Consider the following 43,639-nt stretch of genomic DNA (forward strand, 5'->3'; position numbering starts at 1 on the left):
GAGCAATTCGCTCCCCGGCCCTCGACTTCAATCCAGAAATCACCCTGTCGGGAGAATTCTCGGCCCATTGGCGATACCGGTCACCACTTCGCCGAAGGTGTCCGCGACTGGCGTCGGCGAAGGGCGGCCGTCAGTTCTCCGCCACCAGGTCCAGCCGCTCCCCCACGGGCGGCCAGGCGGTCCAGCCGCCGACCGGCTGCCGGGACACGCCACGCCACCACGGGTCGACCGGCGGTGCGCTCTTCGGCTCGAACGGCTCCCCCGGCCGTGGCGCGGCCATCGTGACCCCCGCGCCGTGCGTGGCCCACATCATGCGCTCGCCCGGCTCGGCCCAGGCGTGCATCGCCAGGTTGAACGTCGCCCAGTGGATCGGCATCATCACGCCGCCGGGCTCGCCGCCCTGGAGGTCGAGGTGGGTCTGCAGCCCCTCGTCGGGAGTCATGTGGATGTCGGGCCAGAACTCCGAATAGGCACCGACCTGGATCATGGTGATGTCGAAGGGGCCGTGCTCGGCGCCGATGTCCTTGAAGCCCCCGAAGTACCCGGTGTCGCCGCTGTGGTAGATCCGGTGCTCGTCACCCGCGACTACCCAGGAGGCCCACAGCGTGTGCTGGGTGTTGCGCAGACCCCGGCCGCAGAAGTGCCGGGCGGGGGTGGCGGTCAGGGTGAGGCCGCCGACCTTCGTCGTCTCCTGCCAGTCCAGCTCGCGGATCCGGTCCGCGGAGACGCCCCAGTGCTCCAGATGGGCACCGACGCCGAGCGGCACGGCGAAGACCGTGTCCGTGCCGGCCAGCTCCTTGATCGTGGGCATGTCCAGGTGGTCGTAGTGGTCGTGCGAGATGACGACGACGTCGACCGGGCCGAGCGCGGCCAGCGGCACCGGCACGGGGTGCAGCCGCTTGGGCCCGGCGAAGGGGAACGGGGAGCAGCGCTCACCCCAGACGGGATCGAAGAGCACCCGGTGCCCGTCGATCTCGGCCAGCACACTGGAATGGCCCATCCATGTGATCCGCAGCCCGCTCGCCGGGGGTCTGGCCAGGTCGGCGAGGGTCGTGGCGTGCACGGGGATCAGCCCCGCCGGGGCTCGCCGCGCCCTCTCGTCCTTGCGGAAGTAGCTCTTCGCCATCTCCATGGCGGCACCGCCGGAGGGACGGACCTGGGCGCTCTCGGGGTTCACGAAGACCCCGTTCGCGAAGTGCGGGGATCTACGGATCCGCTCCAGCCGGGCACCGCTCGGGTCCGCGCCGAAGGCGGCGGGCCGCGCTGCGCGCAGCCCCGAGCTGAGAGAACGGGATCCGGAACCGGACACGGCACCTCCTGGTGGATTCGCTCAGGCATCCCATTATGGTCCGCCCCTCCGACAGCGCCGGGTCCGATCTGTCCCCGCACGATGCAATACTGATCAACTATTCAGTAGCTGTTTTTGTTCCCGCCGACCTCCTCTCCCTCCCCCCTCCACTCCACCTCCCCAGGCCACCCCGAGGAGCCCCATGACCACGCCTCCCTTCGTGTCCCTCACCTGGACCGACCACGTCACGGGTCAGCGGGGCTTTCTCGTCGTGGACCGGCTGGTGCGCGGGGTCTCCAGCGGCGGCCTGCGGATGCGCCCGGGCTGCACGCTCGACGAGGTCGCCGGACTCGCCCGCGGCATGACCATGAAGGAGGCGCTGCACTACGCCCCCGAGGGCCGTTACGTCCCGCTCGGCGGCGCCAAGGGCGGCATCGACTGCGATCCCCGGGGCCCGGAGGCGTACGGCGTCCTCGTGCGCTACCTGCGCGCGATGCGCCCGTACATCGAGAACTTCTGGACCACCGGCGAGGACCTCGGCCTCACCCAGGACCTGATGGACCGCGCGGCCACGGAGGCGGGCCTGGTGTCGACGATCCAAGCGGTCTACCCCCTCCTCGACGACGAGGAGGGGGCCCGGCGACGCCTCGCGGACGCCTTCGCGGTCCGGGTGGACGGCATCGGCATGGACGAGCTGGTAGGCGGCTGCGGCGTCGCCGAGTCCGTGCTCACGGCCCTGGACCGGGCCGGTACGCCGTACGCCGGGACGCGGGTCGCCATACAGGGCCTGGGCACCATGGGCGGAGCCACCGCCCGCTTCCTCGCCCGCGCCGGCCTCACGATCGTGGCCGTGGCCGACATCAAGGGCACCATCGTGAACCCCACCGGCCTGGACGTCGAAACACTGCTCGCCGCCCGGGACACCCACGGCACCGTCGACCGCTCCGCACTCCGCCCCGACGACCACGAGGCACCCGCAGACGCCTGGCTCGCAGCCGGCGCCGACGTGCTGATCCCCGCGGCGGTCTCCTACGCGATCGACACCACCAACCACCATCACATCACCGCCCGGCTGATCGTCGAGGCGGCCAACATGCCCGTCCTCCCGGCGGCCGAGGAACTGCTCGCCGCGCGCGGGGTCACCGTCCTGCCCGACGTCGTGGTCAACTCCGGGACGAACGCCTGGTGGTGGTGGACCCTGTTCGGTGACATCGGCCCCACCGCCGACGAGGCGTTCGCCCACACCCGGCGCTCCATGCGCGCCCTCGTCGACCTGATGCTCGCCCGAGCCGGGACCGACGGCACGACCCCCCGCGCCGCCGCGCACGCCATCGCCGCCGACCGTCTCCCGGCGATCACGGACCGCTTCGGCTGGCACCGCTGACAGGCTGCGGACGACCGGCACCCCTCGATCTCACACACCCGGCGGCTACCGGCCCGGCCCGAGGTGTCTCGAACGCTGCGGCGGTTGTCCGTGGGCCTGGGTAGGGTTGCCGCGTGGGCAGGGTGCGGTTGAGTGTGGCCGAGCGGCGTGCGGAGCTGCTCCGGGCCGCCATCGAGCAGATCGAGGCGCGGGGCGTGGCGGCGGTACGGATCGCCGACGTGGCCGCCGTCCTCGGCGTGAGCAACGCCTTGGTGCTCTACCACTTCTCGACCAAGGAAAGACTGGTGGCCGAGGCCTTCCGCTACGCCGCCGAGGAGGACCTGGCCCATCTCCGCAAACTCCTGGGCCGCCGCACCACGGCCCTGCGCCGACTCCGGGCGGCCGTCCGCTGGTACGCCCCGACCGGTCAGGCCAAGGGCTGGCGCCTCTGGATCGAGGGCTGGGCGGCCTCCCTCCGCGAACCCGCCCTGCGCGAGGTCACCCGCGACCTGGACAGACAGTGGAAGGCCGCGCTCACCGAGGTCATCGAAGCCGGCGTGGCGGCCGACGAGTTCCGCTGCCCGGACCCCTCGGCGACAGCCCTCCGCCTCACCGCCCTCCTGGACGGCCTGGCCGTACAGATGACGACGTACGACGGAGCCGTCTCCCGCGCCCGAGCCCAGGGCTGGGCCGACGAGGCCCTGGCCCACGAACTGGGCCTGACCCGCGAAACCTTGACAGCGGCGACCCGCTGAGCAAGCCGACCACCCCACGAAACCCCACGACGCCGAGAGGCTCCCGTCACGACGGCGGGACAGCCGCGAGACGGCGGAAGGGGCCGTGCCGGTGCGTCAGGACTGTCGCGTAGAGCGGCCCAGAGAGCCCGGCGCTACCCGCCCCCGAGCAGTAGGGCACCAAGCGACGGGCTGACGCACCGGCACGGCCCCGCCCCACCGAGCCGGCGCGCCCCAAAGGGGCGCGGGGAACTGCGCGAGCAGCCACAGCGCACAGGATCCCGCCCACGACGCAGCACCCCCACGACAGGAGCCCACCGCACCAACCCCGGCCGCCCCGAAGCCCCGGCCGCGCACCCGAACCGGCCAACCGCCGGAGGCACACCGCTCAGGCCACCGCCTCGATCCGCATCTTGATGTCGTCCGGCGACAGGTGCCCCTTCGCCGACACATGATCCCCGGACGACTCCCCCCGCAGCCGCCGCCCGATCCACGGCACCAGATACTCCCGCGCCCAGTGGATGTTGTCGCGGCGCATCTCGAGCGTGCCGCGCGGCGGCAGCGGAGGCCAGGGCTGATCGGGGTCGGCCGGAATGTCGACGCCCAGCGCCCGCCCGGCCCGCAGAGCGACCCGCGTGTGCCCCTCCGGCGACAGGTGCAGCCGGTCGAGATCCCAGGCCCGCCGGTCCTGCACCGTCTTCAGGGACCACAGGTCCAGCACAGGACATCCGTACCGGTCGGCGATGGCCCGCACGTGCAGGTTGTAGGTGGCGATCTTGCCCCGCAGATGCTTCAGCACCGGAACATCACGGGTGTCGAACCCGGTGGTCACCATGACCGTGCCGACAGCCGAAGTGAGCCTGGACACCGCCCGCTCGAACCGCTCGGCGACCTCGTCGGGATCGGTACCCGGCCGGATGATGTCGTTGCCGCCCGCACAGAAGGAGATCAGATCGGGCGCGAGTTCCAGTGCCCGCGGCACCTGGTCCTCCACGATCTGGTCGAGGAGCTTTCCCCGCACGGCCAAGTTGGTGTAATCGAAGTCGCCCTCGGGCACCCGGTCCGCGAGGAGGACCGCGAACCGGTCGGCCCAGCCGACGAACCGCCCGTCGGGTCCGGGATCGCCGACGCCCTCGGTGAAGCTGTCCCCCACCGCCACGTACGACCCGATCATTGATCTGCTGTCATTCGAATCGTCTGCCACATCGCCCCATGATTCACCTTCGGATGTGACCTACGCGACCGTAATAAGGGCTTGACGGACGGTGAGATAGACCACGCGTCAAGTGTTGGTCAACCCGGAATACACCAGGTCGGGATGGCGGCACCCCACCACCCCCACCCTCTCGCCCCCTCAGCGGCGACCGCTCGGCCTCCACACCCGGAAGTCCTCGATCCGGAAGTGACTCCAAGTGGTCCGGAAGGCGAAATGCCCACCCGTGTACGGCGCGGGATCGACGTGGTCGAACACGAGCCGCCCGTTGTTCCACCACTGAACCTTCGCCCCGTCGGAGACGATCCGAACGTGATTCGGCTCGTTCGCGACAAGCAGCGGCTCGGTGTAGTCATAGATCAGCGGTCGCACACCCGCCTCACCGACATACCGACGCAACCGCGTCGTCGTATTCGTGTTGGCGCCGTACCCGACGTAGTACGTCTTCAGATGGTCATACTCGGCAAGCGCACCTCCACGCGGAGTGGCGAAAAGATCGCCGGGCGACCGCACATCGACGGCGTTCCAGAAGTTGTTGAGGTCGGAAACCCGATCGTTGACCCCACCCGCGGAAACCGGCGTGGCCGTGTACTCGACGACGTAGGGCCCTTCCAGCTTCCGCTTGAACCAGACCGTGGCCCCGGCCGGCACATCCACCTCCAGCACACCACGCGAGGCCGTGACGGCTCCGTCCCTCTCCAACTCCACGGCCCACTGCCCGAGCCCGTGCCGGAAGTCGTCGGCGGCGATCAGCCGGCCGCGGCGCCGGCGCGTGGTCGCGGACGCCGTCCCCGCCGGGGCGAGCGCCGCGAGGGCGGCACCGACGGCGAGGGTTCCGAAGGCTCTACGGGTGGTCATGACGCTCCTTCTGTGGATGCCGTACGGGGAGTGACGGCGATGACGGGCCTGGGTATCCGGCGGGTCTCGGTGCCGAGGTAGTAGTCCGTGTACGTCGACTGGAGGTAGCCGCGAACGGTCCAGCCCAGCCGGTACGCGGCGTTCTGGGCGAGCGTGTAGAGACGGGTCCTGGTCGGCTCGGTGGTGGAGTAGAGCCGCAGGGCGGTGTGGTCGGCGGTCTCGGCGAGGATCTCCTCACGCCAGTCGCCGACGATGTCGCCGTAGAAGGGGGTCGCGTTGCGTGCCCCGGAGACGACACCGGCCGGGTCGAAGATCCTCGTGCTGGTCTCCGTCGCCGGGTCCCACTCGGAGACGTGGGTGAAGTCCAGGAGCTCCGAACCCTTGTCGCCGTCCCACCAGATGCGGAAGTTGACGCTGGGGGTGGTCGTGGCGACCTTGCCGTCCCGGACGTTGTGGACGCCGGCGCCGGGCGCGGTGACGTCGGCGGTGGACGTCCAGTACTCGTAGCCGGGGTGCTCCGGGTCGATGTCGCCGGTGCTGCCCCGGCCGACGTCGATGTCGGTGTCGTTCTCACAGTCGGCCGGGTGCCGGCCGGTGACCAGGCGCTCACCGGTGTCGGCGTCGTAGTAGTACCAGGGGAAGTCGGGGACGACGCCCAGCTCCGCCTGCTGGATGGCGAAGGCCTCCAGACCGGGGCGGTCGGGGTCGAGGTCGGCGATGTGGAAGCGGTCGCCGTGGCCGGCGCCGTCGACGACGTACCGGAGCGTGCCGTCGCCGTTCACGACGTAGTTTCCGTCGGCGATCTCGTCCTTGCCGTCGAGGTCGACGTCGACGGTACGGATCTGGTGGAAGCTGGTCGCGCCGCTGTCGGCAGGCACGACGTACTTCCAGCGGCGGGTCAGGTCCTTGCCGTCGAAGTCCCAGGTCTGGAAGAGAACGCGGAAGGCGCCGCGCCGGGCGCCGACCCGAGTGACCAGCTTGGTGACGAGACTGGGGTGGACGCCGTCGAGATGGGCGATGCCGAAGTGGCCGCCGGAGGGGCCGTCGGCGATGAAGTCGTCGGGGACGGGCTGCCGGGTCCGCTCGGTGCCGGTCGCGCCGTCGACGACCGAGACGAACTGACCGGCGGGTGATTCGGCGGTGACCCGCGTACCGTCCGCGAACGTCGTCCCGGCGGCCGTGTGCACAAGCACCTCGGCCCGACCGTCGCCGTCCAGATCGAACACCGTGACGTTGTCGTCGTTGCGGTACCCACCGATCGCCGTCGAACCGCTGATCGCGGCGGGCGCCGGATCGTTGGCGCCGTTACCGCCCACCTGGGTGTACGAACCGGGGCCGAGGTCGACCCGCCACAGCCGCTTTCCGGTCAGCGTGTACGCCTCCAGCAGGTCGGGCCGGTCCCGGGTCTGCGAGAGCCGGCTCACGACCAACTCGTACCGCCCGTCCCCGTCGAGGTCACCGGGCCAGGCGTGCTGCACGGTGTATCCGTCGGCCGCGGCGAGTGGAATCTCCGCATACCCCTGGCCGAAGCTCAGCCCCCGACTCGGCCTGCTTTCCCGCCCGTTGACGACGGCCCGCACGGTGTACGCACCCGTGCCACTGCTGTTGTCCTGGTACGTCGTCGACCTGGTGATCGGCACCCGGTTCAGCCGCTTGCCGCCCTTGTACACGTTGAACGCGATCGCGTCGCCGTACCGGGCGTAGTCCGTGCCTAGCAGCCGCCAGCTGAGAAAGGTGCCTCCACCGGACGGGACGGCGACCAGGCCTCGGTCCAGGTTCTCCACGACCCTACGCGGTGTCTCGGCGGTGTGGCCGGCGGGCGCGGAGAAGAGTCCGGCCAGCAGGGCGGCCGCGGTGAGGACGACGGTTCTTCGGCGTCGAACAGTACGCACTAACGCTCCTTGTCCAGAAGGGAGATGAGTCGGTCGGCCACCCTGAGGTGGCCCTGGGCGCTCGGATGGACGGTGTCGTGGAAGTCCCCGTCCGCCGCCGAGAGCCAGCCGGTCGTGTCGACGAACTCCGTGCGCCGGTCGGCGAGTTCGTCGACCACGGCGGCGATGTCGTCGGCGTGCGACCCGTCGAACGGGCGCAGCGCGAGGATGCGGGCGTGCGGTGCGGCCGTCCGCATCCGGACCAGGTAGGCACGGTAGGCGGGGCGGAACTCGGCCGGACCGTACGCCGTGTCGTTGGTGCCCTGGTTCACGACGATCACGTCGGCGTTCCGGTCCGAACGCGCCGGTGAGCCCGCATGGTTCCAGCCGTACGCGGAACCGGCGTCCGGCACTCCCCCGTTCCCGGTCCTGAGCACACCCTGCCGCCCGAACCCGACCTGGGTGAGCGAGGCGTGCAGGGCGTCGGCGACGAGGGTCGGGTAGGCGGCCGTGCCGTCCGCGCAGTCGGAGGTGTTGACCGCGCACAGGGCCAGGACACCCTGGGTGATGGAGTCGCCATAGAAAACCAACTCCCTTTTCCTGGCGTCATGTCGCGGCAGCAGGCGTCCCCGGATCCCGGTCAGCACCACCCCGGTCTCCAGCGGCGGCGTCCACCGGTTGGCCCGCGAGAAGACGTCCTTCACGGACAGCTCGACGGTATGCGGTCCGCGCCCCGGCGCCCCGATGTCGAGGTCGCTCCGGTCGACGGCATACAGTCGCTTCGGGCCACCGTCCACCGACACATAGATCTGCGCGGGCACGGTGACCGACGTGGCGTCGAACTGGGCGCGGACACTGCCGCCCGTGAACCGGAACCGCAGCCGGGAGCCGGAGTTGACGGTGACGGCGGCCTCGGCTGTGCGGCTCCAGTGGCCCTCGTAGACGAGCCGCCGGTCATCGGGCCGCACCAGGTCCGGCTCACCGGAGGCGAGCACGGGCGGAGTGGCGCCGGCCAGGAGCCCCACGGCCACCGCCGTACTCACGAGAACGCGGCTCCCGAGGACACGCCTCACGACAAGATCCGATCGCCGACCAGCACGAGATTCGGCGCCGCCGCCCGAAGTGACGGCGGTGCCCTTGATGACAGTGCGTCGGTCGACGCCGGACACGGAGACCCCCCAACGCTTAGAAAGCGCTTGCGGAGATCACTGTGTCCTCACACTCGCACCACTGTCGAGACTTCGATCAGCCATGCCACAAGACCGCAATACGGTGATCATGAATCGCCACGGGCCCCGGCGAGACCAGGCGATACGGAAGAAGGCCTGCCCGCCGGGAACGCCGAAGGCCGGCCCCCGGGATCACGGGGTCCGGCCTTCGATGCGGTCGGGCGGCAGAGCCTCAGACGCTGACGCCCTTCGAGCGAAGGTAGGCCAGCGGGTCCATGTCCGAACCGTAGTTGGGGGTGGTGCGGATCTCGAAGTGGAGGTGCGGCCCGGTGACGTTGCCGGTCGCGCCCGAGAGGCCGATCTGCTGACCGCCGCTCACGGACTGCCCCGCGGAGACGGAGATCGAGGAGAGGTGGGCGTACTGGGCGTAGTAGCCGTCGGCGAGCTTGATGACGACCTGGTTGCCGTACGCGCCGCCCCAGCCGGCGGAGACGACGGTGCCCGCGCCCACGGCCTTGAGACTGGTCCCGGTCGGAGCCACGAAGTCGACGCCGGTGTGGTAGCCGCTGGACCACATGCTGCCGGCGGTCTTGTACGCGGTGCCGACGGTGGCGCCCTGGATGGGCAGGCTGAAGCCGGAGCTGTTGGACGACGAGGACTGCCCGCTCGACGTGGAGGTCGACGCCTGGGTGTCCTTCGACTCCTGCGTCGACGAGCCGGAGGACTTCGACGACTGGGACGACTCGGAGGACTTCGACGACTCGGAGGACTGCGACAGCTGGGGCTTCGTCGACGACTGCGGCGTACCGCTCGACGCCGCCCGGCCACCGATGCTGAGCTTGAGACCCGGATGGATCAGCGACGGGTCGGAGCCGATCGCCGCCCGGTTGTCCGTGTAGAGCTGCTTCCAGCCCCCCTCGACGTCCTGCTCGTCCGCGATCCTCGAGAGGTAGTCGCCGACCTTCACCGAGTAGGTCTTGGTCGCCGCCTTCTTGGTGGCGGTCTTCTCCGCCTGCGCGGCCTTCTCGGCCTGCTCGATCCGTGCGCCCGCCTCGGCCGCGGCCTTCTCGGTGGCGATCGCGACCGTCTTCTCGGACACACCGGAAACGGCGGCCGTCGGGGTCGCGGCATGGGCGCCGGCGGCTCCGATCAGCGGCAGCGCGAGCGCCGCGCCACCGGTCCCGGCGGCGGCGATGGAGCGGGTGAAACGCTGGGACTTCGGACGGCGGTGCTTACCCTTCGCGGGCATGGTGAATTCCTCTCCGGCGCCTGCGAGGTGAGCTGTCGGGTGCGGACTGGAGATGCCCGGCCGTGCTTGCGCACGGCTTTACCCCTAGCCGTTCCGGAGACCGGAACAGGCGGTAATACCTGTGGGTCCCCCGCTCCTGCCGTGGATCGGGTCGGTACGCGGCTCCGGTCGGCGGCAGGATTGGGCGTCCGTCCGGATTGACGCCGAACGTAAGCGACTTGTGCCCACAGAGACAACCATTGGGACTTCCTGTGCGTCTTCCTCCCTGATCCTTACATCAATTCACGATCACGCTCCGTAAAAGACCGGTGTTGGGAATTTCCAACCACCCTGGAAACACCTACGAATTACGTGAACATGACGACAGCGGAACGTCACGAATATGACGCTGCTCACGCACCTACGACCCAGTAGGCTTTATTCCGGCGCTTGTTGGAATTACGACTCCATATCGGACAGTTCACTCAAGTGCGACGCAGGCGGATAACTGTCGCATCGAAATCACCGCGCAGCCCCGTCCGCAATCCGTGATGCAACAGCACGGCACCCCGGTGCAATTCACCCGTTTCGCGACACTCGTACGTTTCTGTCGGGTCGAGCCCGCGCAGCCGGAGCGGGGCGAGCGGCTCGCCGTAGTGCTGCGCCTGGAGCCAGGCGAGGACGACGACCTCGTCGCCGTGGACGTACTGCACGGCGCTCAGCCCGCCCGTCGGCGGCCGCAGCCGGTAGAGGTCGCCGCGCTGCACGACCGGCCGGATCTCCTTGTACAGCTCCACCCAGCCCCGCGCCTCGGCCAGCTCCTCCTCCGCCCACTCGGTGAGGTCACCGCCGACGCCGAGCACACCCGCCATGGCACTGACGAAGCGGAACCGCAACGTGCTGACCCGGCCGTTGAGCTGGTTGTTCGGGCTGTCGGTGACCCACGCGGCCATGGTCCGGGCCGGATGGATCTGACTGAAGCCGTGCTGGATGGCGAGCCGGTCGAGCGGATCGGTGTTGTCGGACGTCCACACCTGGTCCGTCCGCGCCATGACCCCGAGGTCGATACGACCGCCGCCGCCCGAGCACGACTCGAACGCCACCCCCGGGTGCGCGGCCCGCAGCCGGTCCAGCAGGGCGTAGAAGGCGCGCACGTGCTCGACCCACAGCTTCTGCGGATACGGCTCTCCGGGCCAGCCGGCATCGGTGAAGCAGCGGTTGAAGTCCCACTTCACATAGTCGATCGGCGCGCTGGAGAGGAGGGCGTCCAGCCGTTCCCAGAGGTATTCCTGGACGTCCTCGCGCGCGAGATTGAGTACGAGCTGATTGCGCAGCTCCGTCCGCTTTCGTCCCGGTTGGAACTGTGCCCATTCGGGGTGCGCCCGGTACAGCTCACTGTCCGGGTTGACCATCTCGGGCTCGACCCAGATGCCGAACTGCATTCCGAGGGCGTGCACGGAGTCGGCGAGCGGCTTCAGTCCCTTCGGGAAGCGCTGCGGGTTGGGCGTCCAGTCGCCGAGGCCGGCCCGGTCGCTCGTACGCGCCCCGAACCAGCCGTCGTCCACGACGAACAGCTCGATCCCGATGGCCGCCGCCCGCCGCGCGAGCGTCCCCTGCTGCTCCTCGGAGATGTCGAACTCGGTGGCCTCCCACGAGTTGAAGAGCACCGGTCGGTCCTGGTCCGCGTCCGGGATGACGTACGTCCGCTGGTACGCGTGCCAGGCACGGCTCGCCCCGCCGAAGCCGCCGTCGCTCCACAGGCCGGCGAAGACGGGGGTGGTGAACCTCTCGCCGGTGTCCAGCCGCAGCAGACCGGACTCGTCGTATCCGGCGCCGCCGGTGATCTGCACGCGCGCGTCCGGGAGTTGGGCGACCGCGATCCGCCAGGACCCCGACCAGCCCAGGGCACAGCCGTAGACCTCGCCGCGCTCTTCGGTGGCGGCGGCGTCGAGGGCGACCCAGGGCAGGTGCTGGTGCCCGGTGTGCCCGCGCCGGCTGCCGATGACCTTCTCGCCGTAGGTGAGGTCCCCGCGCACGAGCCGGGACTCGGCCGCCCACCGCCCGTGCAGCTGGGACAACCGCCAGGCCTCCTCCTCGCGCGGCGGCAGGGTCCAGGTCGCCGAGTCTGCCCGCAGCAGCTCCACCGCCGGCCCTTCGTTGGCGAGGGTCACCCAGCGTTCGATCACGTCGTCGCGCATCCGGTAGTGCAGCGTGATCCCGAGTCCGTCGTCGATGAACCGCAGCCGCAGCTCGTCGCCGTCGGCCTCGTACTCCTGGAACGTCCACTCGGTGCCGCGCCGCTCGTCCGTGCGCACGGAGAGGGCGGGACGGGTGAAGCGGGGACCGCCCTCGACGGGGTACTCCTCGTGTCCGTCGACCGGGGCCTCGAACGGCCAGTACGGCAGCTGCTGGCGGGCGGCCAGCTCCTCGGCGTCGGCGAGCGCGATCCGGGGACCCCAGTGCAGGTGCAGCAGCTCGTCGTTCTCCGTGAGCCGCAGGGCATAGCTGCTCCTGGGCCCGGTGAGAAGCCAGGTCCGGCTGTCTGCGCCGATTTCCAACATCAAGCCCCCACAGATTCGAACAGGTGCGATCGGGCTTCAACATCATCGCAGGTAGCCGCGGGCGCTCGACGGCACCTGTGGACAACTGCCGACGGTCCTTCACGGCGCCTGTGGACGACTGCCGGAAGTCGACCTCCGCAGCATCTGTGGACGACCGCCACGGGCCCGCGGCGCCCCCCTGTGGACAACTCCTTGGCGTACGCACCGATGTCGTATCGTCGAGTGCGCGTCTCGGTGTCGAGTGCGTGCCCGTCGACGATCGGCGCCGACGGCCGGATGGGAGGAGCCCCAGTGACGCAGCAGGTCCCGTCGACCGAGCCCGAGCTGACCGGAGTGCGTAATTTCCGCGATGTGGGTGGTCTGCCGACCGTGGACGGCCGTCGGGTGCGTCACGGGGTGCTGTTCCGCAGTGGCCACCTCGCGCACGCGACCGACGAGGACGCCGCGTTCCTGGCCTCCCTGGGCCTGCACACGGTCTTCGACTTCCGTAACGCGGCCGATCAGAAGCTGGAGGGCCCGGACGTCGAGCTGCCCGGCGTGCTCAATGTGAATCTTCCGCTGAGCGACCCGGCGGACGGCGCCGAGTTCTGGAAGATGGTCCGGGACGGCGACCTGGACCAGCTGCGCGCGCTGCTGGACGGCGGCCAGGCGGCCGGCCGGATGATCGCCTCCTACCGGACGATCATCAAGTACCGCACGGCCGAGCACTCCCGTGTGCTGCACGCGCTGGCCGAGGACAGCGTGCCGACGTTGATGCACTGCGCGGCGGGCAAGGACCGCGCGGGCCTCTCCATCGCCATCACGCTCCTCGCCCTCGGCGTCGAACGCGAGGCCATCGTCGCCGACTACCTGGAGTCCAACGCCAAGCACCGCCGCTACAGGGTGCACCGCAGCAGCACCTCCGCGAGCGCCTACTCCCCGGAGGTCATGCAGCTGCTGAGCCCGCTCTTCGACGCCCGCGCCGAGTACCTCCAGACGGCCTTCGACACCGTCGAGGAGACCTGGGGCGATGTGGACACGTATCTGGAGCAGGGTCTGAAGGTGACCCCAAAGACCCGGGAGCGGCTGCGCGAGCGCCTGCTCGACTAGAGGAGCGCCTGCGCGGCCAGAAAGCGATCCCGTCGGCCGTGCGGCTACTGCTTGGCGCCCAACTCGAACAGCAGGTAGATGAAGGCCGCGAAGACATGGCCGACCGCGATGTAGATGATGAGCCGCACCCACAGGGCGCGGGGGAACTTCTCTTCCAGGTCGGTCATGGGGTCTCTCCGGGGGTGATCGGCCCGAGGCACAGCGCGGCGGTCGGGCTCTGCAGAAGGGTGTGGACGAACAGGAGGTCGGCGCCGTCGTGGTCGGCGGCGGCGATGCGGTGGGGGGTCAGCGAGTCGAAGTGCGCGCTGTCCCCGGGCGTGAGCAGATGCGCGGTGTCCCCGAGGCGCAGCCGCAGCCGTCCCTTCAGGACGTAGAGCCACTCCTCGCCGGGATGCACCCGCACGATGTCGCCCTGCGCGCCGTGCGGCACATGGACGCGCAGCGCCTGCATACCGCGCCCGGGCGCGCCCGCCTGCCAGTACGTCCAGCCGCCGGCCTGGGTGGGCTCCATGTCGGGCGCGCGCAGTACGGCATCCCGCTCGGCCACGGTCTCGCCGAGCAGCTCCGAGACCGTCGTAGCGTAGATACGGGCCAGCGCGAGCAACATAGGCAGCGAGGGCTGGCGCTGCCCGGTCTCCAGCCGGGAGAGGTGTGCGGGCGAGAGCGAGGCGGCGCGGGCCGCGGCCTCCAGGGTGAGAGAGGCCCGGCGACGCAGGGCCCGCAACTGCGGGGCGACGGCGGGCAGCGCCTCGTCCAGCGGGGGCTCGGGAGGGTTCGTACCCTCGGAGGGGCTCATGCCCTCCATTCAGCCGCAGCTTTGCCTCTGCGGCAAATTTCTTGCCTCAGAGGCAAAGTCAGCCGCGAAGTCGCACCCCTACGGGCCCCTCTAGCGGTTGGCCACCGCCTGTTTCACCAGCGTCTTGCCGAAGTCCCACATCAGCCCGCCCCCGCTGTGCGCGTCATCCATCACCTCCGTGAAGGCCTCGACGAACCGGTCGACCTCCCGCTCCCCGATGACCAGCGGCGGGATCAGCTTGATCACCTCCAGGTGGTCGCCGGAGACCTGGGTGAGGATGCGGTGCCGTTGCAGCAGCGGCACGACGACCATCTGGGCGAACAGTCCCTTGCGGGTGGCCTGGAGCATCGTCCAACGGCTGCGCAGCTTCAGCGACTTGGGTCTGCCGAACTCGATGCCGATCATGAGTCCTCGGCCGCGTACGTCGCCGAGCAGCTCGTACTTGTCGACCAGTGCCGCGAGCCGGGCCTTCAGCAGCTCACCCGTGGCCCGGGCGCCCGCCACGATCCGCTCGTTCTCCATGACCGAGAGGACGGCGAGGCCGGCGGCCATGGCCTGGGCGTTGGAGCCGAAGCTCGCCGAGTGGACGAGGACGCGGTCCATCGACGAGTAGACCTTCTTGAAGATCCACTCCTTGCCGAGGGTCGCGCCGACCGGGACATAGCCGCCGGAGAGCGCCTTCGCCACGCACACCAGGTCCGGCTCGACCCCGTCCTCGTGCTGGTAGGCGTAGAAGTCCCCGGTCCGCCCGAGCCCGGTCTGCACCTCGTCGACGATCAGCAACGCCTTGTGCCGGTGCAGCAACTCCTGGGCGGCGCGCAGATAGCCGGGCGGCGCCTCGTGCACGCCCTTGCCCTGGATGGGCTCGACGACGAGGGCGGCCACGTCGCCCTTCTTCAACTCCCTTGCCAGCGCGTCGAGATCACCGAGCGGTACGGCCGTGTCGGGCAGCAGTGGCGCGAAGCCGTCCCGGAAGCCGTCCTCGCCGTTCACGGAGAGCGAGCCGGTGGTGAGCCCGTGGAAGGCGTGGTCGCAGTACAGCACGCGGGGTCTGCCGGTGGCGTACCGGGCGAACTTCAGCGCGGTCTCGACGGCCTCCGTGCCGCTGTTGCCGAAGAACACCCGGTCCAGGTGCGGACTGTGGGCGAGCAGCTTCTCGGCGAGCAGTCCGGGCAGCGGCTGGCAGTCGAAGCGGGTCAGGTCGGCCAGCCCCGCGTCGAGCACGTCGTGCAGTGCCTTGCGGACCACGGGGTGGTGGCGGCCGAGCCCCATCACCCCGAACCCGGCGAGCATGTCCAGGTAGTCGTTTCCGTCCGCGTCCCAGAAGTACGCGCCCTCGGCCCGCTCGTAGACCTTGTCGAAGCCGATGGTGTGCAGCATGCGCGGGAGCTGGTGATTGAGGTGCCGGGCGTGGAGTTCGTAACGCTCGGCGCCGCGCTCGGCCAGGAGTCTGCCGAGGTCGAACTCCTCGGTATCGGCGGCGGGTTCCACGGTGGTCATTCCGGTTTCTCCTTGGAAAGCTCGGCCTCGGAAAGGTCCCCCTTCGCGAACTCGTCCCTGGCGGCCAGCGAGGCGCTGATCCGCCCGGCGATCTCGACCGGCGTCAGACCTATGTCCGCCAGCACCTCCGCGCGCTTGGCGTGCGGGAGGAACTGCTCCGGAATCCCGAACCGCCGTACGGGTACGTCGACCTCGGCGTCCCCCAGCGCGAGCTCGACCGCCGAACCGACCCCGGCCGCCCGGCTGTTGTCCTCCACGACGGCCACCAGCCGGTGTTCGTCGGCGAGCCACGGCAGCGCCGGATCGACCGGCTTGACCCAGCGCGGGTCGACGACGGTGCAGCCGATGCCCCGCGTCTCCAGCAGCTCGGCGGCCTGCAGACACACCGACGCCATCACGCCGACGGCGACCAGCAGCACCTTCGGACGATCCGAAATCTCCGAGGACCCCGAGGACCCCGAGAAGGGGGACCGGTGCAGGACGTCCATGCCGCCCACCCGCTCCAGGGACGGGATCTCCGGCCCCACCGACTCCTTCGGGAACCGGATCAGCGTGGGAGCGTCGTCCACGGCGACCGCCTCCCGAAGCTGTGCCCGCAGCTGCTCGGCGTCGCGCGGCGCGGCGATCCGCAGCCCCGGCACGACCTGGAGAACGGACATGTCCCACATGCCGTTGTGCGACGCGCCGTCGACACCCGTCACACCGGCCCGGTCCAGGACGAAGGTGACCCCGCACCGGTGCAGCGCCACGTCCATCAGCAGCTGGTCGAAGGCCCGGTTGAGGAAGGTCGCGTAGACGGCCACGACGGGGTGGAGACCGCCCGTCGCAAGCCCCGCCGCCGAGACCGCAGCATGTTGCTCGGCGATCCCGACATCCCACACCCGGTCCGGGAACTTCTCCGCGAACTTGCCGAGCCCCACCGGGTGCAGCATGGCCGCCGTGATGGCGACGACGTCCTCGCGTTCGTCCGCGATGCGTACGATCTCGTCTCCGAAGACCGACGTCCAGGACGGTCCGCCGGCAGGTGTGAGCGGTTCGCACGTCAGCGGGTCCATCACGCCGACCGTGTGGAAGTGGTCCTCCTCGTTGGCGAGCGCGGGCTCGTACCCGCGGCCCTTCTGCGTAAGGCAGTGGACCAGGACCGGCCCGTGGAAGCGCTTGGCGCGGCGCAGCGCCGACTCGACGGCCTTGGTGTCGTGCCCGTCGATCGGGCCGACGTACTTCAGGCCCAGGTCCTCGAACATGCCCTGCGGCGCGAACGCGTCCTTGAAGCCCTTCTTCGCCCCGTGCAGCGCCTCGTAGACCTCCTTGCCGACGACCGGGGTGCGCAGCAGGACCTCCTTGCCCCAGGCGAGGAACTGCTCGTAGCCGTCGGTGGTGCGCAGCGTCGCGAGGTGGTTGGCGAGGCCGCCTATGGTCGGGGAGTACGAGCGCTCGTTGTCGTTGACGACGATGATCAGCGGCCGGTCCTTGGCGGCCGCGATGTTGTTGAGCGCCTCCCAGGCCATGCCGCCGGTCAGCGCGCCGTCGCCGATGACCGCGACCACATGGCCCTTCTCCCGCTGCACCTGGCGGGCCTTGGCGAGGCCGTCCGCCCAGCCGAGGGCGGTGGAGGCGTGGCTGTTCTCGACGATGTCGTGCTCGGACTCCTCGCGCGACGGGTAGCCGGACAGGCCGCCCTTGCCGCGCAGTTTGGAGAAGTCCTGACGCCCCGTCAGGAGCTTGTGCACATAGCTCTGGTGACCGGTGTCCCAGACGATGCGGTCGACGGGTGACTCGAAGACCCGGTGGAGCGCGATGGAGAGTTCCACCACCCCCAGATTGGGCCCCAGGTGACCACCGGTCCTGGCGACCGCGTGCACCAGGAACTCCCGGATTTCTTCGGCCAGTTCACCGAGTTCCGCCTCGGTCAGCGCCTTCAGGTCGCGCGGTTGCCGGATGCTCTCCAGAATCGTCACGTCGGGCCCCCTCTCGATCCGTGCTCTCTCAGTCCGTGTTGTCAGCTCACGGTGACCGCCGGCTCCCCCGACGCGACGCCGTCCTTCTCCATCTGCTCGGCGATCTTCATCGCCTCGTCGATGAGGGTCTCCACGATCTTCGACTCGGGCACGGTCTTGATGACCTCGCCCTTCACGAAGATCTGCCCCTTGCCGTTGCCGGAGGCGACCCCCAGGTCCGCCTCCCGCGCCTCTCCGGGTCCGTTGACGACGCAGCCCATGACGGCTACCCGCAACGGCACCTCCATGCCCTCAAGACCGGCGGTCACCTCGTCCGCGAGCCGGTACACATCGACCTGCGCCCGCCCGCACGACGGACACGAGACGATCTCCAGCCGCCGCTGCCGCAGGTTCAGCGACTCCAGGATCTGGATGCCGACCTTGACCTCCTCGGCCGGCGGGGCACTGAGCGAGACCCGGATCGTGTCGCCGATCCCCTCGCTGAGCAGTGCCCCGAAGGCGACCGCGGACTTGATGGTCCCCTGGAAGGCCGGACCGGCCTCGGTCACCCCCAGGTGCAACGGGTAGTCGCACTGGGCCGCCAGCTGCCGGTACGCCTCGATCATCACGACCGGGTCGTTGTGCTTGACCGAGATCTTGATGTCCCGGTAGTCGTGCTCCTCGAACAGCGACGCCTCCCACAGCGCGGACTCCACCAGCGCCTCCGGCGTCGCCCTGCCGTACTTCTGGAGCAGCCGCTTGTCGAGCGAGCCGGCGTTGACCCCGATCCGGATCGGAGTGCCGTGGTCCTTGGCCGCCCGCGCGATCTCCTTGATCTTGTCGTCGAACTGCTTGATGTTGCCGGGGTTCACCCGCACCGCCGCGCAGCCGGCCTCGATCGCCGCGAACACGTACTTCGGCTGGAAGTGGATGTCCGCGATCACCGGGATCTGCGACTTGCGGGCGATGGTCGCGAGGGCGTCCGCGTCGTCCTGCGTGGGGCTGGCGCCGCGGACGATCTGGCAGCCGGACGCGGTGAGTTCGGCGATCTGCTGCAGGGTGGCGCCGACGTCCGACGTACGGGTCGTCGTCATCGACTGCACCGACACCGGGGCCCCGCCCCCGACCGCCACCGACCCGACCTGGATCTCTCGCGACACGCGCCGCTCGGCGATCGGCCGGACCGGTACCTCGGGAACGCCCAGGGACACGGCGGTCATCACATCACCCCTGGTTCCCGTGGTTCCCGTGGTTCCCGTGGTTCCCGGAGACCGTCTCGCGCATGGCGCGCAGGGACTCCTTCAGCGATCCCATGGTGGCGAGGACGGCGGTCGGCTCGTAGCCGCAGTGCGCCATGCAGTTGGCGCAGCGCGGGTCCTTGCCGCGGCCGTACGCGTCCCAGTCGGTGTCCTCGATCAGCTCCCGGTACGTCGTGACGTAGCCGTCGCTCATCAGGTAGCAGGGCTTCTGCCAGCCGAAGAGCGAGTAGTTGGGGATCGCCCACGCCGTGCACGGGAAGTCGACCTTGCCCTCGAGGAAGTCGAGGAACAGCGGCGAATGGTTGAGGCGCCAGCGTCGCCGGTTGCCACCGGAGAAGGCCTTCTTGAACAGTTCGCGGGTCTGCTCGACGCCGAGGAAGTGCTCCTGGTCGGGCGCCTTCTCGTAGGCGTAGGCGGGCGAGATCATCATCTCGTCGACCTGGAGGTCGTCGTTGAGGTAGTTGAGGACCTCGATGATGGTCTGCGGGGTGTCGGTGTTGAAGAAGGTCGAGTTGGTGGTCACCCGGAAGCCGCGCCTCTTGGCCTCCTTGATGGCGGCCACGGCCTCGTCGAACACCCCCTCCTTCGCGACCGACTCGTCGTGCCGCTCCCGCAGCCCGTCGATGTGCACGGCGAACGCGAAGTACGGCGAGGGCTTGAACTTCTCCATCTTCTTGCGCAGCAGCATGGCGTTGGTGCACAGGAAGACGAACTTCTTCCTGGCCACCAACTGCCGCACGATCTCGTCGATCTGAGGGTGCATCAGGGGTTCGCCACCGGCGATCGACACCATCGGCGCGCCGGACTCCAGGACGGCGCCCACGGCCTGCGCCACCGGCATGCGCTGCTTGAGGACGCCCGCCGGGTGCTGGATCTTGCCGCAGCCCTCGCACTTCAGATTGCAGGCGTAGAGCGGTTCCAGCTCGACGATCAGCGGGAACTTGTCCCGCTTGCGGAGCTTCTGTTCAGCGAGATAGGTCGCTACCTTGATGGACTGGCGGAGCGGCATGGCCATCTGGCTCACCTCCTGGGGAGCAGCAAAGAACGGTGCCATTCGTAGTAAGCGGGAAGAACGGCACGAAGGACGCGGAAGGCTGATATTCCACCGCGCACCGTGCCGATCCGGACCAGTTCATGTTCTGGAGCGTCCACGACCACCCGGACGGCCGCAACCGGGCGTACTCCCGATCTCACGGCGCAGTGGAGCGTGACCGCGGACTCCATGTCGACCGCGAGTGCGCCGGTCGCGAACAGCTCGGACCGTTCCTGACCGCGTACGACGTGATCGGATCCGGTGAGCGGGCCGGTGTGGACCTTCCGCCCGGGCACCGTGCGCTCCAGCTCTTTGACCAAACGTCTGGTAGACGCACAGGGTGTGACGGCACCGCCGGGCCCCCAGGTCTCCTCGGCGACCACCAGGTCACCGGGGTGCATACCGGGAGCGAGTCCGGCGCAGAACCCGGTGGCCAGTACGGCCGCGTCGCGCAGCGCCGGGTCGGCGAGCAACCGAGTGACGGACCGCTCGGCTGCCCTCGGCCCCATGCCGGTGCGCAGCACGGTGACCGGGCCCCCGGCACCGCCCCGGTCGCCGCTGCGCAGGGCGAGCTGCTCGATGCCGAGCGCGCAGGCGATCAGCAGCGGGGCCGGGGCGGAGGCCGCGTTCATCAGCTTCCCTTGGCTTTCAGAACGGCCGGCTCGCCATGGACGTACCGGCCGAGCGCGGTGAGCGGGAAGACCTGGCGGTAGAGGTGGTAGTTGATCGAGAAGTCCCAGGGGAAGCCGGTGCCGGTGAAGTACGGCTCGTCCCAGGACCCGTCCTCCCGCTGGGTCTGGGCGAGCCACTCGACGCCGCGCTCGGTGGCCTTTGCGTCCCGTTCCCCCGCCGCCAGCAGCGCGAGCAGGGCCCACGCGGTCTGGGAGGCGGTGGAGGCGCCCTTCCCGCCCCACTCGGCGGGGTCGGGGTAGGAGCGCAGGTCCTCGCCCCAGCCGCCGTCGTCGTTCTGCACGGCCTCCAGCCAGGCCACGGCCCGGCGGATCGCGGGGTGCGCGGCGGGCAGCCCGGCGGTGACCAGCGCCGGAACCACCGAGCCGGTGCCATAGACGTAGTTGACGCCCCAGCGGCCGAACCACGCGCCGCTCGCTTCCTGTTCGGCGAGCAGCCACTCGATGCCGCGCCGGGTGCGCGGATCGTGGGACAGTCCCTCGACCGCGAGCATCTCCACCACATGCGCGGTGACGTCGGCGGACGGCGGGTCGATCACCTCGCCGAAGTCGCAGAACGGCAGGCGGTTGGGGAACGGGCTGGTGTTGTCGACGTCGAAGGCGCCCCACGCCCCGTTCCTCGACTGCATGCCGACAGTCCAGCGCACCCCGCGCCGGATGGCCTTCTCCATTCGCTCCGGTTCGTGGTGCTTGACCCGGCGCAGCGCGAGGACCACCTCGGCGGTGTCGTCGATGTCGGGGTAGTTGTCGTTGTGGAACTCGAACGCCCAGCCACCCGGCGGGAGTTGGGGCCTCTTCACCGCCCAGTCGCCAGGGCGGACGATCTCCTCGCCGAGCATCCAGTCCGCGGCCTTGACGAGTTGGGGATGGTCGGCGGGCAGGCCCGCGTCGGCGAGCGCGATCGCGGCGAGGCAGGTGTCCCACACCGGGGACTGGCACGCCTCGATCATCCGGGCCCCGTCCTCACGCCACACGGCGAACCGGTCGAGGGACTCCAATCCGGCCCGCATCACGGGGTGCCGGAGGTCGTAGCCGAGCAGGTGCAGCGCGATGATCGAGTACACGGCCGGCGGCTGGATGCCGCCCCAGCAGCCGTCGTTCTCCTGCCGCTCGACGATCCAGCGGGCCGCGCTGTTCAGGGCCGCCTTGCGCAGCGGCTTCAGCGCCACTTTGTGGTAGCCGTGCAGGACCTTGTCGAGCCGCTGGAAGGCGCCCTCCCAACTGCCCAGCGGATCAAGGGGCTTGGGCGGGTTCGGGCGCCCCGGGTCGGTGTGCAGCTCGTCGAGCGGGAAGGGCGCGGGCCGCACCGGGCGCTTCGCCGAGACGACGGTCAGCGGCACGATCGTCTGGCGGGCCCAGCAGCCGAAGTCGTAGATGTTCAGCGGCATCCACTTCGGGAAGTAGACGATCTCCGGCGGCATCTCCGGCAGATCGTCCCACTTCCACCAGCCGAACAGCGCCAGCCAGATGCGGGTGAAGACCCGGGCGGCGGCGATCCCGCCCCGCTCCCGGATCCACGCGGACGCCGTCGCCAGGCGCGGCTCGTCCGGGTCGTCCCCTGCCAGCCGCAGCGCGACATACGCCTCGATGGTGGCGGAGAGGTCGGGTGGGCCGCCGTAGAACGTGGCCCATGTTCCGTCCGGGCGCTGCTCGCCTCTGATGAAGAGCGCGGCGGCCTGGGTGGTCTTCTCGTCGCGGATGCCCAGGAACTGACGGAGCAGCAGGTCCTCGGCGTCCATGGTGACGTTGGTCTCCAGGTCGCCCTTCCACCAGCCCTGGGCATCCTGCCGGGAGAGCAGGTGATCGGTGGCGCGTCGTACGGCGTGCGCGGCGGCCTCCTGGACCTCTGCCGCCACCGGGGTGTCGTGGTCGGTGTCGCTGGCCGAGGGGGCGCGGGGCGGCAGTGCCCCGGTGCTTCCGTCGGTCGTCGCTGTCATGGCTTCCCCTTTGTGCAGTGGACGGATCTCTCTGCGGTGGGTCAGCCGTCGGCCGGTGCGTGTCCGGTGACGAGGCACCGGCCGGCGACTACGCGAGGGCTATTCGACCGATGGCGGTCGGCTCCTGGGTGATGGCGATCATCTCTTCCGTACGACGACGAAGTCGGCGAGCGCCGCGAACTCGTTCCGCACCCGCTCCGGCATCCGGATCGAGTCCAGCGCCTCGATGGCGTTTCCGTGCTGGCGGCGCGCCTCCTCGGCGGTCCACTCCCGGCCGCCCGCCTCCTCGATGAGGGCGGCGCGGACGGCGAACTCCTCCTCGGAGAAGTTCTCGAAGTCGTTGCTCTTGGCGTCGGCGGCGAGCAGTTCACCGAGCTGCTCCGAAGCCGGGCCGCCCGCCGCGAGCGCGGCCACGACCGGCAGGGACTTCTTGCGCTGGCGCAGGTCGCTCCAGGTCTGCTTGCCCGTGGAGACCGGGTCGCCCCAGATGCCCAGCAGGTCGTCGACGGCCTGGAAGGCGAGGCCGAGGTGGTAGCCGTACTTCTCCAGCGTGTCGGCGGTGCGGTCGTCCGCGCCGCCGAGGACGGCGCCGATGGAGCAGGCGCAGGCGAGCAGGGCGCCGGTCTTGTTGCCCTCCATCTCCAGGCACTCCTCGACGGTCACCCGCTCGCGGTGCTCGTAGGAGATGTCCTGGGCCTGTCCGTCGATGAGGGCGCGGGTCGCCGTGGTGACGCGGCGGGTGGCGCGGGCCGCCTCGGCGGTGCCGAGTTCGAGGAGGATCTCGTTGGCGAGGACCATCAGGGCGTCGCCGACGAGGATGGCCTGGGCGGGGCCGTGGACCTTCCAGACGGTGTCGCGGTGGCGGCGCTGTTCGTCGCCGTCCATCAGGTCGTCGTGCAGGAGCGAGAAGTTGTGCACCAGTTCCACCGCGACCGCGCCGGGGATGCCGACCTCGGGTGCGGCGCCGGTGACCTCGGCGGACATGACGGCAAGTGCGGGACGTACGGCCTTGCCGCCGTCGCCGTCCGCCGGGTTGCCGTGGGCGTCGATCCAGCCGAAGTGGTAGGCGGCGACGGTGTCCATGGGAGACGCCAGCCGATCGACGGCCGCCCGCAGCACGGGGGTGGCCAGGGTCCGCCCGCGCTCCAGCAGCGCGGTCACGTCCACCGCGGTCCTCGCAGCGGCCGTCGCGGCCGGGGGCACAGTGGGCACAGTCTCTCCAGATGTCGAAGTGTTCGCGGTACCGAGAGTGCGGGAACCGGTCCTGTGCGCTTCGAGCGTCACGCGGCCTCCTCGTGGTCGAAGAGGTGATCCCGGGGCCGGCCCAACGCGGCGAGGGCGGCGTCCGCCGCGCCGATGCCGCTGCGGACCGCACTCTCCATGGTCGCGGGCCACCCGGTGGCGGTCCACGCTCCGGCCAGGTACAGGCCGGGTGCCTTGGTGCGGGCGCCGGGCCTGAGCCGTCCGACGCCAGGGGTGGGAGCGAACGTCGCGGCGCGCTCCCGGGTCACGAAGAAGTCCTTCACCCGCGCGGGGCGCGCGGAGGGCAACAGCCGTTCCAGCTCGGGCAGATACCTCTCGCGCAGCGCGGACACGGGCGTGTCGATCTCGTCCTGCGCGGCCGACTGCGACAGCGCCAGGTACTGGCCCTCGCTCAGCCCGGACGCCTCGGTCCGGTCGAAGACCCACTGCACGGGCGAGCCGAGCGCCGCGAAGAACGGCTTGGTCAGCACCTTCCGGTCGTACACCACATGGACGTTGAGGATCGGCGCGGTGCCGATCTCCAGCAGCCGCCCGGGCTCGTCGAGCGCTCCCTCGGGCAGCAGGTCGTACGTCTCGCGGTGCGGTACGGCGAGGACGACCGTGTCGGCGTCGAGGCTCTCGCCGGGAACCTCGACCCGCCAATTCCCGTTCCCCAGAGGGGAGATGGAGGTGACGCGTGTACGCAATACGGTACGGACACCCGCCGAGTCGAGCGCCTTGCGGGCCAGCCGGTCGTGCAGTTCACCCAGCGGGACATGGGCCCAGCCGATGTCGGCCGCGCCCGGGTCGGACAGCAGACCTGTCTTGAACATCATCGCGGCGAGCCCGAGGGAAGCGTCCTGGGCCACCGCGTTGAGGGTGGCGACCCCCACGAGGTCCCACAGTGCCTCGACGGCCCGCGCGGACTGACCGTGCGCGGCCAGCCAGCCGCCGAAGTCCCGTTCGTCCAGCGCGGGATCGGCGAGGTCGAGTGCCTTGAGCGCCAGTGCGGCACGTCCCACCTTGGCGCGCTCGGTGAGCGAGAGATGGGTGTACGTGGCCAGGCTGCGCCCCAGATGCAGGGGTACGGGCAGCGCGTCGCGCCGCAGTCTGCCGAGCCGTCGCCCCGGCCTGCCCCCGGCGTCGAGAACCGGCACGTCGAGACGATCCTGCAATGGTGCGAGCGCGGCCCCGTCGAGGCGGTCGAGGAACCAGCGGTAGGCGGTGCAGCACCGCAGATACACATGCTGTCCGTTGTCGACGGTCAGATCGCCGCGCTGGAAGGAGAAGGCGAGTCCGCCCAGGCGGGGCCGACCTTCCAGGAGGGTGACGTCCACGCCCGCGTCGGCGAGCGAGAGCGCGGCGGTGATGCCCGCCAGTCCCCCGCCGACCACCACGGCCGTGTTCCGGGGGCGGCCCGTACGGTCCGCGTCCAGCAGTCCCACGGACTGTGCGCCGTCGGTCATCGTGCACCCTCCCCTGCCGGTCCGCCGAGGAGCTGGATCGGTCCGCGGGCGGCCGTTGCAGTCAGGGACGCCCTCATGTTGCGGAGGGTTGCGTACCACTTTTTCCCGATGGGTTCACCTTCGGCCGGATCGTCCATCAGACGCGCCTCCTCACGGTACGGCGCGACACATGGCGGGCGTCCAGACCGGAGAGGCCGCGTACGGCGACGTAGGCCTTCTCCCGGCCGGGCAGCGAGACCCGGCCGCGCAGTACGGCCTCCGGCTCGCGCTCGATGCGGTCGAGCAGCCGCCGGTAGATGCCGGCCATGGCGGCGACACAGGCTCCGCTGCGCCGGTCGAGCATCGGCAGCAGTCGATAGCCCTCGGCGAACAGGGCGCGGGCCCGGCGCACTTCGAAGTGCACCAGACCCGCGAAGTCGGAGTCGGCCGGCGGGAGAGGCCCGGCGAACCCGGCCGAGCAGCCGAATTTCGCGAGGTCGTCGGCGGGCAGGTAGGTGCGTCCGCCCTCCGCGTCCTCGCGAACGTCCCTGAGGATGTTGGTCAGTTGGAGCGCGAGCCCGAGGGTGTCAGCGTACTCCGGCGCGCGTTCCGCGCCGCGCACCCCGGGTTCCGTGCCGAAGACGCCGAGGGAGAGCCGTCCGATGGCACCGGCGACGCAGCGACAGTAGACCTTCAGGTCGTCCCAGGTCTCGTAGTCCTCGCCGTGTACGTCCATGAGGACGCCGCCGATGAGTTCGTCGAGGGCGTCGAGCGGGATCGGGAAGGCCGTTGCCGCGTGGGCGAGGGCGACCGCGACGGGGTCCGTGTCGTCCTCATCGACGGAGCCGTCCCGGACGCGGGTGAGCAGCGCTCTGGTCTCCTCCAGTCGGGCCGTCTTGACCTCGACCGCGAGCGCGCCGTCACCGATGTCGTCGACGCGCCGGGAGAAGGCGTACAGCGCGGACATCGCGCGGCGCTTGGGCATCGGCAACAGCCTGATGCCGTAGGCGAAGTTGCGGGCCTGCTGTCCGGTGACGGCCTCGCAGTAGCTGTAGGCGGCTAGTACCGGCAAGGACATGTGTGGTTCCGACTCCACGGTCCGGATCACCCCTCTCCTCGCAGGGTCGCGCCCACCTCGCGCAGCAGCCGGAGCTTGCCGGGCTTGGGCGGGCCGGGAAGTACGTCGAATTCGGCGGCGGCGACAGCGTGGACGGCCGCCCTTCCTCCCGCCACGAACCCCGCGAGGAGCAGCCTCAGCCTGCCGTGGACGCTACCCACGAGGGGGGTGCCGTCATTCAGGAGATTTCGGGCGCGTTCCGCCTCGTACGCGACCAGTGCGCGCACCGACGCGCCCGCTGTGGGCGCGGCTAGATCCGTCTCCTGGACGTGAAAGCGCTTCATGTCCGCGGCGGGCAGATAGACACGGTCGCGGCCCAGGTCCTCGGCCACGTCCTGGAGGTGTTCGACGATCTGCAGCGCGGTGCAGATCGAGTCGGAGTGCCGGACCCGCTCGGGGGTGGTGGTGCCGGTGACGGCGAGGACCAGGTGGCCGACGGGGTTGGCGGACAGCGCGCAGTAGGCGAGCAGGTCGTCGTAGGTTTCGTACCGCTTGACCAGCTGGTCCTGGCGGTTGGCGGCGATCAGGGCGAGGAACGGCTCCGGGGTGAGGGAGCGGCGGCGGACGGTGCGCTGGAGCCTGCGCAGCAGCGGGTGGTTCGGGGTGTCGTCGAAGACCTTGCCGAGGTCGGTCTCGAAGGCGTCCAGGAGGAGGAGCCGGTCGTCGGCGTCCTGCGGGGAGACGCCCAGGAGGCGGGCGTCGGCGCCGCCGGGGGCGAGATCGCCGTCGCCGATGTCGTCGACGAGGCGGGCGAAACCGTAGACCGCCATGAGGTCGTCGCGCCAGGCCCTGGGCAGGAAGAACGGGGCGACGGGAAAGTTCTCGGCCCCGGCCTTGTCGAGGGTGTCGCACTCCGGGTCCCCGGTGCGCGCCGTCCCGGTTCCGGTCACCGCCCGGCACCCTGCGCGGGAACGGCAGAAGCGTGGTTGAGCTGGGGAGTCTCCGTAGCCATGGCCGTCACATCTCCCGTTCTACACTGCCGACCCAATACGCACTATTTCGGACACGCCGCCCAGTGGGCGGCGTGTGCGGCTGATGCCGGATGTCGCGCATTATGGACCCACTTGCCGCGATTCGGCACCGGTACAGCTTACGTTGTACAACGCACCATGCTCCGTCGGGGTGTCCTGCACATCACAAGAACGCACCGATTGCCCCCAAGATCCCTACGGGCGGCCGGAGTTGCCACTTCCTTGCCGAAGTTGGCGTTTCCTTTACGGACGCCGCTCCCCGGTACCCCTTGCAGACGCCGGGCCCCACCGGAACAGTTCCGGTGGGGCCCGGGTCATTTCGGGCTACTTACCCGTGAACTTCTCGTATTCCTTCAGGACCTCGTCCGTCGGGCCGTCCATGCGCAGTTCGCCGCGTTCCAGCCACAGGACGCGGTCGCAGGTGTCGCGGATCGACTTGTTGTTGTGGCTGACCAGGAAGACCGTGCCGGCCTCCTTGCGCAGCTCGCGGATGCGGGCCTCGGAGCGCCTCTGGAACGAGCGGTCACCGGTCGCGAGGGCCTCGTCGATCATCAGGACGTCGTGGTCCTTGGCCGCCGCGATGGAGAAGCGCAGGCGGGCCGCCATGCCGGAGGAGTAGGTGCGCATCGGCAGGGTGATGAAGTCGCCCTTCTCGTTGATACCGGAGAAGTCGACGATCCCCTGGTATCGCTCCCTGATCTGCTCGCGGGACATGCCCATCGCGAGGCCGCCCAATATGACGTTCCGCTCTCCCGTGAGGTCGTTCATCAGGGCCGCGTTGACGCCGAGCAGCGAGGGCTGGCCGTCGGTGAAGACCTTGCCCTGCTCCGCCGGGAGCAGACCGGCGATCGCGCGCAGCAGGGTGGACTTGCCGGAGCCGTTGGAGCCGATCAGGCCGATGGCCTCGCCGCGGTAGGCGATGAAGGAGACACCCTTGACGGCGTGCACCTTGCGCACCCCGCGCTCCTCGCCGCGCTTGAGGATACGGCTGAGGGCCGCGGTGGCGCTGCCCTTGCCCGTCTTGGCGCCGTTGACGCGGTAGACGATGTGCAGTTCGTCCGCGATGACGGTGGGGATGTGTGACTCAGCCACGGCCGTACCTCTCCTCCGCCTTCCAGAAGTACACGAAGCCGCCGAGCGCGATCAGCGCGGCCCAGCCGCCGGCGACCGCCCACACGTGCGGGGGCAGGTTCTCGGAGCCGTAGCCGTCGATCAGCGCGAAGCGCATCAGGTCCATGTAGATCGCGGCCGGGTTCCACTGGAGGATGTCGGCGATCCACTTGGGGTGTTCGGCGAGCATCACCGGGATGGAGAACATGACGCCGGAGGCGTACATCCAGGTCCGCATCACGAACGGCATCAGCTGCGCGAGGTCCGGGGTCTTGGAGCCCATGCGGGCCATGATCAGCGCGAGGCCGGTGTTGAACAGGAACTGCAGCACCAGCACGGGGACGATCAGCAGCCAGGACAGCCGCGGATAGCTGCCGAAGCCGACCGCCACGCAGAACAGCACGATCATCGAGAACAGCAGCTGCTGGAGTTGCTGGAGCGCGAAGGAGATGGGCAGCGAGGCACGCGGGAAATGGAGGGCGCGCACCAGGCCGAGGTTGCCGGAGATCGCGCGGACCCCCGCCATCACGGAGCTCTGCGTGAAGGTGAACACGAACACACCCGTGACCAGGAACGGGATGTACACCTCACGCGACATGCCCCGGTCGGCGTTGAGGATCAGGCCGAAGATCAGGAAGTACACGAGCGCGTTGAGCAGCGGGGTGGCCACCTGCCACAGCTGGCCGAGCTTGGCCTGGCTGTACTGCGCGGTGAGCTTCGCCTGGGAGAAGGCGAGGATGAAGTGACGCCGCCCCCACATCTGGCGGACGTACTCGGCGAGTCCGGGCCTGGCGCCGCTCACGGCGAGCCCGTACTTGGCGGCCAGTTCCGTCGCGGAGAGCCCGTCGTCGGGCGACGGACGGTCGCTCACCACAACCCTGCCGTCATGCGTTGTCTCACTCACAAATGGAAACTTTCGTCCTCAAAGTGCGCAGCCTGGTCGGGCCGAGGCGGAAACCTGGACCGGGTACGGCCGAATGCTCTCAGATTTCGAGCTTGTCAGATGACGGGAGGTCGGCCCAGTCGGGTCAGCCGCCATACCGTACGCCACTTCATGGGCCGCCGGGGGCCGCAGGGGCTCGTCCAGCCCTCCTTGAAGCCGCCCAGCCAGGCTCTCAGGGCCGGGGCGGAGGGCTTGCGGAGCAGCGTCAGCAGCAGCCAGACGCCCAGGTAGACCGGGACGAGGAGGGTCGGGAGGTTCCGGCGCGCGAGCCAGACACGGTTGCGCGCGACCATGCGGTGGTAGACCGCGTGCCGGGAGGGCGCGGTCGTGGGGTGGTACAGCACCATGTCGGACCGGTAGTCGATCATCCAGCCCGCGTCGAGGGCCCGCCATGCCAGGTCGGTTTCCTCGTGCGCGTAGAAGAACTCGTCCGGGAGGCCGCCGACTTCGGCGAAGACCTGGGTGCGTACGGCGTTGGCGCCACCGAGGAAGGTGGTGACCCGGGAGGAGCGCATCGGGTCGGCGGCCCGCAGTCGGGGCACATGGCGCCGCTGGGTCTCACCGCTGTCCGGGTCGGCGATACGGAAGCTCACGATGCCGAGCTTCGGGTCCTCCGCGAAGGCCCGGCGGCAGAGTTCGGCGGTGTCGTGGTGGGCGAGCAGGCCGTCGTCGTCGAGGAAGAGGAGGACGTCGACGTCCCGGCCGCTGGGTCCGAACGCCTCTATGCCTATGTTGCGGCCGCCGGGAATGCCGAGGTTCTCGGGCAGCTCGACCGTCCGTACACCCTCGGGGACGTCCGGGACGGGCGAGCCGTTGCCGACGACGACCGCCTCGACCCGGTCGCCCTCCTGCTTGGCGACCGAGTCGAGGAGGGCACGGAGTTCGTCGGGGCGGTTGCCCATGGTGATGATCACCGCGCCGACCTTCATACCGCTGCTCACTTCAGCCTGCTGGAGGCGAGGATGGACACCAGGTGCAGCAGTGTCTGGACCAGCGCGATGCCGGCGAGTACGGCGACGCCGAGCCGGGAGAAGAAGAGGTCGCCCCGGGCCTGGTCCAGGACCGCGAACACCAGGATCAGCAGGGAGGCCTCGACGCCGAGGATGAGCCGGTGGAACTTCAGGGCGGCGGCGGCCTTGCGGGCCAGCGCCATGCCCGAGGAGCGCGGCTCCGCGGCCGACTCCTGGACCGGCGGCTTCCCCTGCTGGTGACGTGCGACACCGACGAGGTCGGTCTCGGCCTTGATCAGGATGGCGCCGAGGGCGGCGAGGGTGCCGAGGAAGGCCCACAGCCAGTCGATCCGGCCGGTGCCCCACAGGTCGGCGGCGCGCAGGCCGAAGCCGACGAGCACGGCCGCGTCGCACAGGTAGGCGCCGACCCGGTCCACGTAGATGCCGGCCATCGAGTACTGCTTGCGCCAGCGGGCGATCTCGCCGTCGACGCAGTCGAACAGCAGGTACAGCTGGACCATCAGCACACCGAGTACGGCGCCCGGGATGCCCGGCACCAGCAGGGCCGGGGCGGCGAGGACGCCGAAGACGGTCATCAGGTAGGTCAGCTGGTTGGGCGTGACCCGGGTGTTCACCAGGTGCCGGTCTATGCGCAGCGAGATCTCGCGCATGTAGAGCCGGCCGGCCCAGTGCTCACCGCTCCGCCGGTCCTTCACACCCGGAGGGTGAACGACCGGGCGGAGTTCAGCTACTGATGGCTTTGGCATAGTCGGCGTATGCGTCCTTGATCTGGTCGGTGCTCAGTTCGAGGTGCTCGAGGATGGTGTAGCGGCCCGGCCGGGTCTGCGGGGCGAACTCCACGACCTGGACGAACTCGTCCACGGTGAAGCCGATCTCGTCCGGGAGGACGGGCAGGCCGTGGTGGCGCAGGACTTCGACCATCTGTCCCGCGACCTCGTGGTTGCCCCGCAGGAACGTGGCGAACGCGCCGCCCAGGCCGCACTGTTCGCCGTGGAGGGCGTTGCGCTTGGGGAAGGTGAGGTCGAACGCGTGGCTGATCTCGTGGCAGGCGCCCGAGGCGGGACGGCTGTCGCCGGCCACGGACATGGAGATCCCGCACAGGACGAGGGACTCGGACAGCGTCGTCAGGAAGTCGTCGTCGCCGACGCCGCCGGGGTGGCGGAGGACTGCCTCGGCGGCCTGGCGGGCCATGGCGGCGGCCAGTCCGTCGACCTTCTCGCCGGTCTCCCGGCTGGACAGCTCCCAGTCGGCCACGGCGGAGATCTTGCAGATCACATCGCCGATGCCGGCCCGCACGAAGCGCACCGGGGCCTCACGGATGACGTCCAGGTCGATGACGATCCCGATCGGGTTCGGCACACCGTACGAGCCGCGGCCCGCGTCGTTGTCGAGCGTGGCGACCGGCGAGCACAGACCGTCGTTGGCGAGGTTCGTGGCGACGGCGACCAGCGGCAGGCCGACCCGGGCGGCCGCGTACTTGGCGCAGTCGATGACCTTGCCGCCGCCGAGCCCGACCACGGCGTCGTAGTGACCGCCCTTCTTGATCGAGTCGGCGAGCCGTACCGCGCCGTCGATGGTGCCGTCGGCGTCGCAGAACCAGTCGGCCTCCGGAAACGCGGGGGCGAACCGGTCGCGCAGCGCCGCGCCGGAGCCGGCGCTGATGGCGAAGGCCAGCCGGCCCGACGGCGCGATGCGCTGGTCGGACAGGATCGCCGCCAGATCATCGAGCGCGCCGGGACGGATGTCCACGACGACCGGCGAGGGGATGAGCCTCGTCAGTACTGGCACGCGATCTCACGTCCCTTGGCGAGGTCCTCGTGGTTGTCGATCTCGACCCACTTGACGTCCCCGATGGGCGCGACGTCGATACGGAAGCCGCGGTTCACGAGCTCCTGGTAGCCGTGCTCGTAGAACTGCTGCGGGTCCGTCTCGAAGACCGTCTTCAGGGCGTCGGCCAGCTCGTCGGCTGCCTCGCCCTCGATGAGGGTGACGCCGATGTACTCACCGGTCGCCTCGGCCGGGTCCATCAGCTTGGTGATCTTCGTCATGCCGCCCTCGGGGCCGACGACGACCTTCATCTCCTCGTCGGCGAGGGACTTCACCGTGTCGAGGGCGAGGATGATCTTCTTGCCGTCGCCGCGGGCGGCGAGCAGGGTCTTCTCGACGGAGACCGGGTGCACGGTGTCACCGTTGGCGAGGATCACCGAGTGCTTGATGGCGTCACGGCCGCACCACAGGGAGTAGGCGTTGTTCCACTCCTCGGCCTTGTCGTTGTCGATGAGGGTGATCTTGACGCCGTACTTCTGCTCCAGCGCCTCGCGGCGCTCGTACACGGCCTCCTTGCGGTACCCGACGATGATCGCGACCTCGGTCAGGCCGATCTCGGCGAAGTTGCCGAGGGTGAGGTCGAGAACGGTCAAGCTGTCCTCGTTACCTTCGGGTCCGACCGGCACCAGTGCCTTGGGCAGGGTGTCGGTGTAGGGGCGAAGACGCCGTCCGGCGCCGGCCGCCAGCACGAGGCCGATCATGCGGGTTCTCCTTCATCGTGTACGGCGGGTGCGCCTGTTTTATGGGCGGTCACCCAGAAGCGGATGCTCTCGACGAGCACCAGCAGTGCCACGGTCACGGCGAGAGCCGTGAGCGCGACCTTGAACTCTGTGGGCGCGAGCAGCGCGGCCAGGACGGTGACCAGCAGGGTCCTGCCTTCGTGACCGCCGATCGCCCGCACCAGCCACTGCGGTGGCGCGTCGGCGTCGCCGCGGATGCGGTACACCGTGTCGTAGTGATGGTAGGCGACCGCGGCCACCAGCCCGAAAGCCGCAGGGAGGGCTCCGTTCACATCGGCTTTGGCTGCCAGTACCAGAACGGTGCAGTATTCGGCGGCGCGGAAGAACGGCGGAATCAGCCAGTCGAGGGCGCCCTTGAGGGGGCGCTCGACGGCTTCCGCCGACAGCCCGACGTACAGGCCGGCCACGAGGACGACCTGCCAGGCCGGGCCCCAGACCCAGGCCGCGGTCACCACGGCCACGGCTCCGAAGGCCGCGCTGAGCAGCGCCGTCTTGCGCGGTGGGCCCGGCAGGAGCGATGCCAGCGCTTGGGCGAGCGGGCCGCTGTCCGCGAGGTCCGCCAGTGCCCGCGCCGCCCGGTCCGTTCGCCGGGTCTTGCGCGTCAGCGAGCGCAGGACGCGGCCCGCCGTGGTGTAGGTCGCGGCGAAGGCGCAGCCGACGAGCAGCGCGTAGAAGGTGATACGGGGTGTGGTGACCGCCGTGAGGACCGCGATCATCGCCCAGCGCTCACCGATGGGCAGGACGATCATCCGGCGGATCCAGACCGTCCAGCCGACGCTGTCGAGTTTGTCCGAAAGCGCGGCGGTCGGGCTGGTGTTGGCGGTGGCGGCGGAATCCCCGACGTTCGCCTCGTTGAAGGAGAAGTCGACGACGTGGCGGCAGGTCTGCAGGACCATCGCGCCGAGGGCGAGCGCCCACACATCGTCACTGCCGCCGCCTCGGGCGGCGCCGAGGGCGAGGCCCGCGTAGTAGGCGTACTCCTTGGCGCGGTCGAAGGTGGCGTCGAGCCAGGCGCCGAGCGTCGAGTACTGCAGCGAGTAACGGGCCAGCTGGCCGTCGACGCAGTCGAGGACGAAGGAGAAGATCAGCAGCAGGCCGGCCGCGACGAAGCCGCCGCGCGTGCCGGTGGCCGCGCAGCCCGCCGCGATCAGGGCGGTGATCAGCGAGGCCGTGGTGACCTGGTTCGGGGTCAGGCCCCGGCGGGCGCACCAGCGGGCGATGTAGCGGGAGTACGGGCTGATGCAGTACGTGGTGAAGAAGCCGTCGCGGGACTTCACCGCCGTGCGCAGCCGTACGGCCTCGTCGTCGACGGCGGCGACCGCCTGGCGGGCCTCGTTGCGGGCCTGCGGGTCGGCGGGGACTACGGCGACCAGGGTGCCGAGCTCGGGCCGGTACAGGCTGACGCCGTCCGCGTCGAGGGCGGCGACGACCCGGTCCGCGACGCTGTCGACGGCGACGGCGGTGCTGCCGCTCGCGGTGGAGCTCTCACGGGCCAGTGCCCGGGTCAGCTCCCGGCGGGCGGCGGCCTGCACGGTCACGGCGCCCGGGAGGGCGGCGGCGTCGAAGCGGGGGTCGGTGAGTCCCAGGCGGAGCGCGTGCACATGGCCCACGAAGCGGGCGTCGACGATCGCGACCCGCTGGTCCGCGGGCACCGTCGCCAGGAGCGTCTCGGCGTCACCGGCGTCGGAGGCGACCCGCACGTCGAAGCCGAGCGACCGCAGATCGCCCTCCAGTGACGATCCGGGCACCGGCTGACCGGTGAGGATGGCGGTCGACAGACGAACTCACTCCCTGGGTACCGACGCGACCGCGCCGGACATGTACGTGGTGGAGGCGCCCTGGCCCCCAGGGCCTGTCGTCGAATTCCCGTCGTCGCCCGGAGGGCGGCCTCGCGCCCGCCGCGGCAGCGGCTGATGCTCGCGTAGGTGCGTCCTCTCGGCGTGCCGCGCGCAAACCCTCGTACTGGACGTACTTGAGTCTGCGCACGGTGCGGCGAGAGTGCGTGCATGGCGCCGCGAGGCGGACGGGAATTCGACGACAGGCCCTGGGGCCCGGCGGCGTGTCGGCAGAGGTTATCGGATGAAGAGAAGCAGACGTTCACCGCCCGTTCACGGCCCGATCAGTTCGGCCTGCTCAAGCCGTCGGCCCTCCGCCGCGATCATCATCGGGGATTTGGGGGTTGCGCCACAAACTCCGGTGCGTATATCGGCCCATAGGAGGACAGAGGGGAGGGTGCTCCTCTGTCGAGAGGTTGCGACCAGCGCCTCTGAAGAGGCGCGGGGAACTGCGCGACCAGCCACGAACGACGCCGCACCCGCCGCCAACCCTGCACGCCCTCTGCGGCGAACAGGCACAACGCAGCCCCGAAACACCCCCGGAATAAGGTGACCCCATGACATGGCTGATCACAGGCGGGGCCGGCTACATCGGCGCACACGTGGCGAAGGTCATGGCCGACGCCGGCGAACAGGTGGTCGCGCTCGACGACCTGTCCGCCGGAGTCCCCAGCCGCCTCCCCCAGAACATCCCCCTCGTACAGGGCTCCGCCCTCGACGGCGACCTCCTCAAGCGCGTCCTCGCCGAGCGCGCCGTGACCGGTGTGGTGCACCTCGCCGCCCGCAAGCAGGTCGGCGAATCCGTCGCCCGGCCCACCCGCTACTACCAGGAGAACGTCGGCGGTCTCGCCACCCTCCTCGAGGCGGCGGCCGGAGCCGGGGTCGAGCGCTTCCTCTTCTCCTCCTCCGCCGCCGTCTACGGCAACCCGGACGTGGACCTCATCACGGAGGACACCCCGTGCGCCCCGATGAGCCCGTACGGCGAGACCAAGCTCGCCGGTGAATGGCTGGTCCGGGCCACGGGCCGGGCGCACGGCATCGCGACCGCCTGTCTGCGCTACTTCAACGTGGCGGGCGCCGCCGCCCCGGCCCTGGCCGACACGGGCATCTTCAACGTCATCCCGATGGTCTTCGACCGCCTCACCCGCGACGAGGCCCCGCGGATCTTCGGCGACGACTACCCGACCCCGGACGGCACCTGCGTCCGGGACTACATCCTTGTCGCCGACCTCGCCGACGCGCACCTCGCGGCGGCCCGACGCCTCACCACCGCAGACGTCACGGGCGACCTCACCGTGAACATCGGCCGCGGCGAAGGCGTCTCGGTCCGCGAACTCATCGACCTCATCGGTGAGGTGACCGGCGACCGCCGGCGACCGCTCGTCGAGCCGCGCCGCCCCGGCGACGCTCCGCGTGCGGTCGCCTCGGCAGCACGGGCCGAGCGGGAGCTCGACTGGACGGCCCGGCGCGGGGTACGCGAGATGGTCGAGTCGGCCTGGGCGGGCTGGCGACTGCACCGCGGCCTCTGACCGGCCCCCGATCATGGCAACGCTCTGACCTGCGCATCGTTTCCGCAGGTCAGAGCACATGACAACGGTGTTCAGTGCCGCGTTGCCGGATACCCCCCACCCGTAGTTCACTGTGATCCGGAGCCGAACACACGGACGCAGTTGGAAGGCGGATTCATGGGGGCTGGGCACGATCACGGGCACGCGCATCACGCGCCGACCAGTGGTACGGCGGCAGCGGCGTACCGCGGGCGGCTGCGGATCGCGCTGTCGATCACCCTCACCGTCATGATGGTCGAGATCGTCGGCGGTGTTCTCGCCGATTCGCTGGCGCTCGTCGCGGACGCGGCGCACATGGCGACGGACGCGGTGGGCCTGGGCATGGCGCTCCTCGCGATCCACTTCGCGAACCGCCCGGCGAGCGGCAACCGCACCTTCGGTTACGCCCGCGCCGAGATACTCGCGGCGCTCGCGAACTGTCTGCTGCTGCTCGGTGTGGGCGGCTACGTCCTGTACGAGGCGATCCAGCGGTTCATCACGCCCACGGAGACCGAGGGCGGCCTGACCGTCGTGTTCGGCACGGTCGGTCTGGTCGCGAACATGATCTCGCTGACCCTGCTGATGCGCGGCCAGAAGGAGAGCCTGAACGTACGGGGTGCCTTCCTGGAGGTGGCAGCGGACGCGCTCGGCTCGGTGGCGGTGATCATCTCCGCGACGGTCATCCTGCTCACCGGCTGGCAGGCCGCCGACCCGATCGCCTCACTGGTCATCGGTCTGATGATCGTCCCGCGCACGGTGAAGCTGCTGCGCGAGACCCTCGACGTCCTGCTGGAGGCGGCGCCGAAAAACGTCGACATGGCCGAGGTACGAGCCCACATACTGGCGCTGCCGGGCGTGGAGGACGTCCACGATCTGCACGCCTGGACCATCACCTCCGGCATGCCGGTGCTCTCCGCCCATGTGGTGGTCGGCTCCGACACGCTGGACTCCATAGGCCACGAGAAGATGCTGCACGACCTCCAGGGCTGCGTCGGCGACCACTTCGACGTCGAGCACTGCACCTTCCAACTGGAACCGGGCGGCCACGCGGAACACGAGGCGAAGCTTTGCCACTGACGACCGACTGGACGACGCGACCGGAGACGTCCGCCGACCGGGAGGGGGTGTACCGCGTCAATGCCGCCGCCTTCGGGACCGACGCGGAGGCCAGGCTGGTCGACGCGCTGCGTGAGGACCCCGACGCGTGGCTGCCGGAGCTGTCGTACGTGGCGGAGGCACCGGACGGCACGATCGCGGCGTACGCGCTGATCACGCGCTGTCATGTGGACGAGGTCCCCGCGCTGGCGCTGGCCCCCGTCGCGGTGCTGCCGGACCATCAGCGGCAGGGGGCGGGAGCGGCCGTCGTACGCGCGGCGCTGGAGGCGGCACGCGCGCGTGGGGAGCGGCTCGTCCTAGTCCTGGGGCATCCGGAGTACTACCCGCGCTTCGGCTTCGTACATGCATCCGAGTACGGCATCCGGCCGGGTTTCGACGTGCCGGACGCGGCGATGATGGCGCTGCTGCTGGACGGTTCCACGTCGGTGGCACCCGGCACCATCAGGTATCCGGCCGCGTTCGGGGTCTGACACACGGGCGGGGTGTGTCCTTTGGCGGAGTCCGCGGGTAGGACATGCGGGTTGGCGCGAAGTGCCGGGAGTGCCGGTTTCGTGCGGCAGACTTGAGGCTCGAAGAACGAGGCGAAGGATGGGCATGCCGATCACACCTGCCACCGCGATGCACAGTTCACAGAACGGCACCACGGAAGCGATCCTGCTGGAACTGGTCGACGAGGACGGCACCACGATCGGCACCGCGGAGAAGCTGGCCGCCCATCAGCCGCCCGGGCAACTGCACCGGGCGTTCTCCGTCTTCCTCTTCGACGAGCGCGGGCGGCTGCTGCTCCAGCAGCGCGCCCTCGGCAAGTACCACTCCCCCGGCGTCTGGTCGAACACCTGCTGCGGCCACCCCTACCCGGGCGAGTCCCCCTTCGCGGCGGCCGCGCGGCGGACGCACGAGGAGCTGGGGGTGTCCCCGGCGCTGCTCGGCGAGGCGGGCACGGTCCGCTACAACCACCCGGACCCGGATTCGGGTCTGGTGGAGCAGGAGTTCAACCATCTCTTCGTCGGGCTGCTGCAGTCCCCGCCGCGGCCGGACCCGGAGGAGGTCGGGACCACCGCTTTCGTCACCCCGGCCGAGCTGGCGGAGCGGCACGCCAAGGACACCTTCTCGTCCTGGTTCATGACGGTCCTGGATGCGGCCCGGCCGGCGGTCAGGGAGCTGACGGGCCCGGCCGCGGGCTGGTGACCGGGGCCGCCGGCCCCGGGCCGGTGGCCCTGACCCGCGGAACAGCGGCTCCTCACCCCTGGATCAGGTGTGCGGGTTTGAGCGGCAGGGCGGCCCAGATCACCTTGCCGCCACTCGCGGTGTGCTCGACGTCGCAGACCCCGCCCGCCTCCAGGGTGATCTCGCGCACCAGGAGCAGCCCACGACCGCCGAGCCGGCCGTGGTCGGTCTCCAGGGCGGTCGGGCGATAGGGATGGTTGTCCTCCACCGAGACCCGCACCCACTCCGCTCCGACGGCGACCTCGACGGCGAGCGTGGGCGACAGGAGCGCCGCGTGTTTCACGGCGTTCGTCACCAGCTCGGAGACGATCAGCAGAAGTCCTTGGACGAGGTCGTCCGAGATCGGCACACCCTGTCGGGCGAGCAGGTCCCGGACGGCGCGCCGCGCCTGCGGCACCGAGGCGTCGACGGCGGCAGCGGTGAACCGCCAGACCCCTTCGTAAGGCAGTGGCTCCGGCGGCCTCGGGTCGTCGGGACCGTGCCCGTCGCCTCCAGGGCGTGGGTCGCTCCCGCGCCCTTGGTCGTCCATTGTCCGGTCGCCACCCTCGCGCTCGATTGTCACCACATGTCGAGTGTTGGTAACTCAACGCTGCGCACGGAGAACTGAACAGAAGTCACCACGTATCGACGACTTCCAGATCATTCGTGAGCGAGGTGGCCAGTCACATGACCGACCCTGTTCGAGAAGTGTCGCTTTCGGAACTATTCGGGTTGTACGGGTTTGACGCCGGACCCACCCGCTTCCTGCCTCGGCCGCTCACTCTCCGTGAGCCGCTCGGAGACCAGGCCCAGGACGCGCCGGCCGCCGAAGCCGGTGGCGATCAGGCCGAGGCCGTCGAAGAGCAGGGCGAGCGAGAAGAAGGTACCGATGACGTACTTGCTGCTGCTCGGCCAGGAGGCGAGGACCATGATGCCGAGGAGGAGACCGAAGGCGCCCTGTACGAGCGTCCAGCCGAACTGGGGGCCGCGCACGACGAGGCTGCCGACCAGCCGGAACACCCCGCCGGTCAGGAACAGCAGCGCCGCGAACATGGTGAGCGCCTCGGCCGCCGCCTCCGGACTCTTGATGACGACCACACCCGCCGCGATGTTCAGGGCGGCCACCACGACGCCGAGCCAGAAGAAGTTGGTGCCGCGCGCCTGGACCGCGTGCAGCAGACCGATCGCGCCGCCGATCAGCAGCAGCCAGCCGAAGAGAATCATCGAGGTCAAGGTGGCGAAGCCGACGTAGAACAGCCCGACGAGCCCCGCGATCACCAGGACCGCACCGAGCGCGGCGAGCCAGCCGAAGCCCCGGCTGAGCCTGGCGGTCTCGGCGTCCACGTCCTCGGCGGCGTACACGCCCGTCCCGGGCCGCGCGCCCGTCACGGAGGTGCTGTCCTTCGCGGGGCGGGTGTTCTTGGCCTTCCTGGATCCGAGCATGGGGGGCCTCCTCGCGTTCCGGGCCCCTTCTTGATCGTATGGGCGCGAGGGTGGCTAGCATCCGGTGCATGGAGCCTCAGCTGCTGGACACCGTCGCCGACGGGCTCGCGACCGTCGTCGTCCACCACCCGGCCAAGCGCAACGCCATGACGGCAGGGATGTGGCGGGCGCTGCCGCCGCTTCTCGACCGGCTGGCCGCCGACCCCGGTGTACGGGCGCTGGTGCTCACCGGGGAGGGCGGGACGTTCTGCGCGGGGGCCGACATCTCCACGCTACGGGAGTCCCCGGGCGAGGCCCAGAGGTTGGCCGGCCTCGCCGAGGAGGCCCTCGCCGCCTTCCCGAAGCCGACCCTCGCGGCGATCCGTGGACACTGCGTGGGCGGCGGCTCACAGCTGGCGGCGGCCTGCGATCTGCGGTTCGCGGAGGAGGGGTCGCTGTTCGGGATCACTCCCGCGAAGCTGGGTCTCGTCTACCCGGCCTCCTCCACCCGGCGGCTGGTGTCGCTGGTCGGGCCGGGCACCGCCAAGTACCTGCTGTTCTCCGGCGAGTTGATCGACGCGGAGCGGGCACTGCGCACGGGGCTGGTGGACGAGGTGCTGCGCGTGGGTGAACTCGCCGGGCGGGTCGCGGAGTTCGCCCGGGTGCTGGTCTCGCGCTCCCAACTGACGCAGGCGGCGGCCAAGGAGTTCGCGAACGGCCGCACCGACCGCGACGCCCACTGGGCCGAGCAGGCCCGCGGCAGCGGCGACACCGCGGAGGGCGTCGCCGCGTTCCTCGAGCGCAGACAGCCCCGGTTCACCTGGAACGTCTGAACTCCCCCACCCCTGGGCTCACCGCAGGACGAAACGGCTGTTGTCGCGGAACCATTCGACGAGGTGGGCGGGGGCCTTCTCGGGTGAGCCCGCGTCGTACGGCGGCTGCGGGTCGTACTCCGTCGCCAGCTGGATGGCCCGGGCATGGTCGTCGCCCGCGATCCGGCCGAGCAGGGTCAGACCCATGTCGATGCCGGAGGAGACGCCGGCCGCGGTGACGTACTTGCCGTCGAACACCACCCGCTCCCCCGTCGACTCCGCGCCGAACCGCTGCAGCTCGTCGAGGGCCAGCCAGTGCGAGGTCGCGCGGCGACCCTCCAGAAGGCCCGCGGCGGCGAGCAGCAGGGAGCCGGTGCACACGGAGGTCGTCCAGGTGCTGGTGGTGTCGGCCGTGCGCAGCCAGCCCAGAAGGGCCTCGTTCTCCATCTGCTCGCTCTGGCCGGGGCCACCGGGGACGATGACGATGTCCGGGCTCGGCACCTCGGCCAGGGTCCTGTCCGCGGTGATTGCCAGCGCTCCCTGGTCGGTACGGACCGGGCCGGTCTCCTCGGCGACGAAGACCAGTTCTGCGTTCGGGGCGCGACCGAGGGTCTCGTAGGGGCCCACCGCGTCGAGGGCGGTGAAGCGGTCGAACAGGACGATGGCGATCTGCATGGGTTTCCCTTCAGTGGGTGGGAGCGGAGGCCGGGCGGAAGCGGCGGCGGTACTCCGCCGGGGCCGTGCCGAGGGTCTTCACGAAGGCGCGGCGCATGGCCTCGGAGGTGCCGTAGCCGCAGGTGCGGGAGATCTCCTCGACTCCGTCGGAGGTGTCCTCCAAGAGGCGGCGGGCGTGTTCGAGGCGGACTCGGTCGACGTACCGGCCCGGGGTCATGCCCGTCTCGGCCTGGAAGGCGCGGGCGAAGTGGCGGGGTGAGAGCCGGGCGCGGGCGGCCAGCCGCTCGACGCTGAGGTCGTCGCCGGGGTGCTCGGTGATCCACTGCTGGACCTCGCGGAGCGGTTCCCGCCGGGCGGTCTGGGCGGCGAGCTGGGCGCTGAACTGGGCCTGGTTTCCCGGGCGGCGCAGGAAGACGACGAGATGCCGGGCGATGGCGAGGGCGGCCGCGCGGCCGATGTCCTCCTCGACGAGCGCGAGCGCGAGGTCGATGCCGGAGGTGACGCCGGCGGAGGTGGCGATGTGTCCGTCGCGGATGTAGATGGGGTCGGGGTCGACCTCTATCGCCGGGTGGTCGCGGGCCAGTGTGTCGCAATACGCCCAGTGGGTGGTCGCCCGGCGGCCGTCCAGGAGACCCGCCTCGGCGAGCAGGATCGCGCCGGTGCAGACCGAGACCAGGCGCTCCGCGCGCGGACCGTGCTCACCCAGCCAGGCGACGACCTCGGGGGCGGGGTTCCGGGTGCCCCGGCCGCCCGGGACGAGCAGGGTGTGCGGGGCGGGCGCGGCGGCCAGGGCGTGGTCCGGGACGAGGGTGAGGCCGCTGGAGGTGCGCACGGGCGTGCCGTCCAGGGAGGCCGTGCTGATGCGGTACGTCCCCGGTGTGTGCTGGTCCGCGCCGGCGAAGACCTCCATCGGGCCCGTGACGTCGAGGCTCTGCACGCCGTCGAAGAGGACGACCAGGACAGTTCGCATGGCATCGATTCTTGGGCGCGCGAACCATGACCGCAATGACGAGTTCCCCACCTTTTCTGCCACAGGAGGGGCGGAAACGCCGCCTGGGCCGGCCGGGGCCGCCGGTCGGGCCGGGCCGCCTCCGCCACACCGACCAACCGGTCGGTAACCTGCCGTGCATGACCTCTTCTCTGCCGGAGCGCGCCGGGCGGCGCTGCCACAGCCTCCTCAATCCGTTCCACTCCGCGCACTACTTCTCGCCGGACCTCGAGCGGGAGCTGGCCGCCGTGGGGGTGGGGGACGCGAGGGCGGCGTACTTCGCGGTGCGGGCGGCGGCCATGGGCAGGGCCGGCGCGGGCGTGGTGACGGCGACGTTCTTCAACTTCCGCCACGAGTTGGTGGCGGAGCACGTCCCCGCCGTGTGGGAGACCGCAGCGCCCTCGGTGGTACTGGCGGCCCGTGAACGCGCCGTCGACGCCACACTGCGGCGGCTGCTCGGCGAGGAGCTGATCGCCTCCGAGGAGGTCGCCGAGGCGGCGGAGCTGGCCCTCCGCGCCACCGAGGCGTGCACGAGGACCGCACGCCCCCTGTACGCCGCGCACGCTGATCTCCCCGTACCCGAGCGCCCTCATCTCGCGCTCTGGCACGCGACCACACTGCTGCGCGAGCACCGGGGCGACGGACATCTCGCGGTACTCCTCGACGCCGGCCTCGACCCGGTCGAGGCACTGGCCAGCCACACCGCGACCGGCAAGGGCATGTCCCCGAAGTGGGTCGTCGGCACGCGTGGCTGGACCCGGGACGAGTGGGACGCCGCGAGCGCCCGGCTCCACAAGCGCGGGCTGATCGACACCGGGGGCGAGCTGACGGAGGCGGGCGTGGCCCTTCGCAGGGAGATCGAGGACGCGACGGACCGCCTCGACCTCGCGCCGTACGAGCACCTGGGCGCGGCCGGCGTGGAGCGGCTCACCGAGCTGATGACCGGGCTGGTGACGACCATGCTCTCCGCGGGGGCGTTCCCGGCAGGGATGATCGGCAAGCGCTGATCGGATCGGTTCAGGCATGAACGGCGCGGGGCGCGGTACCCGATCGTTCCTGGCCCAGTCAGCCGGGAGACGAAAGGGGAAGTACGTGTTCCGTGCGATCGCAGACGTGTTGCGGCAGATCGGTGGGGCCATCGCGACGG

General features: G+C 70.3%; 39 protein-coding genes, 1 pseudogene and 1 riboswitch. Of the genes and pseudogenes, 9 read left to right on the forward strand and 31 right to left on the reverse strand.

Going from position 1 to position 43,639, the window contains the following annotated elements; genetic code table 11:
* Window positions 1-130: 130 nt before the first annotated feature.
* Window positions 131-1,309, reverse strand: coding sequence for an MBL fold metallo-hydrolase (locus ACFU53_RS19145; protein WP_383993351.1), 1,179 nt, complete (start codon window positions 1,307-1,309; stop codon window positions 131-133).
* 181 nt (window positions 1,310-1,490) lie between these two features.
* Between ACFU53_RS19145 and ACFU53_RS19150 the strand changes: the two genes are divergently transcribed.
* Both ACFU53_RS19150 and ACFU53_RS19155 read left to right on the forward strand, forming a co-directional pair.
* Window positions 1,491-2,672: a Glu/Leu/Phe/Val dehydrogenase dimerization domain-containing protein gene (locus ACFU53_RS19150; protein ID WP_383993354.1), complete on the forward strand. Its 1,182-nt coding sequence runs from the start codon at window positions 1,491-1,493 to the stop codon at window positions 2,670-2,672.
* Between the two features lie 113 nt (window positions 2,673-2,785).
* Window positions 2,786-3,406: a TetR/AcrR family transcriptional regulator gene (locus ACFU53_RS19155; RefSeq protein WP_383993357.1), complete on the forward strand. Its 621-nt coding sequence runs from the start codon at window positions 2,786-2,788 to the stop codon at window positions 3,404-3,406.
* Between the two features lie 367 nt (window positions 3,407-3,773).
* Here the strand turns inward: ACFU53_RS19155 and ACFU53_RS19160 are convergent, their stop codons facing one another.
* From ACFU53_RS19160 to ACFU53_RS19185, 6 genes are all read right to left on the reverse strand, one after another.
* Window positions 3,774-4,559: an SGNH/GDSL hydrolase family protein gene (locus ACFU53_RS19160; RefSeq protein ID WP_383993359.1), complete on the reverse strand. Its 786-nt coding sequence runs from the start codon at window positions 4,557-4,559 to the stop codon at window positions 3,774-3,776.
* Between the two features lie 180 nt (window positions 4,560-4,739).
* A complete protein-coding gene (locus ACFU53_RS19165) occupies window positions 4,740-5,456 on the reverse strand; it encodes a DUF6250 domain-containing protein (RefSeq protein ID WP_383993363.1) in 717 nt (238 codons plus the stop codon).
* On the reverse strand, window positions 5,453-7,348 hold the full coding sequence (locus tag ACFU53_RS19170; protein ID WP_383993365.1) for a hypothetical protein: 1,896 nt from the start codon (window positions 7,346-7,348) through the stop codon (window positions 5,453-5,455). Before ACFU53_RS19170 ends, ACFU53_RS19165 begins: the two co-directional genes overlap by 4 nt.
* Window positions 7,348-8,370, reverse strand: coding sequence for a GDSL-type esterase/lipase family protein (locus tag ACFU53_RS19175; protein WP_383993368.1), 1,023 nt, complete (start codon window positions 8,368-8,370; stop codon window positions 7,348-7,350). The genes ACFU53_RS19170 and ACFU53_RS19175 overlap by 1 nt, the downstream gene beginning before the upstream one ends.
* 358 nt (window positions 8,371-8,728) lie before the next feature.
* On the reverse strand, window positions 8,729-9,745 hold the full coding sequence (locus tag ACFU53_RS19180) for a M23 family metallopeptidase (protein WP_383993371.1): 1,017 nt from the start codon (window positions 9,743-9,745) through the stop codon (window positions 8,729-8,731).
* A 4-nt stretch (window positions 9,746-9,749) separates the two neighbouring features.
* Window positions 9,750-9,908: riboswitch (cyclic di-AMP (ydaO/yuaA leader) on the reverse strand.
* 301 nt (window positions 9,909-10,209) lie between these two features.
* Window positions 10,210-12,285, reverse strand: coding sequence for an alpha-galactosidase (locus ACFU53_RS19185; protein WP_383993373.1), 2,076 nt, complete (start codon window positions 12,283-12,285; stop codon window positions 10,210-10,212).
* A gap of 291 nt (window positions 12,286-12,576) precedes the next feature.
* On the opposite strand from ACFU53_RS19185, the gene ACFU53_RS19190 reads away from it, so the two are divergent.
* The gene (locus ACFU53_RS19190) at window positions 12,577-13,374 is read left to right on the forward strand and encodes a tyrosine-protein phosphatase (protein ID WP_383993376.1); all 798 of its coding nucleotides are present in this window, start codon (window positions 12,577-12,579) and stop codon (window positions 13,372-13,374) included.
* Window positions 13,375-13,418: 44 nt separating this feature from the next.
* Here ACFU53_RS19190 and ACFU53_RS19195 read toward each other — a convergent pair whose 3' ends face one another.
* The 20 genes from ACFU53_RS19195 to ACFU53_RS19290 all read right to left on the reverse strand — a co-directional run bounded on the left by ACFU53_RS19195 (window position 13,419) and on the right by ACFU53_RS19290 (window position 34,669).
* Window positions 13,419-13,541, reverse strand: coding sequence for a DUF6126 family protein (locus ACFU53_RS19195; protein WP_086753480.1), 123 nt, complete (start codon window positions 13,539-13,541; stop codon window positions 13,419-13,421).
* Window positions 13,538-14,170: a helix-turn-helix domain-containing protein gene (locus ACFU53_RS19200; RefSeq protein WP_383993380.1), complete on the reverse strand. Its 633-nt coding sequence runs from the start codon at window positions 14,168-14,170 to the stop codon at window positions 13,538-13,540. The genes ACFU53_RS19195 and ACFU53_RS19200 overlap by 4 nt, the downstream gene beginning before the upstream one ends.
* Before the next feature lie 90 nt (window positions 14,171-14,260).
* Window positions 14,261-15,670 (reverse strand): aspartate aminotransferase family protein, encoded by a 1,410-nt coding sequence (locus ACFU53_RS19205; protein ID WP_383993383.1) that lies wholly within the window; start codon window positions 15,668-15,670, stop codon window positions 14,261-14,263.
* Entirely contained in the window at window positions 15,667-17,628 is a 1,962-nt protein-coding gene (gene dxs, locus ACFU53_RS19210) for a 1-deoxy-D-xylulose-5-phosphate synthase (RefSeq protein ID WP_383993386.1), read from the reverse strand. The genes ACFU53_RS19205 and dxs overlap by 4 nt, the downstream gene beginning before the upstream one ends.
* A 41-nt stretch (window positions 17,629-17,669) precedes the next feature.
* A complete protein-coding gene (gene ispG / locus ACFU53_RS19215) occupies window positions 17,670-18,827 on the reverse strand; it encodes a flavodoxin-dependent (E)-4-hydroxy-3-methylbut-2-enyl-diphosphate synthase (RefSeq protein WP_383993389.1) in 1,158 nt (385 codons plus the stop codon).
* Between the two features lie 4 nt (window positions 18,828-18,831).
* A complete protein-coding gene (gene hpnH / locus ACFU53_RS19220; RefSeq protein ID WP_383993392.1) occupies window positions 18,832-19,881 on the reverse strand; it encodes an adenosyl-hopene transferase HpnH in 1,050 nt (349 codons plus the stop codon).
* A gap of 5 nt (window positions 19,882-19,886) precedes the next feature.
* Window positions 19,887-20,531 (reverse strand): 1-hydroxy-2-methyl-2-butenyl 4-diphosphate reductase, encoded by a 645-nt coding sequence (locus ACFU53_RS19225; RefSeq protein ID WP_383993395.1) that lies wholly within the window; start codon window positions 20,529-20,531, stop codon window positions 19,887-19,889.
* Window positions 20,531-22,525, reverse strand: a complete 1,995-nt coding sequence (shc, locus tag ACFU53_RS19230) for a squalene--hopene cyclase (RefSeq protein WP_383993398.1) — start codon at window positions 22,523-22,525, stop codon at window positions 20,531-20,533. The genes ACFU53_RS19225 and shc overlap by 1 nt, the downstream gene beginning before the upstream one ends.
* A gap of 138 nt (window positions 22,526-22,663) precedes the next feature.
* Entirely contained in the window at window positions 22,664-23,737 is a 1,074-nt protein-coding gene (locus ACFU53_RS19235) for a polyprenyl synthetase family protein (protein WP_383993401.1), read from the reverse strand.
* A 68-nt stretch (window positions 23,738-23,805) separates the two neighbouring features.
* Entirely contained in the window at window positions 23,806-25,233 is a 1,428-nt protein-coding gene (gene hpnE / locus ACFU53_RS19240; RefSeq protein WP_383993405.1) for a hydroxysqualene dehydroxylase HpnE, read from the reverse strand.
* Window positions 25,230-25,370 carry a DUF6380 family protein gene (locus ACFU53_RS19245; RefSeq protein WP_383993408.1) on the reverse strand — a complete coding sequence of 47 codons (141 nt, stop codon included), beginning with the start codon at window positions 25,368-25,370 and terminating at the stop codon, window positions 25,230-25,232. The genes hpnE and ACFU53_RS19245 overlap by 4 nt, the downstream gene beginning before the upstream one ends.
* Entirely contained in the window at window positions 25,370-26,320 is a 951-nt protein-coding gene (gene hpnD, locus ACFU53_RS19250) for a presqualene diphosphate synthase HpnD (protein WP_383993410.1), read from the reverse strand. Before hpnD ends, ACFU53_RS19245 begins: the two co-directional genes overlap by 1 nt.
* Entirely contained in the window at window positions 26,317-27,219 is a 903-nt protein-coding gene (gene hpnC / locus ACFU53_RS19255) for a squalene synthase HpnC (RefSeq protein WP_383993413.1), read from the reverse strand. The genes hpnD and hpnC overlap by 4 nt, the downstream gene beginning before the upstream one ends.
* Before the next feature lie 405 nt (window positions 27,220-27,624).
* Window positions 27,625-28,392 (reverse strand): ABC transporter ATP-binding protein, encoded by a 768-nt coding sequence (locus ACFU53_RS19260; protein WP_383993416.1) that lies wholly within the window; start codon window positions 28,390-28,392, stop codon window positions 27,625-27,627.
* Window positions 28,385-29,314, reverse strand: a complete 930-nt coding sequence (locus ACFU53_RS19265) for an ABC transporter permease (RefSeq protein WP_383993419.1) — start codon at window positions 29,312-29,314, stop codon at window positions 28,385-28,387. Before ACFU53_RS19265 ends, ACFU53_RS19260 begins: the two co-directional genes overlap by 8 nt.
* Window positions 29,315-29,409: 95 nt before the next feature.
* Window positions 29,410-30,282, reverse strand: a complete 873-nt coding sequence (locus ACFU53_RS19270) for a glycosyltransferase family 2 protein (RefSeq protein WP_383993450.1) — start codon at window positions 30,280-30,282, stop codon at window positions 29,410-29,412.
* Between the two features lie 8 nt (window positions 30,283-30,290).
* Window positions 30,291-31,019 (reverse strand): CDP-alcohol phosphatidyltransferase family protein, encoded by a 729-nt coding sequence (locus tag ACFU53_RS19275; RefSeq protein ID WP_383993421.1) that lies wholly within the window; start codon window positions 31,017-31,019, stop codon window positions 30,291-30,293.
* Between the two features lie 28 nt (window positions 31,020-31,047).
* Window positions 31,048-32,112: an iron-containing alcohol dehydrogenase family protein gene (locus tag ACFU53_RS19280; RefSeq protein WP_383993424.1), complete on the reverse strand. Its 1,065-nt coding sequence runs from the start codon at window positions 32,110-32,112 to the stop codon at window positions 31,048-31,050.
* The gene (locus ACFU53_RS19285; protein WP_358851895.1) at window positions 32,100-32,852 is read right to left on the reverse strand and encodes a phosphocholine cytidylyltransferase family protein; all 753 of its coding nucleotides are present in this window, start codon (window positions 32,850-32,852) and stop codon (window positions 32,100-32,102) included. Before ACFU53_RS19285 ends, ACFU53_RS19280 begins: the two co-directional genes overlap by 13 nt.
* A complete protein-coding gene (locus ACFU53_RS19290; protein WP_383993454.1) occupies window positions 32,849-34,669 on the reverse strand; it encodes a DUF5941 domain-containing protein in 1,821 nt (606 codons plus the stop codon). Before ACFU53_RS19290 ends, ACFU53_RS19285 begins: the two co-directional genes overlap by 4 nt.
* Before the next feature lie 614 nt (window positions 34,670-35,283).
* Between ACFU53_RS19290 and galE the strand changes: the two genes are divergently transcribed.
* The 4 genes and pseudogenes from galE to idi all read left to right on the forward strand — a co-directional run bounded on the left by galE (window position 35,284) and on the right by idi (window position 38,577).
* Window positions 35,284-36,255, forward strand: a complete 972-nt coding sequence (gene galE / locus ACFU53_RS19295; protein WP_383993427.1) for a UDP-glucose 4-epimerase GalE — start codon at window positions 35,284-35,286, stop codon at window positions 36,253-36,255.
* A gap of 156 nt (window positions 36,256-36,411) precedes the next feature.
* Complete coding sequence (locus tag ACFU53_RS19300) at window positions 36,412-37,350, forward strand: cation diffusion facilitator family transporter (RefSeq protein ID WP_383993430.1); 939 nt, start codon at window positions 36,412-36,414, stop codon at window positions 37,348-37,350.
* Window positions 37,344-37,859: pseudogene (locus ACFU53_RS19305) on the forward strand (GNAT family N-acetyltransferase); the annotation flags it as partial. The gene ACFU53_RS19300 and the pseudogene ACFU53_RS19305, both read left to right, overlap by 7 nt.
* A 124-nt stretch (window positions 37,860-37,983) precedes the next feature.
* The gene (gene idi, locus ACFU53_RS19310) at window positions 37,984-38,577 is read left to right on the forward strand and encodes an isopentenyl-diphosphate Delta-isomerase (protein WP_383993433.1); all 594 of its coding nucleotides are present in this window, start codon (window positions 37,984-37,986) and stop codon (window positions 38,575-38,577) included.
* Window positions 38,578-38,629: 52 nt separating this feature from the next.
* Here the strand turns inward: idi and ACFU53_RS19315 are convergent, their stop codons facing one another.
* The gene (locus ACFU53_RS19315) at window positions 38,630-39,145 is read right to left on the reverse strand and encodes an ATP-binding protein (protein ID WP_383993457.1); all 516 of its coding nucleotides are present in this window, start codon (window positions 39,143-39,145) and stop codon (window positions 38,630-38,632) included.
* A 173-nt stretch (window positions 39,146-39,318) separates the two neighbouring features.
* Entirely contained in the window at window positions 39,319-40,038 is a 720-nt protein-coding gene (locus tag ACFU53_RS19320) for an HdeD family acid-resistance protein (protein ID WP_383993435.1), read from the reverse strand.
* Window positions 40,039-40,106: 68 nt separating this feature from the next.
* Between ACFU53_RS19320 and ACFU53_RS19325 the strand changes: the two genes are divergently transcribed.
* The gene (locus tag ACFU53_RS19325; RefSeq protein ID WP_383993438.1) at window positions 40,107-40,850 is read left to right on the forward strand and encodes an enoyl-CoA hydratase/isomerase family protein; all 744 of its coding nucleotides are present in this window, start codon (window positions 40,107-40,109) and stop codon (window positions 40,848-40,850) included.
* Window positions 40,851-40,868: 18 nt separating this feature from the next.
* Here the strand turns inward: ACFU53_RS19325 and ACFU53_RS19330 are convergent, their stop codons facing one another.
* The gene (locus tag ACFU53_RS19330) at window positions 40,869-41,504 is read right to left on the reverse strand and encodes a DJ-1/PfpI family protein (protein WP_383993441.1); all 636 of its coding nucleotides are present in this window, start codon (window positions 41,502-41,504) and stop codon (window positions 40,869-40,871) included.
* A 10-nt stretch (window positions 41,505-41,514) separates the two neighbouring features.
* Window positions 41,515-42,474 carry a GlxA family transcriptional regulator gene (locus ACFU53_RS19335; RefSeq protein ID WP_383993444.1) on the reverse strand — a complete coding sequence of 320 codons (960 nt, stop codon included), beginning with the start codon at window positions 42,472-42,474 and terminating at the stop codon, window positions 41,515-41,517.
* Window positions 42,475-42,632: 158 nt separating this feature from the next.
* Between ACFU53_RS19335 and ACFU53_RS19340 the strand changes: the two genes are divergently transcribed.
* Complete coding sequence (locus tag ACFU53_RS19340; protein WP_383993447.1) at window positions 42,633-43,499, forward strand: hypothetical protein; 867 nt, start codon at window positions 42,633-42,635, stop codon at window positions 43,497-43,499.
* The last annotated feature ends 140 nt before the right edge of the window (window positions 43,500-43,639 follow it).

The organism is Streptomyces sp. NPDC057474 (assembly GCF_042802555.1).
Classification (GTDB): domain Bacteria; phylum Actinomycetota; class Actinomycetes; order Streptomycetales; family Streptomycetaceae; genus Streptomyces.

What these genes read in the sequence shown, in the direction of transcription:
- ACFU53_RS19150 (WP_383993354.1), top strand. Translation starts at nt 1,491, where the DNA reads ATGACCACGCCTCCCTTCGTGTCCCTCACCTGGACCGACCACGTCACG.
- ACFU53_RS19270 (WP_383993450.1), bottom strand. Translation starts at nt 30,282, where the DNA reads ATGAAGGTCGGCGCGGTGATCATCACCATGGGCAACCGCCCCGACGAA.
- shc (WP_383993398.1), bottom strand. Translation starts at nt 22,525, where the DNA reads ATGACAGCGACGACCGACGGAAGCACCGGGGCACTGCCGCCCCGCGCC.
- ACFU53_RS19160 (WP_383993359.1), bottom strand. Translation starts at nt 4,559, where the DNA reads ATGATCGGGTCGTACGTGGCGGTGGGGGACAGCTTCACCGAGGGCGTC.
- ACFU53_RS19180 (WP_383993371.1), bottom strand. Translation starts at nt 9,745, where the DNA reads ATGCCCGCGAAGGGTAAGCACCGCCGTCCGAAGTCCCAGCGTTTCACC.
- ACFU53_RS19335 (WP_383993444.1), bottom strand. Translation starts at nt 42,474, where the DNA reads ATGCGAACTGTCCTGGTCGTCCTCTTCGACGGCGTGCAGAGCCTCGAC.
- ACFU53_RS19300 (WP_383993430.1), top strand. Translation starts at nt 36,412, where the DNA reads ATGGGGGCTGGGCACGATCACGGGCACGCGCATCACGCGCCGACCAGT.
- ACFU53_RS19245 (WP_383993408.1), bottom strand. Translation starts at nt 25,370, where the DNA reads ATGGACGATCCGGCCGAAGGTGAACCCATCGGGAAAAAGTGGTACGCA.
- ACFU53_RS19200 (WP_383993380.1), bottom strand. Translation starts at nt 14,170, where the DNA reads ATGAGCCCCTCCGAGGGTACGAACCCTCCCGAGCCCCCGCTGGACGAG.
- ACFU53_RS19325 (WP_383993438.1), top strand. Translation starts at nt 40,107, where the DNA reads ATGGAGCCTCAGCTGCTGGACACCGTCGCCGACGGGCTCGCGACCGTC.
- hpnE (WP_383993405.1), bottom strand. Translation starts at nt 25,233, where the DNA reads ATGACCGACGGCGCACAGTCCGTGGGACTGCTGGACGCGGACCGTACG.
- ACFU53_RS19330 (WP_383993441.1), bottom strand. Translation starts at nt 41,504, where the DNA reads ATGCAGATCGCCATCGTCCTGTTCGACCGCTTCACCGCCCTCGACGCG.
- ispG (WP_383993389.1), bottom strand. Translation starts at nt 18,827, where the DNA reads ATGACCGCCGTGTCCCTGGGCGTTCCCGAGGTACCGGTCCGGCCGATC.
- galE (WP_383993427.1), top strand. Translation starts at nt 35,284, where the DNA reads ATGACATGGCTGATCACAGGCGGGGCCGGCTACATCGGCGCACACGTG.
- ACFU53_RS19225 (WP_383993395.1), bottom strand. Translation starts at nt 20,531, where the DNA reads ATGAACGCGGCCTCCGCCCCGGCCCCGCTGCTGATCGCCTGCGCGCTC.
- ACFU53_RS19340 (WP_383993447.1), top strand. Translation starts at nt 42,633, where the DNA reads ATGACCTCTTCTCTGCCGGAGCGCGCCGGGCGGCGCTGCCACAGCCTC.
- ACFU53_RS19165 (WP_383993363.1), bottom strand. Translation starts at nt 5,456, where the DNA reads ATGACCACCCGTAGAGCCTTCGGAACCCTCGCCGTCGGTGCCGCCCTC.
- ACFU53_RS19320 (WP_383993435.1), bottom strand. Translation starts at nt 40,038, where the DNA reads ATGCTCGGATCCAGGAAGGCCAAGAACACCCGCCCCGCGAAGGACAGC.
- ACFU53_RS19195 (WP_086753480.1), bottom strand. Translation starts at nt 13,541, where the DNA reads ATGACCGACCTGGAAGAGAAGTTCCCCCGCGCCCTGTGGGTGCGGCTC.
- idi (WP_383993433.1), top strand. Translation starts at nt 37,984, where the DNA reads ATGCCGATCACACCTGCCACCGCGATGCACAGTTCACAGAACGGCACC.
- hpnH (WP_383993392.1), bottom strand. Translation starts at nt 19,881, where the DNA reads ATGGCCATGCCGCTCCGCCAGTCCATCAAGGTAGCGACCTATCTCGCT.
- ACFU53_RS19285 (WP_358851895.1), bottom strand. Translation starts at nt 32,852, where the DNA reads ATGATCGGCCTCGTGCTGGCGGCCGGCGCCGGACGGCGTCTTCGCCCC.
- ACFU53_RS19185 (WP_383993373.1), bottom strand. Translation starts at nt 12,285, where the DNA reads ATGTTGGAAATCGGCGCAGACAGCCGGACCTGGCTTCTCACCGGGCCC.
- ACFU53_RS19315 (WP_383993457.1), bottom strand. Translation starts at nt 39,145, where the DNA reads ATGGACGACCAAGGGCGCGGGAGCGACCCACGCCCTGGAGGCGACGGG.
- ACFU53_RS19205 (WP_383993383.1), bottom strand. Translation starts at nt 15,670, where the DNA reads ATGACCACCGTGGAACCCGCCGCCGATACCGAGGAGTTCGACCTCGGC.